Annotated in this window: 52 protein-coding genes, 1 pseudogene and 2 riboswitches (1 of these 55 cut by a window edge); of the genes and pseudogenes, 36 read left to right on the top strand and 17 right to left on the bottom strand. The window is 69.0% G+C overall.

Translation table 11 applies throughout. From position 1 onward, the window contains the following. Positions 1-9: 9 nt before the first annotated feature. On the top strand, positions 10-2,799 hold the full coding sequence (locus ACGFIF_RS23400) for a cation-translocating P-type ATPase (RefSeq protein ID WP_393157222.1): 2,790 nt from the start codon (positions 10-12) through the stop codon (positions 2,797-2,799). Then, positions 2,796-3,725 (top strand): PPK2 family polyphosphate kinase, encoded by a 930-nt coding sequence (locus ACGFIF_RS23395; protein WP_393157221.1) that lies wholly within the window; start codon positions 2,796-2,798, stop codon positions 3,723-3,725. The genes ACGFIF_RS23400 and ACGFIF_RS23395 overlap by 4 nt, the downstream gene beginning before the upstream one ends. Positions 3,726-3,756: 31 nt before the next feature. On the opposite strand, the gene ACGFIF_RS23390 is transcribed toward ACGFIF_RS23395, so the two are convergent. Both ACGFIF_RS23390 and ACGFIF_RS23385 read right to left on the bottom strand, forming a co-directional pair. After that, positions 3,757-4,233, bottom strand: coding sequence for a pyridoxamine 5'-phosphate oxidase family protein (locus ACGFIF_RS23390; protein ID WP_393157219.1), 477 nt, complete (start codon positions 4,231-4,233; stop codon positions 3,757-3,759). Positions 4,234-4,244: 11 nt separating this feature from the next. Then, a complete protein-coding gene (locus tag ACGFIF_RS23385) occupies positions 4,245-4,844 on the bottom strand; it encodes a dihydrofolate reductase family protein (RefSeq protein ID WP_393157217.1) in 600 nt (199 codons plus the stop codon). Between the two features lie 120 nt (positions 4,845-4,964). On the opposite strand from ACGFIF_RS23385, the gene ACGFIF_RS23380 reads away from it, so the two are divergent. The 5 genes from ACGFIF_RS23380 to ligA all read left to right on the top strand — a co-directional run bounded on the left by ACGFIF_RS23380 (position 4,965) and on the right by ligA (position 13,344). Further along, entirely contained in the window at positions 4,965-7,574 is a 2,610-nt protein-coding gene (locus tag ACGFIF_RS23380) for an ATP-binding protein (RefSeq protein WP_393157216.1), read from the top strand. Between the two features lie 48 nt (positions 7,575-7,622). Further along, positions 7,623-8,825 carry a cysteine desulfurase family protein gene (locus ACGFIF_RS23375; protein ID WP_393157215.1) on the top strand — a complete coding sequence of 401 codons (1,203 nt, stop codon included), beginning with the start codon at positions 7,623-7,625 and terminating at the stop codon, positions 8,823-8,825. Next, positions 8,825-9,919, top strand: a complete 1,095-nt coding sequence (gene mnmA, locus ACGFIF_RS23370) for a tRNA 2-thiouridine(34) synthase MnmA (protein WP_393157213.1) — start codon at positions 8,825-8,827, stop codon at positions 9,917-9,919. The genes ACGFIF_RS23375 and mnmA overlap by 1 nt, the downstream gene beginning before the upstream one ends. Before the next feature lie 238 nt (positions 9,920-10,157). Further along, complete coding sequence (locus ACGFIF_RS23365; RefSeq protein ID WP_393157212.1) at positions 10,158-11,138, top strand: methionine synthase vitamin-B12 independent; 981 nt, start codon at positions 10,158-10,160, stop codon at positions 11,136-11,138. A 76-nt stretch (positions 11,139-11,214) separates the two neighbouring features. Continuing rightward, positions 11,215-13,344, top strand: coding sequence for an NAD-dependent DNA ligase LigA (gene ligA, locus ACGFIF_RS23360; protein ID WP_393157210.1), 2,130 nt, complete (start codon positions 11,215-11,217; stop codon positions 13,342-13,344). 78 nt (positions 13,345-13,422) lie between these two features. On the opposite strand, the gene ACGFIF_RS23355 is transcribed toward ligA, so the two are convergent. Then, positions 13,423-13,860: a hypothetical protein gene (locus ACGFIF_RS23355; protein ID WP_393157208.1), complete on the bottom strand. Its 438-nt coding sequence runs from the start codon at positions 13,858-13,860 to the stop codon at positions 13,423-13,425. 81 nt (positions 13,861-13,941) lie between these two features. Between ACGFIF_RS23355 and ACGFIF_RS23350 the strand changes: the two genes are divergently transcribed. Beyond that, complete coding sequence (locus ACGFIF_RS23350) at positions 13,942-14,928, top strand: hypothetical protein (RefSeq protein WP_393157207.1); 987 nt, start codon at positions 13,942-13,944, stop codon at positions 14,926-14,928. A gap of 20 nt (positions 14,929-14,948) precedes the next feature. Continuing rightward, positions 14,949-15,173: a hypothetical protein gene (locus tag ACGFIF_RS23345; protein WP_393157206.1), complete on the top strand. Its 225-nt coding sequence runs from the start codon at positions 14,949-14,951 to the stop codon at positions 15,171-15,173. Positions 15,174-15,235: 62 nt separating this feature from the next. On the opposite strand, the gene ACGFIF_RS23340 is transcribed toward ACGFIF_RS23345, so the two are convergent. After that, the gene (locus tag ACGFIF_RS23340; RefSeq protein WP_393157205.1) at positions 15,236-15,883 is read right to left on the bottom strand and encodes an ACT domain-containing protein; all 648 of its coding nucleotides are present in this window, start codon (positions 15,881-15,883) and stop codon (positions 15,236-15,238) included. 257 nt (positions 15,884-16,140) lie between these two features. On the opposite strand from ACGFIF_RS23340, the gene gatC reads away from it, so the two are divergent. The 3 genes from gatC to gatB are packed head-to-tail and all read left to right on the top strand — an operon-like array spanning position 16,141 to position 19,435. Continuing rightward, complete coding sequence (gene gatC / locus ACGFIF_RS23335; protein ID WP_132212685.1) at positions 16,141-16,437, top strand: Asp-tRNA(Asn)/Glu-tRNA(Gln) amidotransferase subunit GatC; 297 nt, start codon at positions 16,141-16,143, stop codon at positions 16,435-16,437. Further along, positions 16,437-17,942 (top strand): Asp-tRNA(Asn)/Glu-tRNA(Gln) amidotransferase subunit GatA, encoded by a 1,506-nt coding sequence (gene gatA, locus ACGFIF_RS23330; protein ID WP_393157203.1) that lies wholly within the window; start codon positions 16,437-16,439, stop codon positions 17,940-17,942. Before gatC ends, gatA begins: the two co-directional genes overlap by 1 nt. Beyond that, the gene (gene gatB / locus ACGFIF_RS23325; RefSeq protein ID WP_393157201.1) at positions 17,939-19,435 is read left to right on the top strand and encodes an Asp-tRNA(Asn)/Glu-tRNA(Gln) amidotransferase subunit GatB; all 1,497 of its coding nucleotides are present in this window, start codon (positions 17,939-17,941) and stop codon (positions 19,433-19,435) included. Before gatA ends, gatB begins: the two co-directional genes overlap by 4 nt. Before the next feature lie 120 nt (positions 19,436-19,555). Here the strand turns inward: gatB and ACGFIF_RS23320 are convergent, their stop codons facing one another. From ACGFIF_RS23320 to ACGFIF_RS23300, 5 genes are all read right to left on the bottom strand, one after another. Beyond that, positions 19,556-20,092, bottom strand: a complete 537-nt coding sequence (locus ACGFIF_RS23320) for a general stress protein (RefSeq protein WP_393157199.1) — start codon at positions 20,090-20,092, stop codon at positions 19,556-19,558. 98 nt (positions 20,093-20,190) lie between these two features. After that, entirely contained in the window at positions 20,191-21,357 is a 1,167-nt protein-coding gene (locus ACGFIF_RS23315; protein ID WP_393157197.1) for a PQQ-dependent sugar dehydrogenase, read from the bottom strand. A 32-nt stretch (positions 21,358-21,389) separates the two neighbouring features. After that, entirely contained in the window at positions 21,390-22,295 is a 906-nt protein-coding gene (locus tag ACGFIF_RS23310) for an LLM class flavin-dependent oxidoreductase (protein ID WP_393157196.1), read from the bottom strand. Between the two features lie 76 nt (positions 22,296-22,371). Further along, a complete protein-coding gene (locus ACGFIF_RS23305) occupies positions 22,372-23,658 on the bottom strand; it encodes a class I SAM-dependent methyltransferase (RefSeq protein WP_393157195.1) in 1,287 nt (428 codons plus the stop codon). Further along, positions 23,655-25,034 carry an FAD-binding oxidoreductase gene (locus tag ACGFIF_RS23300; RefSeq protein WP_393157193.1) on the bottom strand — a complete coding sequence of 460 codons (1,380 nt, stop codon included), beginning with the start codon at positions 25,032-25,034 and terminating at the stop codon, positions 23,655-23,657. Before ACGFIF_RS23300 ends, ACGFIF_RS23305 begins: the two co-directional genes overlap by 4 nt. A gap of 70 nt (positions 25,035-25,104) precedes the next feature. Here ACGFIF_RS23300 and ACGFIF_RS23295 point away from each other — a divergent pair, with 70 nt between their 5' ends. The 4 genes from ACGFIF_RS23295 to ACGFIF_RS23280 are packed head-to-tail and all read left to right on the top strand — an operon-like array spanning position 25,105 to position 28,043. Then, positions 25,105-26,037, top strand: coding sequence for a 2-hydroxyacid dehydrogenase (locus ACGFIF_RS23295; RefSeq protein ID WP_393157192.1), 933 nt, complete (start codon positions 25,105-25,107; stop codon positions 26,035-26,037). 12 nt (positions 26,038-26,049) lie between these two features. Further along, the gene (locus tag ACGFIF_RS23290; RefSeq protein ID WP_393157190.1) at positions 26,050-27,147 is read left to right on the top strand and encodes a WD40/YVTN/BNR-like repeat-containing protein; all 1,098 of its coding nucleotides are present in this window, start codon (positions 26,050-26,052) and stop codon (positions 27,145-27,147) included. A 1-nt stretch (position 27,148) separates the two neighbouring features. Further along, on the top strand, positions 27,149-27,415 hold the full coding sequence (locus ACGFIF_RS23285) for a MoaD/ThiS family protein (RefSeq protein ID WP_393157189.1): 267 nt from the start codon (positions 27,149-27,151) through the stop codon (positions 27,413-27,415). A gap of 58 nt (positions 27,416-27,473) precedes the next feature. Next, a complete protein-coding gene (locus tag ACGFIF_RS23280) occupies positions 27,474-28,043 on the top strand; it encodes an AAA family ATPase (protein ID WP_393157187.1) in 570 nt (189 codons plus the stop codon). Here ACGFIF_RS23280 and ACGFIF_RS23275 read toward each other — a convergent pair. Further along, positions 28,003-28,920, bottom strand: a complete 918-nt coding sequence (locus tag ACGFIF_RS23275) for a 5-aminoimidazole-4-carboxamide ribonucleotide transformylase (protein ID WP_393157186.1) — start codon at positions 28,918-28,920, stop codon at positions 28,003-28,005. The genes ACGFIF_RS23280 and ACGFIF_RS23275 overlap by 41 nt on opposite strands. 20 nt (positions 28,921-28,940) lie before the next feature. Continuing rightward, a riboswitch (ZMP/ZTP riboswitch) is annotated at positions 28,941-29,021 on the bottom strand. A gap of 64 nt (positions 29,022-29,085) precedes the next feature. Between ACGFIF_RS23275 and ACGFIF_RS23270 the strand changes: the two genes are divergently transcribed. The 7 genes and pseudogenes from ACGFIF_RS23270 (at position 29,086) to serA (ending at position 38,642) form a co-directional block, all read left to right on the top strand. After that, complete coding sequence (locus ACGFIF_RS23270) at positions 29,086-30,084, top strand: hypothetical protein (RefSeq protein ID WP_393157185.1); 999 nt, start codon at positions 29,086-29,088, stop codon at positions 30,082-30,084. Between the two features lie 44 nt (positions 30,085-30,128). Then, complete coding sequence (gene ilvD / locus ACGFIF_RS23265) at positions 30,129-31,796, top strand: dihydroxy-acid dehydratase (RefSeq protein ID WP_393157183.1); 1,668 nt, start codon at positions 30,129-30,131, stop codon at positions 31,794-31,796. A 282-nt stretch (positions 31,797-32,078) separates the two neighbouring features. Next, complete coding sequence (locus ACGFIF_RS23260) at positions 32,079-33,827, top strand: acetolactate synthase large subunit (RefSeq protein WP_393157182.1); 1,749 nt, start codon at positions 32,079-32,081, stop codon at positions 33,825-33,827. 82 nt (positions 33,828-33,909) lie between these two features. Continuing rightward, positions 33,910-34,413: pseudogene (gene ilvN / locus ACGFIF_RS23255) on the top strand (acetolactate synthase small subunit); the annotation flags it as partial. Between the two features lie 190 nt (positions 34,414-34,603). After that, on the top strand, positions 34,604-35,623 hold the full coding sequence (ilvC, locus tag ACGFIF_RS23250) for a ketol-acid reductoisomerase (RefSeq protein ID WP_132212786.1): 1,020 nt from the start codon (positions 34,604-34,606) through the stop codon (positions 35,621-35,623). Positions 35,624-35,727: 104 nt separating this feature from the next. Continuing rightward, on the top strand, positions 35,728-36,927 hold the full coding sequence (locus ACGFIF_RS23245; protein ID WP_393157180.1) for a serine protease: 1,200 nt from the start codon (positions 35,728-35,730) through the stop codon (positions 36,925-36,927). A gap of 116 nt (positions 36,928-37,043) precedes the next feature. Then, positions 37,044-38,642: a phosphoglycerate dehydrogenase gene (gene serA / locus ACGFIF_RS23240; protein WP_393157179.1), complete on the top strand. Its 1,599-nt coding sequence runs from the start codon at positions 37,044-37,046 to the stop codon at positions 38,640-38,642. A gap of 98 nt (positions 38,643-38,740) precedes the next feature. On the opposite strand, the gene ACGFIF_RS23235 is transcribed toward serA, so the two are convergent. Beyond that, a complete protein-coding gene (locus tag ACGFIF_RS23235; RefSeq protein ID WP_393157177.1) occupies positions 38,741-39,307 on the bottom strand; it encodes an O-methyltransferase in 567 nt (188 codons plus the stop codon). 179 nt (positions 39,308-39,486) lie between these two features. Between ACGFIF_RS23235 and ACGFIF_RS23230 the strand changes: the two genes are divergently transcribed. The 3 genes from ACGFIF_RS23230 to ACGFIF_RS23220 all read left to right on the top strand — a co-directional run bounded on the left by ACGFIF_RS23230 (position 39,487) and on the right by ACGFIF_RS23220 (position 41,907). Further along, entirely contained in the window at positions 39,487-39,642 is a 156-nt protein-coding gene (locus ACGFIF_RS23230) for a hypothetical protein (protein WP_393157175.1), read from the top strand. Further along, positions 39,639-40,688: a 3-isopropylmalate dehydrogenase gene (locus tag ACGFIF_RS23225; RefSeq protein ID WP_393157174.1), complete on the top strand. Its 1,050-nt coding sequence runs from the start codon at positions 39,639-39,641 to the stop codon at positions 40,686-40,688. The genes ACGFIF_RS23230 and ACGFIF_RS23225 overlap by 4 nt, the downstream gene beginning before the upstream one ends. Before the next feature lie 127 nt (positions 40,689-40,815). Beyond that, positions 40,816-41,907 (top strand): branched-chain amino acid aminotransferase, encoded by a 1,092-nt coding sequence (locus tag ACGFIF_RS23220; protein ID WP_393157173.1) that lies wholly within the window; start codon positions 40,816-40,818, stop codon positions 41,905-41,907. Between the two features lie 30 nt (positions 41,908-41,937). Here the strand turns inward: ACGFIF_RS23220 and ACGFIF_RS23215 are convergent, their stop codons facing one another. Next, positions 41,938-42,432, bottom strand: a complete 495-nt coding sequence (locus ACGFIF_RS23215; protein ID WP_393157172.1) for a hypothetical protein — start codon at positions 42,430-42,432, stop codon at positions 41,938-41,940. Between the two features lie 104 nt (positions 42,433-42,536). Here ACGFIF_RS23215 and ACGFIF_RS23210 point away from each other — a divergent pair, with 104 nt between their 5' ends. From ACGFIF_RS23210 to ACGFIF_RS23185, 6 genes are all read left to right on the top strand, one after another. Further along, the gene (locus ACGFIF_RS23210; protein ID WP_393157170.1) at positions 42,537-42,935 is read left to right on the top strand and encodes a hypothetical protein; all 399 of its coding nucleotides are present in this window, start codon (positions 42,537-42,539) and stop codon (positions 42,933-42,935) included. A gap of 264 nt (positions 42,936-43,199) precedes the next feature. Continuing rightward, complete coding sequence (gene cimA / locus ACGFIF_RS23205; RefSeq protein ID WP_393157169.1) at positions 43,200-44,789, top strand: citramalate synthase; 1,590 nt, start codon at positions 43,200-43,202, stop codon at positions 44,787-44,789. Next, a complete protein-coding gene (locus tag ACGFIF_RS23200) occupies positions 44,786-45,022 on the top strand; it encodes a hypothetical protein (RefSeq protein ID WP_393157167.1) in 237 nt (78 codons plus the stop codon). The genes cimA and ACGFIF_RS23200 overlap by 4 nt, the downstream gene beginning before the upstream one ends. Positions 45,023-45,064: 42 nt before the next feature. Beyond that, positions 45,065-45,196: a hypothetical protein gene (locus tag ACGFIF_RS23195; protein ID WP_393157166.1), complete on the top strand. Its 132-nt coding sequence runs from the start codon at positions 45,065-45,067 to the stop codon at positions 45,194-45,196. After that, entirely contained in the window at positions 45,193-45,627 is a 435-nt protein-coding gene (locus tag ACGFIF_RS23190) for an MFS transporter (protein ID WP_393157165.1), read from the top strand. The genes ACGFIF_RS23195 and ACGFIF_RS23190 overlap by 4 nt, the downstream gene beginning before the upstream one ends. Positions 45,628-45,675: 48 nt before the next feature. After that, positions 45,676-46,857: an alginate lyase family protein gene (locus ACGFIF_RS23185; RefSeq protein WP_393157164.1), complete on the top strand. Its 1,182-nt coding sequence runs from the start codon at positions 45,676-45,678 to the stop codon at positions 46,855-46,857. Positions 46,858-46,904: 47 nt separating this feature from the next. Here ACGFIF_RS23185 and ACGFIF_RS23180 read toward each other — a convergent pair whose 3' ends face one another. The 4 genes from ACGFIF_RS23180 to ACGFIF_RS23165 all read right to left on the bottom strand — a co-directional run bounded on the left by ACGFIF_RS23180 (position 46,905) and on the right by ACGFIF_RS23165 (position 53,134). Next, positions 46,905-47,999: a ribonucleotide-diphosphate reductase subunit beta gene (locus ACGFIF_RS23180; RefSeq protein WP_393157662.1), complete on the bottom strand. Its 1,095-nt coding sequence runs from the start codon at positions 47,997-47,999 to the stop codon at positions 46,905-46,907. Beyond that, positions 47,960-50,848 (bottom strand): ribonucleoside-diphosphate reductase subunit alpha, encoded by a 2,889-nt coding sequence (locus ACGFIF_RS23175; protein ID WP_393157163.1) that lies wholly within the window; start codon positions 50,846-50,848, stop codon positions 47,960-47,962. Before ACGFIF_RS23175 ends, ACGFIF_RS23180 begins: the two co-directional genes overlap by 40 nt. Before the next feature lie 135 nt (positions 50,849-50,983). Continuing rightward, positions 50,984-51,137: riboswitch (cobalamin riboswitch) on the bottom strand. 60 nt (positions 51,138-51,197) lie between these two features. Then, positions 51,198-51,779, bottom strand: a complete 582-nt coding sequence (locus ACGFIF_RS23170; protein WP_393157162.1) for a DinB family protein — start codon at positions 51,777-51,779, stop codon at positions 51,198-51,200. 80 nt (positions 51,780-51,859) lie between these two features. Next, a complete protein-coding gene (locus ACGFIF_RS23165) occupies positions 51,860-53,134 on the bottom strand; it encodes a Fic family protein (protein ID WP_393157161.1) in 1,275 nt (424 codons plus the stop codon). 183 nt (positions 53,135-53,317) lie between these two features. On the opposite strand from ACGFIF_RS23165, the gene ACGFIF_RS23160 reads away from it, so the two are divergent. The 3 genes from ACGFIF_RS23160 to ACGFIF_RS23150 all read left to right on the top strand — a co-directional run bounded on the left by ACGFIF_RS23160 (position 53,318) and on the right by ACGFIF_RS23150 (position 55,420). Next, positions 53,318-53,824, top strand: coding sequence for an FxLYD domain-containing protein (locus ACGFIF_RS23160; protein WP_393157160.1), 507 nt, complete (start codon positions 53,318-53,320; stop codon positions 53,822-53,824). Positions 53,825-53,885: 61 nt separating this feature from the next. Continuing rightward, the gene (locus tag ACGFIF_RS23155) at positions 53,886-54,788 is read left to right on the top strand and encodes a class I SAM-dependent methyltransferase (RefSeq protein WP_393157158.1); all 903 of its coding nucleotides are present in this window, start codon (positions 53,886-53,888) and stop codon (positions 54,786-54,788) included. Next, positions 54,785-55,420 carry a class I SAM-dependent methyltransferase gene (locus tag ACGFIF_RS23150; protein ID WP_393157156.1) on the top strand — a complete coding sequence of 212 codons (636 nt, stop codon included), beginning with the start codon at positions 54,785-54,787 and terminating at the stop codon, positions 55,418-55,420. Before ACGFIF_RS23155 ends, ACGFIF_RS23150 begins: the two co-directional genes overlap by 4 nt. Before the next feature lie 16 nt (positions 55,421-55,436). Here ACGFIF_RS23150 and ACGFIF_RS23145 read toward each other — a convergent pair whose 3' ends face one another. Further along, a complete protein-coding gene (locus tag ACGFIF_RS23145) occupies positions 55,437-55,934 on the bottom strand; it encodes a MarR family winged helix-turn-helix transcriptional regulator (RefSeq protein ID WP_393157154.1) in 498 nt (165 codons plus the stop codon). 88 nt (positions 55,935-56,022) lie between these two features. Here ACGFIF_RS23145 and ACGFIF_RS23140 point away from each other — a divergent pair, with 88 nt between their 5' ends. After that, positions 56,023-56,548 carry the 5' portion of a hypothetical protein gene (locus tag ACGFIF_RS23140; RefSeq protein ID WP_393157152.1) on the top strand. The gene runs 119 nt beyond the window's last position, so 526 of the gene's 645 nt are visible here — the first part of the coding sequence; it begins with the start codon at positions 56,023-56,025; the stop codon falls past the right edge of the window.

Below are 56,548 nucleotides of genomic sequence, written 5' to 3'. Positions count from 1 at the left end.
GAGATCGGCATGACAGCGTCTTCAGTGACCGGAGCCGAGGCTCCGCCGTACGCGCTCGCGGCGGAGGCGGTGGTCGCCGCGGCCTCGTCCGACGCCGTGTCCGGGCTGTCCGGGAGCGAGGCGACGAGCCGGCTCTCGTCGTACGGGCCGAACGAGATCGCCGCGGAGAAGCCGCCCTCGGTCTGGGTCATCGCGGCGCAGCAGCTGCGCGACCCGATGAACATCATGCTGATCGCCGTCGTGGTCGTGAGCCTGCTGATCGGGGAACTCTCGACCGGGATCGTCGTCGCCCTGCTCATCCTGCTGAACGTCGGACTGGGCACCCGGCAGGAGCTGGCGGCCCGGGCCAGCGTCGATGCCCTCGCCAATCTGCAGGTACCGCAGGCGCGGGTCGTCCGCGCCGGCGACATTTCGATGATCGCGGCCACCCAGGTGGTTCCGGGCGACATCGTCCAGCTCGAGGCAGGCGACATCGTGCCCGCCGACGGGCGCATCATCGGGTCCGCGACGCTGGAAGCGCAGGAGGCGGCGCTCACCGGCGAAAGCGCGCCGATCGCCAAGGGCGCCGGCGCGCTCGAATCCGCCGAGGTCGGTCTGGGCGACCAGACCAACATGCTGTTCCAGGGCACCTCGGTGACCCGGGGCACCGGCACGATCGTGGTCACCGCGACCGGCATGCAGACGCAGATGGGCCGGATCGCGACGATGCTCAGCTCGGTGACGCGTACCCGGTCACCGCTCCAGCGCGAGCTGGACTCGCTGACGAAGGTCCTGGGGATCATCGCCTGGGGAGCGGTCGCGGTCATCGTGGTGGTCGGCATGATCCGCGGAGTACCCGGCAAGGACCTGCTGCTGCTCGGCACCGCGATGGCCATCTCGGCCCTCCCGACCGGTATGCCGGCCTTCGTCTCGGGCCTGCTCTCGCTCGGCGCGAAGCAGTTGGCCGAGGCCAAAGCCGTGGTCAAGAATCTCACCGACGTCGAGACTCTCGGTGCGACCAGCGCGATCAACACCGACAAGACCGGGACGCTGACGTTGAACCAGATGATGGTCTCGACGCTGTACGCGAGCGGGTCGTGGTTCACCGTCGACGGGGAGGGTTACCGCAAGAGCGGCGCGATCCGTTCGGTGGCCGGCATTCCCGTGCCGGACTTCACCCGCCTCGCCCTCGGACTGGCCCTCGACAGCGACGCGGTGGTCGGCGACGACGGATCGGTGATCGGCGACCCGACCGAGGCGGCACTGGTGGTGCTGGCCGCCAAGCTCGGCATCGACGCGGAGGAGACCCGGCGGAGCTATCCGCGGCTGTCGGAGGTTCCGTTCGACTCCGAGTACAAGTTCATGGCGACGTTCCACCGGGTGAAGGTCGACGGTGTCGAGCACGTCATCGAGCTGATCAAGGGCGCGCCTGACGTCGTGGTCGCGCGCTGCAGCCAGGCGGGCGGACCGCTCAGCGGCTCGCAGGTCCCGATCGCGCAGTCGCGGGCCGGCATCGACGAGGCCAACGTACGGATGGGGCAGAAGGGCCTGCGCGTCCTCGCGTTCGCGGCCCGGCTGGTGACCGACGACGAGTTGGCCGCGATGACCGATGATCCGATGTCCCTGACCGAAGGGCTGTCGTTCGTCGCGTTGGCGGGCATCATCGACCCGCTCCGGACGGAGGCGAAGGGCGCGGTCGGTACGGCGCTCACGGCCGGCATCGACGTACGCATGATCACCGGTGACCATGCAGTCACCGCGCAGGCGATCGGCGCGGAGCTGGGCCTCGGTCCCGGCGCGATCAGCGGCACGGAACTGCTGGCGCTCACCGACGAGCAACTGAAGCAGCGGTTGCCCGAGTTGCACGTGTTCGGGCGGGTCACCCCCGAGGACAAGCTGCGCCTCGCCCGGGCGATGCAAGAGGAGGGCATGATCGTCGCGATGACCGGTGACGCGGTCAACGACGCGGCCGCCCTCAAACAGGCCGATATCGGGGTGGCGATGGGCAGCGGCAGCGAGGTGACCAAGCAGGCCGCGCGGATGGTGCTGACCGACGACAACTTCGGCACCCTCGTCCACGCTGTCGAGATCGGGCGGCGCGTCTACGACAAGGTCGTCTCGTACGTGCGCTACCAGATGACGCAACTGCTGTCGCTGATCCTTCTCTTCCTCGGCGCCACTGTGTTCAACATCAACGACGGGGTGGCGATGACTCCGTCGATGGTGCTCTTCCTGTTGTTCTTCGCCACCGCCATCGGCGTGGTCATCATCGCTGTCGACCCCGGTGATCCCGACGTCATGCACCGGCCACCGCGCGACCCCGGCGTACCGATCACGAACCGGAACGCTGTGATCAGGTGGGTCGCCTATGCCTTCGTGCTCTTCCTGGCCGCTGGGGCACCCCTGGTGGCCGGTCCGGACGACCCCAGTACGACGCAGGGCACCGTCTCGATGACGATGACGTTCGTGGTGATGGGTCTGGGGACCACGTTCAACGCGGTCGTCAACCGGCGCGACCCGACCAGCGGCTTGACGCCACCGATCGTGAAGGCGCTGGCGATCGGCCTGATCCCGCTGGTGCTGCTGCTCCTGGCGACCCAGCTCCCGACGCTCCAGAGCGGGCTGCTCACCGTCTCACTCAGTCCTCGCCAGTGGCTCACCTGCATCGGCCTGGCCGCACTGCTTCCGATCGTCGTCGAGTTGGACAAGGTGATCAGGCGGCGCCGGCAGCGGATGCCGGCGGCGCTCAGCCCGGAGCACGCCGTCGCGCCGGCGCGTGCCTGGCGCGCACCCTCGGAGGCAGGAGGCACAGAGAAATGACATCTCGCGAGCAACGGATCGCCGACTTCATCGAGCCGTTCCGGGTCGAACCGGGCTCGAAGGTCAAGCTGTCCAGGGACTTCGAACCGGACTTCCGGGGCGTGATCCGTTCCAAGAAGCGCGGTCGCCAGCTGCTGGACCAGGGCATCGACCTGTTGGCCGAGTATCAGTCCCGGCTGTATGCGCAGCACACCCACGGTGTGCTGGTGGTGCTGCAGGCGCTCGACGCCGGTGGGAAGGACGGCACCATCCGCCACGTCATGACCGGGGTCAACCCACAGGGCGTGTCGGTGCACAGCTTCAAGGTCCCCTCCAGCGAGGAGCTGGATCACGACTACCTGTGGCGGTACGGACTGCGCCTGCCGGCCCGGGGTGAGGTCGGAATCTTCAACCGCTCGCACTACGAGGAGGTCCTGGTCGTCCGCGTGCACCCCGAACTCCTCGACCGGCAGAGACTTCCGCGGGGCACCCGCCAGGGGCTCTGGAGACGGCGCTATCGCGAGATCAACGAGTGGGAGCGAACCCTCACCGACAACGGCATCAAGGTCGTGAAGCTCTTCTTGAACCTCTCCAAGGAGGAGCAGCGGATCCGTTTCCTGCGGCGGATCGACCTGCGCGACCACAACTGGAAGTTCTCCGCGGCCGACATCCGCGAACGGGAGTTCTGGGACGACTACCAGCGCGCGTTCTCGCGGATGCTGTCCAACACGAGCACCGAGTGGGCGCCGTGGTACGTGATTCCCGCCGATCGCAAGTGGTACGCGCGCATCGCCGCCGCCGCGGTGATCGCCAACACCCTGATCGAGATCGATCCGCGCTATCCCAAGGTCGGCAAGGACGCCCGGAGGTCGCTGCAGGAGATCAAGACCGTCCTCGAGGCACAGGCCCCGGAAGGCGCGGCGGCCGATCCGTTCGAGCAGAAATGAGGCCCGCCGGGGTGTACGTGGTTGGTGCGGGCTAGTCCCAGACCGGGCGGCGGGAGTCGATGCCGGTGCCGTACTCGGGGTCCCGGCCCCGGATCAGGACCCAGTGACTGGTGGCGCGGGCTCGGTAGAGGCGGAGGTCGGCAGGCGCGCGGAGCTCGTCGGGGGTGAAGGTTCGGAGTTCGCCGAGGCGGGCGGAGTAGAAGGCCGCGCAGTGGTCGAGTTCGTCGTCGGGGACGAGTTCGGCGTGCGCGCGCAGGTAGACGGCTGACGCCTGCCCGACGGGGACGCTGGAGTCGAAGATGGCGATGCTGACGTTGGCGTTCCGGGCGACGTTGCGGGAGTGCTCGGCGTCCGGGGACGAGACCCAGTAGAAGTCGGCGTGGCCGTCCGGGGTGAAGTAGACCGGGGTGACCCAGGGGAGGCCGTCGGCGTCCACGGTGCCGAGGGCCATGTACTTGTTCGCTTCGATGACCGCGGCGGCGCGCTGGTCGAGGATCTCCTGTGACATGACAGCTCCTTTCAGGCCACGTCGTAGGTGAGGTGGGCCGCGGCCGGGGTGACGGCGGCGTCGCGCTGGATCAGTCGGACGGGTGCGATCGCCGTACGTTCGAACAGCGGGGTGCCGTCGCCGAGGACGATCGGCACCAGGTGGATGCGTACCTCGTCGACCAGGCCCGCGTACAGGTACTGGCGGCAGAGGTGACCGCCTCCCATGATCATCACGTCCTTGTCGCCGGCCGCCTCCTGGGCGCGTTCCAGCGCCCGGTGGATCCCGTCGGTGACGAAGTCGAACCAGCCCTCCAGCCGGACTCGGGCCGGCTGGTGCGACGTGACGACGAAGATCGACGGCCGCTCCGCGTCGGCAGTCGCGCCGGGGTCGCCGCCGGTCCAGCCGTCCGGCCCGTCGACGAAGTCGAACGTCCGGCGGCCCATCAGTACGGCGCCGACGTCGGCCTGGGTCCGGTCGAGCGCCTCGCGGTCGGCGTCGGTCCGGTCATCGGCCACGATCCAGTCGTGCAGGGGCTCGCCGCCGACGCCGAGGCCGTGCGCGAGGTCCGCACCGGGGCCGGTCACGAATCCGTCCAGCGACATGGTGATGTCCAGCAGCACGCGTCCCATCGTCTTCTCCGTTCGCTTGAGTGACTGTGCCACCAGACTGTGAGCCGGCGGTACGGGTTGTCTTCCGTGGTCACCACTGATCCACCACGGAGCGCACCGTGGCCCGGGCATGATGGGCCCGTGACTGGTCCGACGGAGGTGTCCGCGCGCGAGGCCGAGGTGCTGGCCGCGCTCGCCGGCGGGCGCTCCAACGCCCAGATCGCGCGTCACCTGCACATCAGCGTCCGCACGGTCGAGAGCCACGTCTCGTCGTTGCTGCGCAAGTACGGCGTTGTCGACCGCCACGAACTGGCCGGCTTGGCCGAGACCGAACACCGTGGATTCACCGTGCTCGCGAGCCCTGGTACGACGTTCGTCGGACGGGAGCACGAGCAGACCGAACTGCTTGCCGCCCTGGGCAGCAACAGGCTGGTGAGCCTCCTCGGCCCAGGTGGTGTCGGCAAGACCCGCCTGGCTCTGCGCGTCGCGGCCGAGGTCGGCGGCAACTATCCGTACGGCGGTGCCTTCGTGGACCTGGTCCCGGTCCGCCCGGGGTTTGTCGTGGCTGCGGTCGCCGAGGGGCTCGGCGTACGGGAACAGCCGCCGCAGACGTTGATCGACGCGGTCCTGGAGCGCCTGCAGCGCGGGCGGACTCTGGTCGTGCTCGACAACTGTGAGCACCTGGTCGAAGAGGTCGGCGACCTGGTTGCCCGGATCCTGACCCAGGCGCCGGAGACCGCCGTACTCGTGACCAGCCGGGAGCGGATCGGTGTGGCGGGGGAGCGGCCTGTGCAGCTCGGGCCGCTGGCGCTGGGGTCCGAGGCGGAGCAGTTGTTCCGGGACCGGGCTGCGTTGGTCGCGCCAGAGCTTGCGGCTGACGAGGAGGTGGCTGCACAGCTGTGTGCTGGGCTGGACGGCGTACCGCTGGCTATTGAGCTTGCTGCAGCCAGGGCTGGTTCGCTGGGACCGGATGGGTTGCTGGCCGCGCTTGACGACCGGCTGCGGCTCCTGGTCGGCGGACGCGGGCCGAACGAGCGGCACCACTCGCTGGCGCAGGTGATCGGTTGGAGCTACGAGCTCCTGGACGATGCCGAGCGGGCGCTGTTCCGGCGGCTCGGTGTCTTCGTCGGCGGGTTCGACCTCAGTGCTGCATCAGACATGAGCCCAGTCAGTAGCCGCGGTGCGGTGAGCGACCTGCTGGGACGCCTGACGGACAAGAGCCTGCTGCACCGCTCGCAGTACGACGGCACGAGCCGGTGGCGCATGCTCGAGACGATCCGGGCCTTCGCACTGGACGAGTTGCACCGATCCGGCGAGTACGACGAGGTCGCAGCACTGCACTTCGCTTGGGCCGAAAGCACCGCGGCCCGTTTGGAGGCGCGACTCGAAGCGGGAGAGGACTGGCGGACCGAGTTCGACCAGGTCACTGCCGACCTGCGCGCAGCGGTCGGCTTGCCGCGGCCCGACGTACGACGGTTGGCTCGACGACTCGCGCACCTGACGTTCGCGCGCAAGCGGTTCGTCGAGGCACGTGAGCACTACGTCCGCGCCGCTGCCCAGGCCACTGACGCCACAGAGTTGTACGACGACCTCCGCGACGCGGCGGACGCCGCACTGGCTGTTGCGGACGGAGCTCACGCCTACGAACTGATGATGCAGGTGGCGGCTCAGACCGACCACAAGCTCCGGCAGGACGCGTTGGCCTACGCAGTCACCATCCTGAACCGCTACGAAGCCGAGTTCCCCGAGGCGTCAGACCGGGGCGCCGACCTGCTGCCGGCCGAACCGGCTGGGGACAGCGTGCTGGTCGCCATCGCCCGGGCATGGGTCGTGCTTCCCGAGCTGGAGGCGGCGGAGGCCGCGGTCGCCGCCGCCCGGCAGGCGGGGGATCCGCTGGCGCTGATGAGCGCGCTGGACGTGTACTGCACGTCCGTCGCCACCGCGGGCCGGCTCCGGGACGCGCGGCGATCGGCCGAGGAGCGGTTCGAGTTGGCCGCATCGCTGCCGCACCACGATCCCCGGGCAGTCGCTGAGATCGTGGATGCGTTTCACGTTGCCTCGACCACCGCCGTGACGGTCGGTGACCTGACCGAGGCGGTCCGGCTGGCAGAGCTCACCGACGACCCGGTGCACGGGCACCCGTACATCACCGCACCGCGCAAGATCCGCGCCTTCGCCCTCAGCGGCCGGTTCGAGGAGGCCGTTCAGGCGGCGGACGTGATGTGGACGGGCTGGCGTGCTGCCGGCTGTCCGCCCCGGGCGTGGATGGCCTCCGCCGCTTCCGCCGCCGCCCTGGCTCACGGACTGCTCGGCACCGGGCAGGACCGCGTCTGGCAGGCTCGCGCGCTGGAGATCGCCCGCGTGAGCGACCCGGCCGATTCCCCGGGCCTGATGGCCACCGCTGCCTTCGTCGACGCGCGCCTGGCCCTCCACCTCCTCGACTCCGGAACGATCTCGGCCACGGTGGCAACCGCGGTCGAGCAAGCCTTTGCGGAGTTTCCCGAGCCGTGGTGGGTGCCGTACGCCCGCGCTGCCGGAGCCGAGCTGACAGTCACGGCCGGCTACCACGACGCTGAGCGGTACCTCGAGCTCGCCGAGACCGAGAACGCCTGGTCGGACGCCGTACTGCTGCGTGCGCGAGGCCGACTGACCCGGGACGGGGCCGTGCTCACCGAGGCGGCGGCCCGGTTCGAGCGGATCGGGGCGCGGTCCGAACACGCTCACACGCTGCGGCTGCTGTCCCACCGTTGAGGCCCGAGGAGCGGGAACAACGGTCGCGGACATACTCTTGAATCCGATATGACTTCCTCCGACCGTCGCACGGTGTACCTGGACCACGCGGCGACGACTCCGATGCTGCCGGCAGCGATCGAGGCGATGAGCCATCACCTCGCGCGCACCGGCAATGCGTCGTCCCTGCACGGCTCCGGTCGCGCCGCCCGCCGGACGGTCGAGGAGTCCCGCGAGGCGATCGCCGCCGCGCTGGGCGCACAGCCGAGTGAAGTGGTCTTCACCTCAGGCGGGACGGAGGCCGACAACCTCGCCCTGAAGGGGCTGTGGTGGGCCCGCCTGGCCGAGGACCCGCGCCGCCGCCGGATCCTGCTCAGCGGGATCGAGCACCACGCCGTACTGGACCCGGCCGTGTGGCTGGCGCAGCACGAGAAGGCCGAGATCGAGTGGCTGCCCGTCGACGAGCTCGGCCGGGTGCAGCCCGACGACGTACGGCGAGCCGTCGAGCAGGACCCCGAGTCCGTGTCCTTCGTCACGTTGATGATGGCGAACAACGAGGTCGGGACGATCCAGCCGGTCCAGGAGATCGCGGCGCTGGCCCGCGAGTACGACATCCCCGTGCACACCGACGCGGTGCAGGCGGTCGGTCAGGTACCGGTGGACTTCGCGGAGCTGGGTGTGGACGCGATGACGGTGTCGGCACACAAGCTCGGCGGTCCGTACGGGATCGGCGCCCTGATCGTGCACAAGGAGACGAAGCTGACGCCGGTCCTGCACGGTGGCGGCCAGGAGCGCGACGTACGGTCGGGCACGCTCGACGCGCCCGCGACCGCGGGCTTCGCGGTCGCCGTGGAGCATGCGATCAAGCACCAGGCGGACGAGGCGCGCCGGCTCGGGGAGCTGCGGGACGCCCTGATCAGCGGTGTCGTGAACACGATCGAGGGCGCGCAGCTTTCGGGTGACCCGACGGGCCGCTTGCCCAACAATGCACACTTGTCCTTCAGCGACTGCGAGGGTGACTCGCTGTTGCTGCTGCTCGACGCGCGTGGGATCGAGGTCTCCACCGGGTCCGCGTGCAACGCCGGGGTCGCCGAACCGAGCCATGTCCTGCTGGCCATGGGGTACGACGACCAGCGGGCGCGCGGGTCGCTCCGGTTCACCCTGGGGCACACCACCACCCGCGCCGACATCGACGCTGTCCTGGACAACATCGGACCGGTGGTGGAACGGGCCAAGTCCGCCGGTCTGCAGAACGTGGGAAGGAACACCTGATGCGGGTACTCGCAGCCATGTCCGGCGGGGTCGACTCCGCCGTCGCGGCGGCGCGGATGGCCGAGGCCGGGCACGACGTGGTCGGAGTGCACCTGGCGCTGAGCCGCAACCCGCAGTCGTATCGCAGTGGCGCGCGCGGCTGCTGCACCATCGAGGACTCCCGCGATGCCCGCCGGGCCGCGGACGTGATCGGCATCCCGTTCTACGTCTGGGACCTGGCCGAGCGGTTCCACGCCGACGTGGTCGAGGACTTCGTCAGCGAGTACGCCGCCGGCCGGACGCCGAACCCGTGCCTGCGCTGCAACGAGAAGGTCAAGTTCAGCGCCGTACTGGAGCGGGCGCTGGCGCTCGACTTCGACGCGGTCGCGACCGGGCACTACGCACGGATCGTCGACACTCCCGACGGCGCTCGCGAGCTGCACCAGGCGGTGGACCCGGCCAAGGACCAGTCCTATGTGCTCGGGGTTCTGACGCAGGAGCAGCTCAAGCACGCGTTCTTCCCGCTCGGCGACACGGTCAAGACCGAGGTGCGCGAGGAGGCCGAGCGGCGCGGGTTGTCGGTGGCGGCCAAGCCGGACAGTCACGACATCTGCTTCATTGCCGACGGCAACACTCCCGGCTTCCTGAGCAAGCACCTGGGCGAGGCGCCGGGTGACATCGTCGATGCGCAGGGCAACAAGCTCGGGGAGCACAAGGGCACGCACGGGTTCACCGTCGGTCAGCGCAAGGGCCTGCGGATCGGTACGCCGGCCGCCGACGGCAAGCCGCGGTTCGTGCTGGACATCAGCCCGGTGGACCGGACCGTGACCGTCGGATCGCGGGAAGAGCTCGCGGTCTCGGGGCTGATCGCGTCCAAGCCGCGGTGGTGTGGTCCCGCGCCGACCTCGGAGCTGCAGGTGAAGGCGCAGTTGCGGGCGCACGGCGAGCAGGTCGCCGTCACCGCGCGGCTCGAGGGTGACGAGGTGCTGGTCTCGTTCGACGAGCCGACGTCCGCGGTCGCGGCCGGTCAGGCGGTCGTCCTGTACGACGGCACCCGGGTGATCGGGTCGGCGACGATCGACACGGTGTCGCGGGTGGCGGCGCAGCACGCATGACTGTGCTTTTGGCCGGGCCTTCGGCGCCGGCGGGGTCATGGGGCTTTGACTCCCGGCCTTCCCTCGTCGCTCCAGTCGCTGCATTGAATGCCACGCCTCCGGCGCGGCGGGTCATGGGGCTGTTGCTCCCGGCCTTCCCTCGTCGCTCCAGTCGCTTCGCTCCCTACGCTCCTCAGTCCAGGCCGGGAGGCCCCATGACCGGGCTCCCTGCGCTCCTCAGTCCAGGCCGGGAGGCCCCATGACCACCACTGGCCTGGGTTCGCTGCCGGGTGACGACATCCGCGAGTGGACCAAGGTGCTGCTCGGCGCTGTCGACATACCGTTCCTCGCCGAGCTTCCGGCACGTCCGTACGGCGACATGCTCAGCCGCGCGGTCGCCGTACTGACTGAGCTTGCAGTCGACCTGCAGCCGGCTGGGTGGCGGCTCACTGGGGGTAGCGACCCTCGGGCGAGTATGGACCAGCGGCGGGCCCGTTCGGTGCTTGCTGAGGATCTGGACGTGCTCGAAGAGCTAGCGGACGGTTACACCGGGCCACTGAAGCTGCAGCTGACCGGACCGTGGACTCTGGCGGCTACGGTCGAGCTGCCGCGTGGCGACAAGGTGCTCGCGGATCACGGCGCTCGGCGGGACTTGGCCGAGGCGTTGACGCTGGGGCTTGGTGACCACGTGGCAGAGGTACGACGCCGGGTGCCTGGGGCGGAGGTCGTCGTACAGGTGGATGAGCCGGGGCTGCCCGCCGTACTCGCTGGAGCTGTGCCGACGGCGTCTGGGTGGAGCAAGCACCGCTCTGTGGACGGTCCGGGGGCTGTGGAGCTGCTGAGCCTGGTGACGGGTGCAGCACCCACTGTGGTCCACTGCTGCGCTGCACGGCCGCCGATCGAGGTGTTCACTAAAGCCGGTGCTACCGGAGTCGCCGTGGACATCTCCCTCCTCACCAACCCAGCCTGGGACCAGATCGCGGTGGCGGTGGAGGCCGGCACGACGCTCTACGCCGGTGTGGTCCCGACAACTGGTCCACTACCGAACCAGGAGCAGGCCGCCGCCCCACTGATCCGCCGCTGGCGAGAGCTCGGCCTCGACCCCGAGCTCCTGAAGAAGGTCGTCATCACCCCCGCCTGCGGCTTGGCCGCCTCCCCGTCAGTAGCCGACGCCCGAGCCCGCCTGAACCTCCTCCGCAAGATCACCGACGTAGTCGCCGAGGCAGCCGACAACACCTGATCCCTCAGCGGCACCCCCGCCGGAGGCGGCTGTCGTTTTCCCTCAGAACGTCGGTGCTCGGTTGTAAGTTTTGCTCATGAGTACGGAGATTCCGGAGACGACTGCCGCCGAACAGCCTGCTGCGCCGCCGGAGGTGCGTGAGCGGCATGCCGCCTTGAGCCAGGAGATCGAGGAGCACCGGGTCAGGTACTACCTGGCCACCTCGACCATCTCGGACGCGGACTTCGACGCGCTGATGCACGAGCTGCAAGGGCTCGAGGAGCAGTACAACGAGCTCCGGACCCCGGACTCGCCGACGCAGAAGGTCGGCGTACCGATCTCCACCCTCTTCACCGCGGTGCAGCACCCGACCCGGATGGAGAGCCTGGCGAATGCGTTCTCGGCCGAGCAGATGGAGGCCTGGGCCAAGCGGCTCGAGCGCGAGGTGACGGTCCAGCAGATCCACGACAGCGGCTTCCTGTGCGAGCTGAAGGTGGACGGGCTGGCGCTCGACCTGGTGTACGAGAACGGTCGCCTGGTCAGCGGCGCGACCCGCGGCGACGGCCGGACCGGTGAGGACGTCAGCCTGAACGTCCGCACCATCAAGAGCATCCCGAACGAGCTGAACGGCAAGGACCTGCCGTCCTTCCTGGAGGTCCGCGGTGAGGTGTACTTCCGGGTCGAGGATTTCGAGGAGCTGAACGCGCAGCTGGTCGAGGCGGGTAAGGACCCGTTCTCCAACCCGCGCAACAGCGCCGCCGGATCGCTGCGGCAGAAGGACCCGCGGGTGTCAGCGAGCCGCCCGCTGCGCTTCGTCGTCCACGGTCTGGGCCGGGTCGACGGCTATCACGTCGGCCGGCTGTCGTCGGCGTACGAGCAGCTCAAGGCCTGGGGCCTGCCGGTCAGCGACCGCGCCCGCAAGGTCGAGACCCTCGACCAGGTGAACGAGTTCATCGCGTACTACGGCGAGAACCGGCACTCCGTCGACCACGAGATCGACGGTGTCGTGGTCAAGGTCGACGAGGTCGACCTGCAGCGCGCGCTCGGATCCACCTCGAGCGCACCGCGCTGGGCGATCGCGTACAAGTACCCGCCGGAGGAGGTCACCACCAAGCTCCTCGACATCGAGGTGAACGTCGGCCGCACCGGCCGGGTCACGCCGTACGGGAAGATGGAGCCGGTCCGGGTGGCCGGCTCGACGGTCGAGTTCGCCACCCTGCACAACGCACAGGAGGTCAAGCGCAAGGGCGTCTGGATCGGCGACACCGTCGTACTGCGCAAGGCCGGTGACGTGATCCCGGAGATCCTCGGACCGGTGGTCGAGCTGCGCCCGGACGACGCTCGTGAGTTCGTGATGCCGACCGAGTGCCCCTCCTGCGGTACGACGTTGCGCCCGATGAAGGAGGGCGACGTCGACATCCGCTGCCCGAACTCGCAGTCCTGCCCGGCGCAGTTGCGGGAGCGGATCTTCCACCTGGCCGGGCGGTCCGGGTTCGACATCGAGGTGCTCGGGTTCAAGGCCGCGGACGCGCTGATCGGTGACGAGCTGATCACCGACGAGGGCGACCTGTTCGGGCTGACCGAGGAGGATCTGGCCCGCAGTTCGTTCTTCACCACCAAGGCGGGGTCCCTGTCGGCGAACGCCCAGCGCCTGCTCGCGAACCTCGAGACCGCCAAGACGCAGCCGCTCGCCCGCGGCCTGGTCGCGCTGTCGATCCGGCACGTCGGGCCGACCGCGGCGCAGGCGCTCGCCGCCGTATACGACGACATCGAGGCGATCCGGGCGGCCAGCGAGGAGGAGCTGGCCGAGATCGAGGGGGTTGGGCCGACCATCGCGCATGCGGTGATCGAGTGGTTCGAGGTCGACTGGCACCAGGCGATCGTCGACAAGTGGCAGGCCGCCGGCGTCCAGTTGCGTCAGGAGCGCACCGGGCCGAGCGTGCCGCAGACCCTCGCGGGTCTGTCGATCGTGGTGACAGGCACGGTCGAAGGCTTCAGCCGGGACGAGGCCACCGAGGCCATCGTCTCCCGCGGCGGCAAGGCGGCCAGCTCGGTGTCGAAGAAGACCTCGTTCGTCGTGGTGGGCGATTCGCCGGGCTCCAAGTACGACAAGGCCGTCCAGTTGGGGGTGCCCATCCTCGACGCCGCCGGCTTCCAGGTTCTCCTCGACGAGGGGGCCGAAGCCGCCACCGAGGTCGCCAGCACGCCCGAGCCTGGTGACGCCTAGCACGATCCCGCGCAGACCGGTGGATCCGTCGGCTCGGCTGAGCCGTCGGACTGTTAACTTTGCACGTCTAAACGTGGGTCAAAAGGAGCGAATATGACGACGCCGCCGCAGGGACCGTGGGGTCCTGGGCAGCCGGGGGGCCAGTCTGGCGGGCAGCAAGGGGGACAGGGAGGCCAAGGCGGTTGGGGCCAGCAGCCCCCCGCCCAGGGTGGCGGCGGTTGGGGTCAACGCCCCCAGCAGCCGCAGCAGCCCCCGCAGCAGGGCCAGCCCCCGCAGCAAGGCGGTGGTGGTTGGGGACAGCAGCAGCCCGGACGACCGCAGCCCGGTCAGCCGGCTCAGCCCAGCCAGGGTCAGCCTGGACGACCCGGTCCCGGCCAGGCGCAGCCAGGTCAAGGCCAGGGTCCTGGTCAGCAAGGCCAGCCCGGCGGCTGGGGGCAGCGTTCCCCGCAGCAGGGCGGTAGCTCCTACGAGCAGCAGCCGTGGAGCCAGCAGGGCGCGCAGCAGGGCGGCTGGCACCAGCAGCAGGGTCAGCCCGGCCAGCCGCAGTGGCAGCCGGGCGGCGGCTCCAAGGGACCCGGTGGGATCGGCAAGGACAAGATGCCGCTGTTGATCGGCGGTGGCGTGGTCGGCATCGTGCTGATCGGTCTGCTCGTCTTCCTCGGCGTCAAGGCGCTCGGCGGTGACGACGAGCCTGATGCGGGCCCGACCACCTCGCAGTCCAGCGAGCCGACCGGCAACCCGTCCAACGGCGGCGACAACGGCACGCTCGGCAACGCGACCGGTCAGGCCAAGACGGCGACCGAGAAGCTCCAGGGCAGCGGCTACCAGTGCAGCGACCTGTTCAACACCGGTCAGGGCGCGCACCGCGGCTGCTTCAAGTACGACGGCCCGACCGAGGCCGAGGCGATCTTCCAGTTCCAGCCGGACGGCACCATCCTCGGCGTCCTGCTGAAGTCGCAGAACGAGGACAACGTCAACAACGCGGCGGTCACCTTCGACGCGGCGCTGCAGGCGATCGGCAACGACACCTTCGGCGGCGACCAGGTCAAGAAGATCCAGGACGCGGTCAAGACCGGCCAGAAGTCGCAGAAGGTCGGCAGCACCTGGGGCGAGTTCGAGTTGCGCAACGACGGTGACGAGCTGCAGCTGTCCGGTGGCAAGTCCGGAGCGGACTCGCTCGACCTGCCGCGGAAGAGCTTCGACACCACCGAGGCCCAGCTGATCGCCGCGCTGAAGACCAAGAAGTACGTCTGTACGACGTCCTGCAGCAAGCAGGTCGGCAAGTACGGCTCGCAGCGGATCTACTCCTACGCCAGCAAGGGCGAGGGCATCCGGTCGCTGGAGATGAGCGCCTCGGGTGACCCCGAGGACGTCAAGACCGCGCTCCCGGCGGCGGTGAACGACGCGTTCGCGGCGCTGAAGGGTGAGGATGTGGCGGCGCTGAAGTCGTACGTCCAGGCGCACAACGACGGCAAGTCGTACTCTGCTTATGTGGCCGGATGGCGGGTCGAGATCATCGCCAACAACGAGGACTCCTACTCCTCGTCACGGATCTCGGTCAGCTACGAGACGTTCTACGTCTGAGCAGACGTGACGGGAGTCGGATGAAGTTCCCCAGGGAGAAGCGGGAGTCGCGGACGGTGGTCACGCCACCGCCCGAGGCACTCCAGCGCGTCGACGGCGGCGGTCCCTGGGGCCCGACCCAGTTCGATCTCCCGGACCGCAGCGGCAGCAACAGCCAGACGATCCTGATCGTCGTCCTGGTCGGCGTCGTCGTGCTGCTGATCCTGGCCGGTCTCTGGGTCTTCGCCTACTTCCGCTTCAGCTAGCAACGCGGAAAGCCTCCCTCTCCGGTTGACGGAGAGGGAGGCTTTTGCGCGTGTACGACGAGTTAGGCGGTGGCGCGGATGGTGACGGCGAGCGACGCCAGGTAGCTGAGCCGGGCGACTTCGGAGCCGAGGAACTCGGGGCCACCGCGGCGGCCGATGACGAGGACCCGGCGGCCGTTGTCCAGCGGCGCCGCGACCAGCACCGACTCGGCCAGACCCTTGTGGTGATCCGGGGCCGCGAGCGTGGTCGCCTTGTCCAGCGGCAGCCAGGCGTCGGTGACGTCACCGAACTCCGGCGTGGCACTCGTCTCCAGCGCGACCTTCACTTCGCTGCCGGTGCCGTCCAGCAAGGCGGCCCAGTCGGCGTGCAGGACGGCGGGTGACTGCTCGACCAGGATGTCGATCGCGTCCGCGGGGGCCGACGTCATCTGCTCGACGGCCTCGAGGTCCATGTGCAGTCCGCCGCCGGCGCCGTACCGGGAGAACCAGATGACCTCGACGCCGGCCACGCCGTTGCAGGCCGAGACGAGGCGGTCGGGCAGGACACCGGGCGGCAGGTCGACCACGATGTCGTCGACGGCGGTGCCGTTCTCCCGCCGGTGCTCGACGATCTCGATCGCGTGGATGTCGGCGTTCACCTCACCGAGAGCGGTGGCCACCGTGCCCAGCGAACCGGGACGGTCCGGGATGATCAATCGCAGCAGGAACACCGAACGATCATCTCCCAGCCGATCACCATGCGCGTAACGCCCTGTCGCCGCCAATGTTACAGAGCGGAACCCAGGGACACGCCCGGCCCTCTCGGCTGATGAGCTGTGCCCCGGTCTGCCCCACCCCGCCGCCCCGGTCCGGCACGCATTGTCCACAGCCTGGGGGATGAGGCAACACGAGCGTCACACCCGCCCACTAGGATGGCCGGGTCCGGTCGGAAATCAGCCGGTCATCCCGCGAACCATTGGATCAGTTCATGCCATCGATTACCCGCGAAGAGGTCGCGCACCTGGCGCGACTGGCGCGGATCGAGCTCACCGACGCCGAGCTCGACCACCTCGCACCCCAGCTCGACCAGATCATCACCTTGGTCGGGCAGGTCAGCCAGGTGGCCGCCGACGACATCCCGCCGACCTCGCACGCCCTGCCGCTCACCAACGTGATGCGCGAGGACGTGAATGTGCCGTGCCTCACGCCGGAGCAGGCGCTGTCCGGCGCGCCGGCCGCGGAGGAGCAGCGATTCCGGGTGCCGCGGATCCTGGAGGAGGACTGATGGCTGACCTGACGCGTAAGACCGCGGTCGAGCTCTCGGAGCTGATGACGTCCGGTCAGGCCAGCTCGGTGGAGATCACCCAGGCCCATCTGGACCGGATCGCCGCCGTCGACGACTCGGTGCGGGCGTTCCTGCACGTCGACACCGAGGGCGCGCTGGCCCAGGCCGCCGAGGTGGACAAGAAGCGGGTGGCCGGCGAGAAGCTCGGCCCGCTCGCCGGTGTCCCGCTGGCGCTGAAGGACGTGCTCACCCAGGAGGGTGTGCCGACCACGGCCGGCTCGAAGATCCTCGAGGGCTGGAAGCCGCCGTACGACTCGACCGTGGTCAAGCGGTTGAAGGCGGCCGGCATCGTCATCCTCGGCAAGACCAACATGGACGAGTTCGCGATGGGCTCCTCGACGGAGAACTCGGCGTACGGCACCACCCACAACCCGTGGGACCTGGGCCGCATCCCGGGTGGTTCCGGCGGTGGCTCCTCAGCGGCGATCTCGGCGTACGAGGCGCCCCTCGCGATCGGCACCGACACCGGCGGCTCGATCCGGCAGCCCGGTGCGTTCACCGGCACGGTCGGGGTCAAGCCGACGTACGGCGGGACGTCGCGGTACGGCCTGATCGCGCTGGCCTCGAGCCTGGACACTCCCGGCCCGTGTGCGCGGACGACGCTGGACACCGCGCTGCTGCACGAGGCGATCGCCGGGTACGACCCGATGGACTCCACCTCGATCAACCAGGCGGTTCCGCCGGTGGTTGAGGCGGCCCGGCGCGCGGATGTGAACGGGCTGCGCATCGGTGTGGTCAAGGAGCTCGGCGGTGAGGGCTACCAGCCGGGTGTCGAGGCACGCTTCCACGAGTCGGTCGAGCTGCTCACCAAGCTCGGCGCCGAAGTGGTCGAGGTGTCCTGCCCGCACTTCGAGTACGCGCTGCCGGCGTACTACCTGATCCTGCCGAGCGAGGCCTCGTCCAACCTGGCCAAGTTCGATGCGATGCGGTACGGGCTACGGGTCGGCGACGACGGCGAGAACAGCGCCGAGAAGGTGATGAGCATGACCCGCGAGGCGGGCTTCGGCGACGAGGTCAAGCGCCGCATCATGCTCGGCACGCACGCGCTGTCCAGCGGGTACTACGACGCCTACTACGGCCAGGCGCAGAAGGTGCGGACACTGATCCAGCGCGACTTCGCCAACGCCTACGAGCAGGTCGACGTGCTGGTCTCGCCGGCCACGCCGACGACCGCGTTCCCGATCGGCGACCGCGCCGACGACCCGATCGCGATGTACAAGAACGACCTCTGCACGATCCCGGTCAACCTGGCCGGTAACGCGGCGGCGTCGTTCCCGTGCGGTCTGGCCGACGAGGACAACATGCCGGTCGGCTTCCATGTGATGGCCCCGGTGATGCGCGACGAGCTGCTGTACCAGGTCGGCTCCGCGCTCGAGGCCGCCCTGGCCGAGCAGTGGGGCGGCGTCCTGATGGCACAGGCTCCGGAGCTGGAGGTGACCCGATGACCGCGGACGTCCTGGAGATCGACGAGGCGCTGGCGCAGTACGACCCGGTGATGGGCCTCGAGGTCCACGTCGAGCTGAACACGAAGTCGAAGATGTTCTGCGGCTGCCCGACCGAGTTCGGCGCCCCGCCGAACACGCAGACCTGCCCGGTCTGCCTCGGCCTGCCGGGTGCGCTGCCGGTGGTGAACGCCCGGGCGGTCGAGTCCGCGATCAAGATCGGCCTGGCGCTGAACTGCGAGATCGCCGAGTGGTGCCGGTTCGCCCGGAAGAACTACTTCTACCCGGACATGCCGAAGAACTTCCAGACCTCCCAGTACGACGAGCCGATCGCGTACAACGGGTGGACCGAAGTGGTGGTCGACGGCGAGACGTACCGGATCGAGATCGAGCGCGCCCACATGGAGGAGGACACCGGCAAGTCCACCCACGTCGGCGGCGCGACCGGCCGGATCCACGGTGCGTCGCACTCGCTGGTCGACTACAACCGGGCCGGTATCCCGCTGATCGAGATCGTCACCAAGACGATCGAGGTGCCGGCCGAGAAGGCCGCCGCGGTGGCGCGGGCGTACGTGAGCATGCTGCGGGACCTGCTGCTCGCGCTCGGCGTCTCCGACGTCCGGATGGACCAGGGGTCGCTGCGGTGTGACGCGAACGTCTCGCTGAAGCCCAAGGGTTCGTCGGTGCTGGGGACCCGGACCGAGACCAAGAACGTGAACTCGTTCCGCTCGGTCGAGCGCGCCATCACCTACGAGATCACCCGGCAGGCCGCCGTCCTCGTCGCCGGTGGCAAGGTCGTGCAGGAGACCCGGCACTGGCACGAGGACACCGGGATCACCACGTCCGGCCGGGAGAAGTCGGACGCGGAGGACTACCGGTACTTCCCGGAGCCGGACCTCGTTCCGGTCGCCCCGACCCGCGAGTGGGTCGAGGAGATCCGCTCTTCGTTGCCTGAGGCACCTTCTCTGCGGCGGGTCCGGCTGCAGGGGGACTGGGGCTTCACCGATCTGGAGATGCGCGACGTCGTGAACGGCAACGCGCTGGAGCCGATCGTGGCCACGGTCGAGCTCGGGGTGACGCCGGCCGCGGCGAAGAAGTGGTGGCTGGGTGAGCTGGCCCGGGCGGCCAACGAGTCGGGTCAGGACCTCGACGCGTTGGGTGTCGGCCCGGCCGAGGTCGCCGAGGTGCAGAAGCTCGTCGACGACGGCAAGCTCAACGACAAGCTGGCGCGGCAGGTCTTCGACGGCCTGGTCAAGGGTGAGGGCACGCCGGCCGAGATCATCAAGGCCCGCGGTCTTGAGCTGGTCTCGGACGACTCGGCTCTGATCGAGGCCATCGACCGGGCGATCGCCGCCAACCCGGACGTGGTCGAGAAGGTCAACTCCGGCAAGCCGGCCGCGGCTGGTGCGCTCATCGGCGCGGTCATGAAGGACATGCGCGGCCAAGCAGACGCGGCCAAGGTCCGCGAACTGCTGAACGCCAAACTGGGTATCTGAGCACCTGAGCCCGGACCCGGGTCAGCCAACCGGCTGACCCGGGTCTTTGCTTTCAGGCTGTCCCGGGTCCTGCTCTCAGGCCGGTCTCGGTCTAGCTTTCAGGCTGTCCCGGGGTCTGCTTCAGGCTGCGTCCTTGTGTTCGGTGTTTTCCTGCGGAGCGTCCGCGATGACCTGGCGTTCGACGCGGCCGTCGTCGTCCACGTCGGAGGCATCGGCGAGCAGGGTCCGGGCGACCGAGAGCTCCTCGACCGGGCAGCGGACCTCGAACCGGGTCGGCACCACCTCGGTCGCGACCACGTCCGGCCGGTTGCGGATCAGGCCGCGGAACAGTCCCCACAGCAGTCCGAGCAGGCCGCCGTACACGAAACCCCAGACGACCACGGCGAGCCCGGTCAGGCTGGTCTCCGCGACCAGCGTCACGAACACACCGGCCAGCAACCCGAGCACCGCGCCCTGCGCCGCACCGACAGCGGTCAGCTTGACGACTGGGACCCCCTGCCGTCGTCGCGCCTGCCGGAGATCAGCGCCGACGATACTCAGCGACCCCGCGTCCATCCCGTAACTTCGCAGATAATCCACTGTCCGCTGAGCATTCTCGATGCTGCTCACCGAAGCGATCACACTGCTGGGTACGACGGACACCTGATCGGGCCGCATGACTATCAGTCCTCCTCTGACCTGTGGGCTTCCTCCACAAGTACCAGACGACCAAAGCCTCTAAACGGTTGGCGAGGCCACAGCGTCAGATCGTCCGCTCAGCGGCTGATCGTCACCCGGAGGATGCGGTCGTCGCCGTTGCGGGTGTCGCCGCGGCCGTCGGTGTTCGACGTGGTCAGCCACAGCGATCCGTCTGGCGCGGCCTCGACCGTGCGCAGCCGGCCGAACTCGTTGGTGAAGAACGCCACCGGCTCACCCGTCCGCTTGCCCCCGGCAACCGGGATCGCCCACAACCGCTCACCCCGCAGCGACGCCATGAACACATGCCCCTGGGCGAACGCGATCCCCGACGGCGACGCGTCACTCGTCCGCCACTGCGCGATCGGGTCCGTCATCCCGTCGAGTCCTTCGATCCCCTCCGCGGCCGGCCAGCCGTAGTTCGCGCCGGAGGTGATCGTGTTCAGCTCATCCCACGTGTTCTGGCCGAACTCGGCGGCGTACAACTGGTTCCCGTCGAACGCGAGACCCTGCACGTTCCGGTGGCCCTTGGAGTACCACAGCCGGCCGCCCGGATTGCCCGGCGCGGCCTTGCCGTCGGTCGTGATGCGCAGGACCTTCCCGCCCAGTGACCCGTCGTCCTGTGAGTTCGGCCGGTCGGCCCCGTCACCGGTCCCGGCGTAGAGGAAACCGTCCGGCCCGAACCGCAGCCGCCCGCCGTTGTGGATCGACGCCTCCGGGATCCCGTCCAGGATCACCTGCTGGTCGCTGAGCCGGTTGTCCCGGTAGGTCAGCCGGGCGATCCGGTTGTCGCCGCCGGCGCTGTAGTAGGCGTAGATGTACGGGCGGCTCGGGTACTGCGGGTCGACCGCCAGCCCGAGGAGTCCGCCCTCCGATGACGGGTCCACGTCGTCGACCTCGCCGACCTCGGTCACCTGACCGCCGGCGACCCGCTTGATCTTCGCCGAGTCGCGCTCACTGACCAGCGCGCTCTGGTCGGGCAGGAACGCCAGCCCCCACGGCACCTCGATCCCGGTCGCCACCGTCGACGCCACGGTCAGCTTCACCGGCCCCTGCGCGGCGGTGGTGGTCCTCGGCGGAGTGGACGTCGTACCGGGGCTCGTCGGGGTGGGCGTCGTACTGGCCGAAGGACTGGTTGCCGTCGTCCCCGATGGTTCCCCGCCGTCACCGGAGCACCCGGCCGCGAGCGCGAGCGCGGTGACGACCACCGCGGTACGAGACCCCTGCCTGACCTTCGTCCTGACCACGCCGTCTCCTCGGGTCGATGCGTGCCTCCAAACTAGCGGCTCACACCAGCCCGTACGGCGGGAATCACCCGGCCCGCGATCAGTTCCAGCGACCGCATCGCGGCGTCGTGGGAGAGCGTCGGCAGCCGGAGCCAATGGGCGAAGTGGACGAACCGGGTGGCGTCGTGCAGGGCGATCAACCGGGCGGCGATGTCGTCCGGCGTACCCACGAGGTAGTCCTCGCGGTGCAACGGCGGCGGCTCGGTCCCGCCGTACGCCGCGATTTCGCCTTCCAGGTAAGCGATTCCCGGCGCGGCGTCGGCCCAGGCGCGGTCCGCGTCGTCGTCCACGTGCATGATCCCGGTACAGATCAGCGGCGGCGGATCGTCGACAACCTCGTCCAGCAACTTCCGCCGCGCCACGAGATCGGCCGGCGTCGCGCAGTAGATGATCACCCCGTCACCCACCCTCGCGGCCCGCCGCAACCCAGCCGCCGTCACCCCAGCCACATAGATCGGGAGCTTGCCCGGCCGCGGCGTCACCTCACCACCGGACCAAGCCTCCCGGATGACCCGCACACCCTCCTCGAGCAGCGCACCCCGGCGCCGCCGATCGACCCCAAAGGCCGCGAACTCCCGTTCGGAGTACCCCTGCCCGACCCCCAGCACGAACCGCCCACCAGAAACCAGGTCCAGAACCGCCACATCCTCAGCCACCCGCAGCGCCTGATGCAACGGCAACACCAAGATGTTCGTCCCCACCCGAATCCGCGCCGTCCGCGCCGCCAACACCCCCGCCATCACCAACGGCGAAGGCAACATCCCGTCTCCGGTCAGATGGTGCTCAGACAACCACACCCCATCGAACCCCAGCCGGTCGGCGACCACCACCTCGTCAACCTGCTCCCCGCCGTACCCACCCTCCCGAACATCCATCAACACCCCGAACTCGATCTCCACCTCACCCACCCTCACCCGGCACCGGACTCACGTCCAATGCCGACTCGGCGCACAGTTCATGCGCCGAGCACATGGCTCAACTGAGCCAGGTGGGGCGGAGGGGGAAGTGGGCGTCGGCGTCGTTGTCGAGTTTTACGCCCAGGACCTGGTGGAGTTGGGTGGTGTTGCGTTCGAAGCCGACTCGGCAGGCGGCCAGGTAGAGGCCCCAGATCTTGGCCGTGGGGTAGCCGACTTCGGCGACCGCCTCGTCCCAGTGGGTGACCAGGTTGTCGGACCAGGCGCCGAGGGTGAGGGCGTAGTGCTCGCGCAGGTTCTCCTCGTGGCGGACCTCGAAGCCGGCGTCCTGGGCCTCGGCGATGATGCGGCCGGAGCCGATCAGTTCGCCGTCGGGGAAGATGTAGCGGTCGATGAACGCGCCGGTCGAGCGGTACCGGTTGTCCGGCCGGGTGATGCTGTGGTTGAGCAGCCGGCCGCCCGGCTTCAGCAGGTCCAGCAGGAAACCGAAGTACGACGGGTAGTTGCGGACGCCGATGTGTTCGGTCAGGCCGATCGAGCTGATCGCGTCGAAGTCGCGTTCAGCCACGTCGCGGTAGTCCAGGAAACGCACCTCGGCGCGGTCCTCCAGACCCTCGCGTTTGATCGCCTCGGCCGCCCACTCCGCCTGGGCCGACGACAACGTGACGCCGAGCGCCTTGACGCCGTACTCGCGGGCCGCGTGCCGGACCATGCCGCCCCAGCCGCAGCCGACGTCGAGAAGTCGTTGCCCTGGGCGCAGATCGAGTTTGCGCGCGACCAAGTCGTACTTCTCCGCCTGCGCCTGCTCGAGGGTGGCGTCCAGCGACGGGTAGACGGCGCACGTGTACGTCATCGACGGACCGAGGATCCACTCGTAGAACGCGTTCGACACGTCGTAGTGGTGGTGGATCGCGGCCCGGTCCCGAGTCCGCGAGTGCCGCAGCCCTTCGAAGGTACGACGCCACTTGGGCAGATGCTCCTGCGGCGGTGGAGGCGGCGGCTTCAGGTGGCTCCAGCCCAGCCCGCGGACGATGCGCAACGCCTCGGCCGGCGTCGGGCGCTCGAAGTGCAACTGGTTGAGCATCATCTGCATCAGCGCGTACGGGTTACCCGGGTGGACGCCGGTGATCTCCAGATCACCCATCACGTAGGCACGGACCAGTCCGAGGTCGCCGGGCGCGGTCAGCACGTAGGACAGTCCGCGCTCGGAGGCGAGATGCATGTGGATCGGCGAGTCTTCGGGTCCGGTCGCACTACCGTCGTACGCCGTGAACCGGAACGGCAGCCCGTCCGGCGTCACAGTCGTCAGCGCCTCGGCGATCGAGACGCGGGTCTCGAGGGTTGTCATCGGCGTGTCACCGCCTTCTCGTAGAGCCCGGTGAGCCGGGCATCGGGGTCGTAGCGTTTCTTCACCGCGGTCAGGGCCGGGACGTTGTAGAGCCGGTCGAAGGTGTCTCGGTCGTAGTAAGCGTCGGAGTACAGCGACTTATGCCCGTCGAACTCGGCGACGGCCGCCTCGATCCGGCGGTTGACGTCGCCGTCGGCGGCGCCCGGGGCGATCGGGACGGTGCCCCAGAAGCCGACGTTGACGTACGTCGTGCCCGGCTCGAGCGGGTAGAGCGGCCAGGCCGTCGTCCCGCGCAGCCGCAGCGGGCACAGCCAGACCGGGCGCATCCCGACCTCGGCGTCGAACCAGCGCAGGAACGCGGCCAGCCGGGTGACCGGGATCTCGACGTCCTGGACGACGCGCTCGCGCTCCGGCCGGCCGCGGCGGCGATCGATGCGCGCGGCGAAGTGATGCCGGTTCTCGAAGCCGATGATCTTGTGGAACACGTCGCTGCGCCGCCAGCGTCGCGGCCACAGCCGTCGGACAATGGGCTTCTGCGCCCCGAAGGCGGCCGAGCACCAGAACCAGTCGGTGTCCCAGCGCCACAGGTAGTCGTGCGCGGTGAGGAAGTCCTTCTGGCGCTGCTGGATCGACCGGTAGTAGATCTGCTGACCGGTGTAGTCGCTCGTCTTCACCGCGGCGTCGCTGTTGCGGCCCAGCGTCAGGTACGCCTCGGACGGGCTGAACGCGACACCGTCGACGAAGTGCACCGGCTCGCCGTCGTGCATGCCGGAGGCAACGATCTCCTCGATTGCCGGAGCCAGCCGGTCGAGTCCGAGGCGGACGTGCCGGAGGGCGACGTACGGCGAGATGCGGTCGAGCTCGATCCTCAGCCGGGTCGCGTAGCCGAGCGTGCCGTAGGAGTTGGGGAAGGTGCGGAACAGCTCCGCGTGGTCACCGTCGGGCCGGGCGGTGACGATGTCGCCGGCGCCGGTGAGGATGTCGAGCTCGAGGACGGATTCGTGCGGCAGACCGGCCCGGAACGACGAGGACTCGATCCCGAGCCCGGTCACCGCGCCGCCGAGGGTGATCGTCTTCAGTTGCGGCACGACCATCGGCGTCAGCCCGTACGGAAGGGTCGCGGCGACGAGGTCCTCGTAGGTGCACATGCCCTGGACGTCGGCCGTCCGGGCCGCCGCGTCGACGCTGATCACCCCGGTCAGCCCCGAGACGTCGAGCCCTGGCCGGTCGGTCTCCGCCCGCGGCCGGAACAGGTTCGAGCTGCGCTTCGCCAGCCGCACCGGCTCCCCTGGCGGGATGTCCTGGTACGACGAACGCAGCCGCCCCACGGCCTGATCGTGATCAACGGTCGCAGCCAGATCCGATGTCGAAGGCACCGATCCAATGTACGACGATCCTGTGGACGGCGGGATGAAAATTGTCCGGCCGGGCGAGTAGGTTCGGGACATGGCTGATGTGGTGAAGGCGTGGCTGCCGTGGGACGACGCGGAGAGCACCCTCGGTGGCGTGCCCACGGGGTTCGACGTGGAGTCGTATGCGGGTGGTGAGCGGCCGGGGTCGCTCGACCAGGTGGAGTTCTACGTACCGGCGTACATGGGCGGCTCCGACGTGCTCGAGGTCGTCCGCGACATGCCGTCGCTGAAGGTGGTGCAGCTGCAGACGGCCGGGTTCGAGAACGTGCTGCCACACCTCGCCGAGGGCGTCACCTTGTGCAATGCCCGCGGGGTCCACGACGCGTCCACCGCCGAGCTCGCAGTCGGTCTGATCCTGGCGTCGTACCGTCGACTGCCGCGTGCTGTGCGCAACCAGGACCAGCAGGTCTGGCCCGCGTCGTACGACGAGATGGACGACTCGCTCGCGGATCGCACCGTGCTGATCCTCGGGTACGGGTCGATCGGGGAGGCCCTGGAGCGGCGGCTGACCGGGTTCGAGTGCGAGATCATCCGGGTCGCGCGGCGGGAGCGGGAGGGCGTCCACCCGATCAGCGAGCTGCCCGAGTTGCTGCCGCTGGCGGACGTCGTCGTGCTGCTGACCCCGGCGACGGCGGAGACCCGCCGGATGGTGGACGCCAAGTTCCTGACCCAGCTGAAGGAAGGCGCGCTGCTGGTGAACGTCGCACGCGGTGTCGTGGTGGACACGGATGCGTTGCTGGCCGAGCTGGCCGGCGGCCGGATCCGCGCCGCGCTGGACGTGACCGATCCCGAGCCGTTGCCCGCCGGACACCCGCTGTGGTCTGCTCCGAACGTGCTGGTCAACCCGCACCGCGGCGGTGCCTCGACGGCCTTCGGGCCACGGGTGGCCCGGCTGGTGCGCGCGCAGCTGGAGCGCTACGCGGCGGGGGAACCATTGATCAACGTGGTGGGGGGTCCACCGCGATAAAGGAGGACAACGATGTCCGAGACCGTACTGCTGATCGGAACCAAGAAAGGGCTCTGGATCGGCAGGAGTGATGCCGCGCGCCGTGAGTGGACCCTCGACGGCCCGGTGCCGCAGTTCGAGATGCAGGGCGTGTACGCGGTCGGGATCGACACCCGCGGCGAGCAGCCCCGCGTGCTCGTCGGCGGGACGAGTGAGCACTGGGGTCCGGCGGTCTTCCACTCCGATGACCTCGGCAAGACCTGGGACGAGCCGCCGGAGGGTTCGATCGGGTTCCCCAAGGAGGCCGAGACCTCGCTCGAGCGCGTCTGGCAGATCCAGCCGGGGCCGGCCGATCAGCCGGGCGTCGTGTACGCCGGGTCGGAGCCGTCGGCGCTGTGGAAGTCGACCGACGGGGGAGTGACCTTCGAGCTGGTCCGCGGCCTGTGGGACCACCCGCATCGCAAGGAGTGGGGTGCCGGCTTCGGTGGTCAGGCGATCCACACCGTGTTGCCGCATCCGACCGATCCCGACCGGGTGAGCGTCGCGATGTCGACCGGTGGCGTGTACCGGACGACCGACGGCGGCGAGTCGTGGTCCCCGGCCAACCAGGGCATCAAGGCGTACTTCTTCCCCGATCCGTACCCGGAGTTCGGTCAATGTGTGCACAAGCTGGCCGCGCATCCCGACGTACCGGACCGGATGTTCGCGCAGAACCACCACGGCGTCTATCGGTCCGACGACGCCGGGGCGATCTGGAAGTCGATCGCGGACGGGCTGCCGTCGGACTTCGGGTTCCCGATCGCGGTGCACCCGCACGAGCCGGAGACCGTGTACGTCTTCCCGCTGGTCGCCGACGGGAACCGGATCCCCACCGACGCGAAGTGCCGGGTCTTCCGCTCCCGCGACGCCGGCTCCACCTGGGAGGCGCTGAGCACTGGGCTGCCCGACGTGCCGTCGTACGCGCCGGTGCTGCGGGACGCCATGTGCACGGACGCGGCCGAGTCGGCCGGTGTGTATCTGGGCACGCGTGACGGCTGCGTCTACGCCAGTGCTGACGCGGGCGACACGTGGACCGAGGTCGCCCGGCACCTCCCGGACGTGCTGACCGTCCGCGCCGCCGTAGTGGGCTGAGATGGCGATCGGGATCAAGCTGCCGACCGTGCTCAGACCGTTCGCGGGCGGTGCTGAGCGGGTCGAGGTCGACGGCGCCACCGTCGGAGAGGTCGTCGCCGCACTGGACCCGGTCCTGCGGCGACGGCTGACCGACGAGCAGGGCGCCGTCCGGCGGCACGTCAACATCTACCTGGGCAACGACAACATCCGGGATCTGGACGGACTCGGGACGACGCTCAAGGACGGCGACGAGCTGATGATCCTGCCGAGTGTGGCGGGCGGCTGATGCCGGCGGAAAACAAAAGACTGCAATTCTCCGGCCTGCTTGGCTAGCGTCGGGCGGCATGAGCGACGTGATCCTTCTGACCGGCTCGCCCGGATCGGGCAAGACGACCGTGGCCAAGTTGGTCGCCACCGACGCCGGGCGGCCGACGGTGCATGTGACGACGGACGAGTTCTACCGCGCCATCCGCACCGGCTTCATCGCGCCGTACCTGCCCGGATCCGAGCGGCAGAACGAAGTGGTCGTCGACGCGATCGTCGCCGCGGTCGCGGCGTACACACGCGGTGGGTACGACGTGGTCGTCGACGGCGTCATCGGCCCGTGGTTCCTGCCGCCGTTCCGCCAGGCCGCGGCGGCGGAGCAGTGGACGCTGTCGTACGTCGTACTCCGCCCCGACCTGGACACCACCCTTAGTCGCGCACAGGACCGAGGCACCGGCGAACTGAAGGACGCCGCCGCCATCACCGGTCTCTACGGAGCCTTCGCCGACCTGGGCGACCTCGAGCCCCACGTCATCGACACCACTCACCTCGACGCCAGTGCGACCGCCGCCGAAGTCCGTCACACCGTTGCCGCAGGCACCCACCGCCTCAGTGCCGGAACAACCGCACCCCGGTCTGCGACAAGCTGATCCCCAACTCCGCGCACGCCGCGGCGACCTCAGCCGAGCGGATCGATCCACCCGGCTCGGCCAGGTACCGAACCCCGTGCCGGTGCGCCTCGACGATGTTGTCGACAAACGGGATCGCCCCGTCCGACGCCATCGCGACGTTCGTCAACGCGCCTTCGGCCGACCGCTGGGCCCACCACGTCGAGGCCTTCTCACCGGCCAGCCGGGTGCAGTCGATCCGCGACTGCTGCCCGGCACCGATACCGATCGCCATCCCGTCCTTGACCATCGCGACCGTGTTCGACTGCGTGTAGCGCGCCACGACCAGCCCCAGCAGCAGATCGCGCGCCGCGCTGTCCGGCAGCTCGGGGTCGAGCGATGACCGGTCCAGTGGCGCCTCATCACGCTCCTGCGTCAGCCGGACGCCGTACACCTCGCGGACCTCGACAGCAGGTGGCCGATAGCCGGGATCCGCTTCCAGCACCAGGAAGGCGCCACGCTTCTTGCTCGCCAGTACGCCGACCACGCCTTCGTCGTACCCGGGCGCGATGATCCCGTCGCAGACAAGCCGCTTCAGCCGGTCCGCGAGTTCCGCGTCGACCGGGTGCGACACCGCGACGAAATCGCCGTACGACGATTTGGGATCCGCCTCCCGCGCCCGCACGTACGCATCGCTGACCGTCTCGGCGACCGCGGCGCCGGCGGGGGAGACGTGCTTGAACGACGCCGCCGCAGGCAGACCGAGGAGACCTGAGGCTTCACGGACCAACTGCCAGCCGGCCAAAGCATCGAGCACGTTGACGTACGACGGCGTACCGCTGACCACCGTGAACGGCCAGCGATCCACAGCCGTGACGGACGCGGACTGATGGGGATTCATGCCGTAGCGCAACTGCATCGGACAACCTCCGAGAACGTCGGAGGCGCCCAGGCGGACGACGCCTTGCTTGTCAGCCGCTCCCCGGTGGTGCTCCACCCTCGCCAGTCGCGGTTCGGTGCGAGCCTATTGCACGAAGGTGCAGACCTGGTCCGGACGGCCGGGATCAGGCCTAGCATCGCGCGTATGGGGATCTTTTCGAGGAGGCCGTCGGCGGGAGTGGCGGCGGAGGGGCTTCGGCTGGATCAGGCGTGGGCCGATCCGGAGCTCGACGCCGCGTACGCCGCGGTGCGTGGGGGCGATCTGTCGACCGGAGCCGAGCTGCTCAAGGCGTCGTCGCAGAGCACCGACCTGCGGTCGTTCCGGGCAATGGGGCTGGGGAAGGCCGCCATCGGGCACAGCGAGCAGTTGGAGTTGCGGCTGGAAGCCCTGCCGGGTGACCCGGACCTGCTGCTGTGGCTGGGGCAGACGCTGGTGTTCGAGGCCTGGGAGGTCCGGACGGGCGCGTGGGCGGAGCAGGTCTCCGAGCAGCGGTTCGCAACCTTCCACGACATCCTCCGGACGGCGGCCGAGGTGCTGGACTACGGCATCGCGGCGGCCCCTGACGACGCCGCACCGTGGGAGGTGCTGCAGTGGGTGGCGATCGGACTGCAGGCGTCGATGGACGACAAGAACGACATCTTCCGCTCCGCCATGGAGCGTCACCCGGCCGGCTACCAGGCGCACAGCGGTCGGGTGCATGCGCTGGCGCCGAAGTGGTCGGGTCTCGACATCGCCCAGATCGTTCGCTTCGGCGATCAGACGGTGGCGAACGCTCAGCCCGGCAGTGCGCTTTGTGCGGTTGCGGGCATGGTGGCCAACGAGGTGTGGGTCGACGTACTGAGTGACAGCGAGTTGACGAGGGCCCAGCGGGGTGCGCGATACACGCGCGAGATCACCAACCGGAAGGACGCCCTGCTCGCCGCCCGCGACAAGTGGTTGATCCCCGGCCGCGAGTCCGAGCCGGCTGACATCTCAGCCCACGGCACGATGGCCTTCGCTCTCAAGACCGTCGGAGCGAAGGCCGCCGCGATGGAACAGGCCGCCCTGACCCAAGGCCGGATCGAGAGCGTCCCCTGGGCCTACACCAACGCCCCCGACGCACTCACCGCCTTCGCCGCCGCCGTCACCAAACAGATGGCCTAACGCCAGGTGCCGGTGCAGGAGCCAGGCGGCCATAGAGTGGGCCCATGGTCGATGTGAAGCCACGCAGCCGGACAGTGACCGACGGACTCGAGGCGACCGCGTCGCGGGGCATGCTCCGGGCGGTCGGGATGGGTGACGACGACTGGGCGAAACCGCAGGTCGGGGTCGCGTCGAGCTGGAACGAGATCACCCCGTGCAACCTGTCCCTGGACCGGCTCGCGAAGGCGGTCAAGGAGGGTGTGCACGCGGCCGGCGGGTACCCGCTGGAGTTCGGCACGATCAGCGTGTCCGACGGCATCTCGATGGGCCACGTCGGCATGCACTACTCGCTCGTCAGCCGCGAGATCATCGCCGACTCGGTCGAGACGGTGATGGAGGCCGAGCGGCTGGACGGTTCGGTGCTGCTGGCCGGCTGTGACAAGTCGCTGCCCGGGATGCTGATGGCCGCGGCCCGGCTCGACCTCGCGTCGGTCTTCCTGTACGCCGGTTCGATCATGCCCGGCCGGCTCGGCGACAAGGACGTCACGATCATCGACGCCTTCGAGGCGGTCGGTGCCTGCGTCCGCGGCCTGATCACCCGCGACGAGGTCGACGCGGTCGAGCGGGCGATCTGCCCGGGTGAAGGCGCCTGCGGCGGGATGTACACGGCGAACACGATGGCCGCCTCCGCCGAGGCGCTCGGCATGTCGCTGCCCGGCTCGGCCGCGCCGCCCGCGGTGGACCGCCGACGCGACGGCTACGCCCGCAAGTCCGGCGAGGCGGTCGTCGGCCTCCTGCAGAAGGGCATCACGGCTCGCCAGATCCTGACGAAGGAGGCCTTCGAGAACGCGATCGCCGTGGTGATGGCGCTCGGCGGCTCGACGAACGCCGTACTGCATCTGCTCGCGATCGCGCGCGAGGCCGAGGTCGACCTGACGCTGGCCGACTTCAACCGGATCGGCGACCGGGTGCCGCACCTCGGCGACCTCAAGCCGTTTGGCCGGTACGTGATGACGGACGTGGACCGGGTCGGCGGTATCCCGGTGGTGATGCGGTCGCTGCTCGACGCCGGGCTGCTGCACGGCGACTGCCTGACCGTGACCGGCAAGACGATGGCCGAGAACCTCGCGGACATCGCGCCGCCGGATGTCGACGGCGTCATCATCCGCTCGCTGGACAAGCCGATCCACGGCACCGGCGGGATCACCATCCTGCACGGTTCGCTCGCGCCCGAGGGCGCGGTGGTGAAGAGCGCCGGCTTCGACTCGGACGTGTTCGAGGGCACCGCGCGGGTGTTCGACGGCGAGCGCGGGGCGATGGACGCGGTCGCCTCCCTGAATCCCGGCGACGTCGTCGTCATCCGCTACGAGGGCCCGAAGGGCGGCCCCGGTATGCGCGAGATGCTCGCCGTGACCGGCGCGATCAAGGGCGCCGGCCTCGGCAAGGACGTCCTGCTGCTCACCGACGGCCGCTTCTCCGGTGGTACGACGGGACTCTGCGTCGGCCACGTCGCCCCGGAGGCCGTGGACGGCGGCCCGATCGCGTTCGTCCGGGACGGCGACCGCATCACCCTCGACGTCAAGAACCGCACCCTCGACCTCCACGTCAGCCCCGAGGAACTCGAGAACCGACGCACCGGCTGGACCCCGAAGACCCCGGACATCACCAAGGGCGTCCTCGGCAAGTACACCCGCCTGGTCCGCTCAGCCTCCGAGGGTGCTGTCTGTATCTAAGACAGTCATCTCAGATCATGGGACACTCTGCCGGCGAACTTGACCCGATCGCAGTGTGTCGGCGAATGTTGCCTACATGCGATCGATTCTCCTCGTACTTGTGCGGCGCGCCGACTGACGGCGACCACCGAGTCGAGCGCGCCCCCTTCAGCCCACCCGGCGGAGGGGGTTTTTTGTTGCCAGGGCGACTATCTGCGACCCAGATGTGACCTGAGGACAAACAAGAGCGAGGATGGATCGGTCGCGACAAGCCATAACGTGACAGGACTAAGGAAGGCACTCATGAGTGAGCAGCTGACCGGGGCACAGGCTCTGATCCGCGCACTGGAACATGCCGGAGTGGACACCGTCTTCGGCATCCCGGGTGGCGCGATCCTCCCGGCGTACGACCCGATGCTCGACTCGACCCAGATCCGCCACATCCTGGTACGTCACGAGCAGGGCGCCGGCCACGCCGCCCAGGGGTACGCCTCGGCGTCGGGCAAGGTGGGCGTCTGCATGGCCACCTCCGGACCCGGCGCGACCAACCTGGTGACGCCGATCGCCGACGCGTACATGGACTCGGTCCCGCTGGTCGCGATCACCGGTCAGGTGCCCGGCCCCGCGATCGGCACGGACGCGTTCCAGGAGGCCGACATCCGCGGCATCACGATGCCGATCACCAAGCACAACTTCCTGGTCAACGACCCGAATGACATCGCCTCCACCATCGCCGAGGCGTTCCACATCGCCTCCACCGGCCGCCCCGGTCCGGTGCTCGTCGACGTGACCAAGGACGCGTTGCAGGCGAAGGTCGACTTCCAGTGGCCGACCGAACTCTCGCTGCCCGGCTACCGGCCGGTGACCCGCCCGCACCCCAAGCAGGTGCGTGAGGCGGCCCGGCTGATCGCGGCCGCCGAGAAGCCGGTCCTGTACGTCGGCGGCGGCGTGATCCGGGCCCACGCCCACGCCGAGCTGAAGGAGCTCGCCGAGCTCCTCGGCCTCCCGGTGGTCACCACGCTGATGGCCCGCGGCGCACTGCCGGACACGCACGACCTGCACTTCGGCATGCCCGGTATGCACGGCTCGGTCTCCGCGGTCGGCGCCCTCCAGCGCTCCGACCTGCTCATCTGCCTGGGCGCCCGCTTCGACGACCGGGTGACCGGCAAGCTCGACTCGTTCGCGCCCGACGCGAAGGTGATCCACGCCGACATCGACCCGGCCGAGATCGGCAAGAACCGGGCCGCCGACGTGCCGATCGTGGGCGACTGCAAGGAGGTCATCACCGACCTGATCGCCGCGCTCCGGACCGAGATCGCGAGCTCCGGCCGCACCCCGTCGTACGACACCTGGCGCAACCAGCTGGAGTCGGTCCGGGCGAAGTACCCGGTCGGGTACGACGAGCCCGAGGACGGCGCCCTGTCCCCGCAGTACGTGATCGAGCGGATCGGCAAGATCGCCGGCCCGGACGCCGTCTACACCGCGGGCGTCGGCCAGCACCAGATGTGGGCCGCGCACTACCTGCCGTTCGAGAAGCCCGGCCACTGGCTGAACTCCGGCGGCCTCGGCACCATGGGGTACGCCGTCCCGGCCGCGATGGGAGCCAAGGTCGCCCGCCCGGACAAGACCGTCTGGGCGATCGACGGCGACGGCTGCTTCCAGATGACCAACCAGGAGCTCGTCACCTGTGCGCTGGAGGGCATCCCGATCAAGGTTGCCGTGATCAACAACCAGTCGCTCGGCATGGTCCGGCAGTGGCAGACGCTGTTCTACGACAAGCGCTACTCCAACACCGACCTGCACTCGGCCCGGATCCCCGACTTCGCCAAGCTGGCCGAGGCGATGGGCGGTGTCGGGTTGCGCTGCTCCGACCGCGACTCGGTCGACGCGACGATCGAGAAGGCGATGGCGGTCCACGACGCGCCGGTGGTGGTCGACTTCGTCGTGCACCGCGACGCGATGGTGTGGCCGATGGTCGCGGCCGGCACCAGCAACGACGACATCCAGATCGCCCGCGACATGGCGCCCACCTGGGACAGCGAGGAGCTGTAAGCATGACTGAGCGAAGCGAAGGCATCAGAAAGCAGAGCCAAGCCGCTTGCGCACCGGCGCCCGGAGCGAAGCGAGGACGTCGGTGAGCAAGCACACTTTGAGCATCCTGGTGGAGAACAAGCACGGTGTGCTGGCCCGGGTGGCGGCGTTGATCTCGCGGCGCGGGTTCAACATCGACTCCCTCGCGGTCGGTCCGACCGAGCACCCCGAGGTGTCCCGGATGACGATCGCGGTCAGCGTGGACGAGCAGCCGTTGGAGCAGATCACCAAGCAGCTGAACAAGCTGGTGAACGTGATCAAGATCGTCGAACTCGAGCCCAGCCAGACGGTTCAGCGCGAACTGCTGCTGGTGAAGGTCAAGGCGGACACCCTGAGCAGGGGACAGGTGCTGGAAACCGTCCAGCTGTTCCGTGCGAAGGTGGTGGACGTGGCTCCGGACGCGATCACGATCGAGGCGACCGGCAATCCCGAGAAACTCGAGGCCATGCTCCGGGTGCTGGAACCCTTCGGCGTCCGCGAGCTGGTGCAGTCCGGCATGGTGGCGATCGGCCGGGGCAGTCGCTCCATCTCCGACCGCACCCTGCGGCCGGTCCCGGTGCCACCGCCGTACGTCGCCTCGGGCGCACCGAATGTCCAGGCACAGCCGGCCGACCGAGCCCACCACCCGGTTCCGGCGCCGCCGCCCGGCCGGCCCGTCGCCCCGGCCCGCCAGGCCTGAACGCCGTACCGATCACCCATTCTGATTCCGAGGAGAAGAGCTCCAAGTGGCAGCTGAAATGTTCTACGACGACAACGCCGACCTGTCGGTGATCCAGGGCCGGCACGTGGCCGTGCTCGGCTACGGCAGCCAGGGCCACGCCCACGCGCTGTCGCTGCGCGACTCCGGTGTCGACGTCCGCGTCGGTCTGCCGGAGGGCTCCAAGAGCCGGGCCAAGGCCGAGGCCCAGGGGCTGCGGGTGCTCACCCCGGCCGAGGCCTGCGAGGAGGCCGACGTGATCGTCGTCCTCGCGCCGGACCCGGCCCAGCGCAAGCTGTACGCCGAGGCGATCGAGCCGAACCTGGTCGACGGCGACGCGCTCGTCTTCGGTCACGGCTTCAACATCCGGTTCGGCTACATCAAGCCGCCGGCCGGCGTGGACGTGTTCATGGTCGCCCCGAAGGGCCCGGGTCACCTGGTCCGCCGGGAGTACTCCGAGGGCCGCGGCGTACCGGTGCTGGTAGCGGTCGAGCAGGACGCCACCGGCAAGGCCTGGGACCTGGCGCTCGCGTACGCCAAGGGCATCGGCGGCCTGCGGGCCGGCGGGATCAAGACCACCTTCACCGAGGAGACCGAGACCGACCTGTTCGGTGAGCAGGCCGTCCTCTGCGGTGGTGTGTCGGCGCTGATCCAGGCCGGTTTCGAGACGCTGACCGAGGCCGGCTACCAGCCGGAGGTCGCGTACTTCGAGTGCCTGCACGAGCTCAAGCTGATCGTCGACCTGATCTACGAAGGCGGCATCGCCAAGCAGCGCTGGTCGGTCTCCGACACGGCCGAGTACGGCGACTACGTGTCCGGCCCGCGGATCATCGACGCGTCGGTGAAGGCCCGGATGAAGGAGGTCCTCGGCGACATCACCGACGGCACTTTCGCGGCCCGGTTCATCGCCGACCAGGACGCCGGCGCGCCGGAGTTCGCCGAGTTCCGCAAGCAGAGCGAGTCGCACCCGATCGAGGCCGTGGGTAAGGAACTGCGCGGCCTGATGGCGTGGGTCAAGTCGCACGACGAGGACTACGTCGAGGGCACCGCCGCCCGCTGACGCCACAAGTACAAGGTCCGGGGCACCCAGGTGGGTGGCCCGGGCCTTGTCTTTTGGCACAATCAGTGACGAATCCGATGCGGGTGTGGGGGAGGTGACGGGTGGTGGAGGACGGCAAGCCGTTGCCGCGGCCGCCTCGACGGGTCCCCGCGGGCGCGGCCACGCTCACCCAGCTCCAGACCAGCACGCCGCGGACAGCTCCGCAGCCGCCGCCGCGTCAGCCGTGGAAGTTCGGCCGGTTCCTGGCCGGGTTCGTCGTCGTCCTGCTCATCCTCGCCGCCGGGGCGAGCGCCGGCTGGTACGTCCGCGCGGAGAGCCTGCGACTCGACACCGAGAAGGTCCTCGAGGCGGTCAGACCAGGCGTGGTCCGGGTCCTGGCCACCACGTGCGAGGGCACCGGCGAGGCGACCGGCGTACTCATCGGTGACAACAAGATCCTGACGGCCGCGTCCGCGCTCCGGCAGCCGCTGTCGATCGCGATCGTGACCGAGGACGGCCGGGTCCGCCGGGCCAACCAGCTCGGCAGCAGCGCGGACGGGGTCGCCGTACTGCAGATGATCGGGCGACTGGACACCGAGACGGTCCCGCTCGCGGCGGCGAACCCCGACCCGAAGGCCGAGCGCGCCCTCATCGGCTACACCGCGGCCGGCCAGCTGACCTCGAGATCGGTCGGTACGACGGCGCGGCCGCAGGCGCTCAGCTCCTGGATGAACCAGGCCAAGCTCGGCGGCCCGATCGTCGACGAGTCCGGTCAGGTGGTCGGCCTGGTCACCGGCGACACGGTCCCGACCAGCACGATCGTGCCGCTGGACAAGCTGCAGAACTACGCCGCACCGAAGTCCGTCGGCCTCACACCGGAGGCCGCGGGGACCTGTGAGCGGTCGCGTGGTCCGCAGAATGCGATGCTCCCGGAGCTGCTGGTCGCGGCGACCCCGCTCGCGGTGGAGTCACAGAAGGTGCTCGGCAACTACTTGACCCTGGAGAACAGGCACGACTTCCCCGCCGTGCGGCAGCAGGTGTACTCGAAAGCGATGGCCCGTGGCTATTCGGAGTCGAGAGACCGCGACAGTCATCAGACTTCGTACTTCTTCGGCGCCAAGATCATCGAGGTGACCCGGTTCGGCGCCGACGGCGCGAACGTCCGGATGACCTACGACGTCCTGTTCTCGCCGAACGCCAAGGGTGCGAACGGCGGGACCTGCAACCAGCTGGACGTGCGCTACCGGCTCATCCGGGAGGGTGGCCAGCTCCGCCTCAGCGGGGGCAAGGAGGTGGTCCCCGCGCGGACCTGTGACTCCGACTGACCGGATCCTGGGTCTGCGGGTGGGTACCTGGAGCGACGAGGTACTATCAGTGACAGCGGGCACAGCGCGGTGCTCTGACTTTCGAGCCCCTACCGCTTCTGCAGGAGACTTCTCCCATGACTGACGCAACCAGGCCCGTCGTCCTGATCGCCGAAGAGCTCAGCCCGGCCACCGTCGAGGCGCTCGGCCCCGATTTCGAGATCCGGCACGCCAACGGCGCCGACCGCGCCGAGCTGATCCCAGCCATCGCCGATGTCGACGCCATCCTGATCCGCAGCGCCACCAAGGTGGACGCCGAGGCCCTGGCCGCCGCCAAGCGGCTCAAGGTCGTCGCCCGGGCCGGTGTCGGCCTGGACAACGTGGACGTGAAGGCCGCCACCCAGGCGGGCGTGATGGTGGTCAACGCGCCGACCTCCAACATCGTCAGCGCCGCCGAGCTCGCGGTCGCGCTGCTGCTGGCCGCCGCGCGCCGTGTCCCGGCCGCCGATCTGTCGCTGAAGAACGGCGAGTGGAAGCGCAGCAAGTACTCCGGGGTCGAGCTGTTCGAGAAGACCGTCGGCATCGTCGGCCTGGGCAAGATCGGCGTCCTGGTCGCGCAGCGGCTGGCCGCCTTCGGCATGAACGTGATCGCCTACGACCCGTACGTGCAGGCCGGCCGGGCCGCGCAGATGGGCGTCCGGCTCGCCACCCTCGACGAACTGCTGTCGGTCAGTGACTTCATCTCCGTGCACCTGCCGAAGACCCCGGAGACGATCGGCCTGATCGGCGACGAGCAGCTGCACAAGGTCAAGCCCGAGGTCATCATCGTCAACGCGGCCCGCGGCGGCATCGTCGACGAGCAGGCGCTCTACACCGCGCTCAAGGAGGGCCGGGTGGCCGGCGCCGGCCTGGACGTGTTCGCGACCGAGCCGTGCACCGACTCGCCGCTGTTCGAGTTCGAGAACGTGGTCGCCACCCCGCACCTGGGCGCCTCCACCGACGAGGCGCAGGAGAAGGCCGGTATCGCGGTCGCGAAGTCGGTCCGGCTCGCCCTGTCCGGTGAGCTGGTCCCGGACGCGGTCAACGTCCAGGGCGGTGTCATCGCCGAGGACGTCCGGCCGGGGATCGCGCTGACCGAGAAGCTCGGCCGCATCTTCACCGCGCTGGCCGGCGGCGTCGCGCAGCAGCTCGACGTCGAGGTCCGCGGCGAGATCACCCAATACGACGTGAAGGTGCTCGAGCTGGCCGCGCTGAAGGGCGTGTTCGCCGATGTGGTCGAGGACAACGTCTCCTACGTGAACGCCCCGCTGCTGGCGGCCGAGCGCGGCCTCGAGGTCCGTCTCGTCACCGACCACGACAGCCCGGAGCACCGCAACCTGATCACCCTGCGCGGCACCCTCGCCGACGGTGCCCAGGTGTCGGTGAGCGGCACGCTGGTCGGCGTCCGGCAGTCCGAGCGGCTGGTCGAGGTCGACGGGTTCGACGTCGAGATCGAGCTGTCCGCGCACCTGGCCTTCCTCACCTACGAGGACCGGCCGGGCATCGTCGGCCAGATCGGCCGCATCCTCGGCGACGCGGATGTGAACATCGCCGGCATGCAGGTCAGCCGGGACCGCAAGGGCGGCAAGGCGCTGGTCGCGCTGGCCGTCGACTCCGCGATCGCGACCGGTGTCCTGGACGACATCTCGTCGGCGGTGCAGGCGGACACCGCCCGTACCGTGGACCTGGAAGCCTGATTCAGTCCAACGACTGCTTTACTGGAGGCAGTCAGCCGCCCGCAGGCGCATGGCGGCTGGCCAGGGCCCGAGTCCCATGACTCGGGCCCGCCTTCGTTCTAGCGGCGGGTTGCCAGCAGGACGGCGGCGTCCGGCGCGACCATCACCTCGACGGTGGTGAAGCGCTGGTCCATCAGCCACTCCTGCCGCAGCGTGTCGACCCGGCCCTCGTACATCGGCGGCCAAACCGCGGACGGCGTGAAGTCGTCCAGTACGACGAAGCCGCCGGGCTCGATCACGTCGGCGATGATGTCGCGGGCGGACAGCTTCGCCTCGCGGGCGTCGACGAACAGCAGGGCGAACGGGCCACGCTCGATCAGTGCGGTCCAGTCGGCCGAGACGACCTCGATCCGCTCGTCGTCGGCGAACAGCTCCGCCACCACCTTGGCCAGCTGCGGGTCGCTCTCCGCGGTGACGATCCGGGTGTTGTCTCCGGCGCCGCTGCGCAACCAGGCCGAGCCGACGCCGCAGCCGGTGCCGAGTTCGCCGAGCAACCCCGTCCGCGACGCGGCGAGAGTGGCGAGCAACCGGCCGGTTTCGTTCCGGGTCGAGCTGACGAATCCGCGCCGGCCGGACAGGCTGAGGGCCGCTGAGACCAGCGGCGGCAGTTCTGGAGGAGCACTCACCGGCTGAGAGTCGCACAGCATCGGTCCAGTCCCAGCACCGACATCTCACATTCCGGGACAAGCTGCCCGCATAGTGGTGAAATAGTCGGACGTCAGAGTAAATTCGGGCCCATCATGCCGCCCGCGCCGTCGGTCGTTCCGGCGGTTGACGCGACCCACCGGAGTGCAGCATGTATGACATGTACCCAGCCAACTGGCCCGCGATCGATGCCCGGGAGCGGAAGGCGGCCCGGCGCCGCCGTCCGGCCCGGCGTACCACCGGCACCGCACCCGAGGCCAGAGCGGCGCAGGAAGCCATCAACCGTCTCTACAACGGGGGAGAACCCAAGAAGTGAGCACCGACAAGACCTTCACGCTGGCCGTCGTCCCCGGTGACGGGATCGGACCCGAGGTGACCACCGAGGCGCTGAAGGTGCTCGACGCGGTCGCCGCGCAGCACGGCGTGACGTTCGAGCGGACCGAGTACGACCTGGGCGCGAAGCGCTGGCACGCGACCGGCGAGACGCTGCCGGACGCCGAGTTGGACAGCATCCGCTCCCACGACGCGATCCTGCTCGGTGCGATCGGCGACCCGACGGTCCCGTCCGGCACGCTCGAGCGCGGTCTGCTGCTGAAGCTCCGGTTCACCCTCGACCACTACGTCAACCTGCGCCCGTCGAAGATCTACCCGTCCGTCGGCTCCCCGCTGGCGAACCCGGGCGAGGTCGACTTCGTCGTCGTCCGCGAGGGCACCGAGGGCCCGTACGTCGGCAACGGCGGCGCGCTCCGGGTCGGTACGCCGGCCGAGATCGCCACCGAGGTGTCGGTCAACACGGCGTACGGCGTGGAGCGGGTGGTCCGGGACGCGTTCGCGCGGGCCCTGGCACGGCCGCGCAAGAAGCTCACCCTGGTGCACAAGAACAACGTGCTCGTGTACGCCGGTCACCTGTGGAAGCGGACCGTTGACGCGGTGGCGAACGAGTTCCCCGAGATCACGGTGGACTACCTGCACGTGGACGCGGCGACCATCTTCCTGGTCACCGACCCGGCCCGCTTCGACGTGATCGTCACCGACAACCTGTTCGGCGACATCATCACCGACCTGGCCGCCGCGATCAGCGGTGGGATCGGGCTGGCCGCCAGCGCCAACATCAACCCGGACCGGACCGCGCCGAGCATGTTCGAGCCGGTGCACGGCTCCGCCCCGGACATCGCCGGCCAGCAGAAGGCCGACCCGACCGCCGCGATCCTGTCCGCTGCGCTGCTGTGCGACCACCTCGGCCTGACCGAGGCCGCGGCCGCGATCGAGGCGGCCGTCACGGCCGATATCGAGGAGCGGACCGGCGCCGCCCGGACCACCGCAGAGATCGGCGACGCGATCGCCAAGCGCGCCCTGGGCTGAAAGGCGGACTCTCGCATGACCACTTGGCCAAGAGGTACGGTGCGGCTATGAGCGAGCGTAGCGAGCGACCAAGAAACACTGCCGCCCACGGCGCTCATGCCAGAACCGAGCGTAGCGAGGTGGCGGCATGAGCGCCGATCTGCAGTTCACCGTTGAGCCAACCACCCAACCGGCCAGCGACGACCAGCGCGCCGAGATCCTGGCGAACCCGGGATTCGGGCAGAAGTTCTCCGACCACATGGCGATCGCCACCTGGACCAAGGAGAACGGCTGGCACGACGCGAGGATCACCGCCTACGGTCCGCTGGAGCTGTCTCCGGCCACCGCGGTGTTCCACTACGCCCAGACCATCTTCGAGGGGATGAAGGCCTACCGGCATCCCGACGACTCGATCCACATGTTCCGCCCCGAGGCCAACGCGGCCCGGTTCGCCCGGTCCGCGCACCGGCTCGCGCTGCCGGAGCTGCCCGAGGCGGCCTTCCTGGACTCGCTGCGCAAGCTGGTCGAGATCGACCGGGCCTGGGTGCCCGGCGGGGGCGAGACGTCGCTGTACCTGCGGCCGTTCATGTTCGGCTCGGACCCGTTCCTCGGTGTCCGCCCGTCGGCCCACGTCACGTACTGCGCCATCGCCTCGCCGGCCGGCTCCTACTTCGCGAACGGCGTCAAACCGGTCCGGATCTGGCTGAGCGAGGAGTACACCCGGGCCGCCCCCGGCGGCACCGGTGCGGCTAAGACGGGCGGCAACTACGCTTCGTCACTGCTCGCCCAGGCCGAGGCCATCGAGCAGGGCTGCGACCAGGTCGCCTTCCTCGACGCGGTGGAGAAGAAGTGGGTCGAGGAGCTCGGCGGGATGAACCTGTACTTCGTCCTCGACGACAACTCCGTGGTCACCCCGGAGCTGTCCGGCACCATCCTCGAGGGCGTCACCCGGGACTCGATCCTGAAGCTGGTCACCGACCTCGGGCACCACGTGACCGAGCGGAAGATCTCGATCGACGAGTGGCGTGACGGCGCCGCCTCCGGCAGGATCCGCGAGGTGTTCGCCTGCGGCACGGCCGCGGTGATCACCCCGGTCGCGTCGCTGAAGTGGAAGGACGGCGAGGTCCAGGTGGCCGACGGCAACGGCGGCCCGGTCACCGCCGCCGTCCGCAGCGCCCTCCTCGATGTCCAGTACGGCCGCGCCGCCGACACGCACAACTGGATGACCCGCGTCTGCTGATCCGCTGACCCTGCGACGACCCGCTCCGCGTCAGGAGCGGGTCGTCGTCCGTGCGACGCCGGCCAGGACGATCGCCAGCAACCAGATGCCGAGGGCAACCGCCGGCGCGCCGCTCCAGTCGATGACCTGGCTGCCGCGCGCCTCGGGCTGATTCACCACGATCACGAACGTCGCGACCAGCCCGCCGATCCCGGCGACCAGCGCGTACGGCGTCTCCGTCGGCACCACCAGCAACGCCAGCGCCAGCAGCAGATACACCAGGAACAGAAACGTGCCCAGGGCACCCATCGGCGAGTCGGCACCCGGTGTCAGCCCGAACAGGCTCATCCCGCTGTAGATCCGGCCCGATCGTCCGCTCTCGATCCGCGTGATCAGCCAGGTCGGCGCGAGCAGCACAAGCAGCGACAACCCCATCGCGAACCCCATCAGCCGAAACTGCACCCGCTTCAGCTCCCCCGTCGGCCGGAACAACGCCGTACGCACATCATCCTCGAACGCGTCCCGGCGGTGGGCCTCGTCAGTCACTGGTGGTTCCCTTCTCAAGCAGTCGTTTTCACAGGATCTTTTCAGGTCTGGGGTGTGGACCGACGGTCGCTGTCCACAGGTGGGTTTCGGTAGGGTCGGGGCCCATGAGCAGCTTCCCGGACGACGTCGAGGCCTACTACGCAGAGCTCGCCGAGCGGCGTGGGTGGTCGCGGGAGACAGTGGCCGCGATCCGGTCGACCGTGGAGCTGATCCGGGATCTCGATCGCGGTACCGCGCCGCGCACGTACGGCGCGCTGGCCGACGACGGGGGCACCGACTGGCTGTACGAGGCGGTCTGGCACGAGCGCGAATGGGTGGTGATCCGCCAGCTCGGCGCGGCCGAGGACGGCACCCTGACCCGGTACTGGTGGCAGCGTCTCGAGGACGATGAGGGCATGCTCACAGACCAGGCCCTGGACCGGGACGAATGGGGTCTGCGCCCGCTCAGCCGGGAGGACTTCTACACCGCGTGGGACGATCCGGGCTGGTCGCTCACCGCGTAGAACCTGGACTGTGCGGGCCCCCGCAGTACTGAATGTTCGTGATTCGAGACGTTTCCGCCACCCCGTGGACATGTTGTGGCAGACTGCGAAATGTCATGAAGAACTACCGGGTCATTATTCTCTAGGCGCGCTCAGCAGCAGTACCTGAGCGCGCAGACCTCTCGCACCTTGCGGGAGGTTTTTTGTTTGCCCCAGTCAAGTGCCAGCCAAGAACCCAGTCCCGTACCTCGTAGTGAAGACCGCCAGCCCCCCGGAAGGCCGACCATGAGCATCTCGGACGATTTCCACGTCTACGACACGACTCTGCGCGACGGTGCCCAGCAGGAGGGGCTGGCGCTGTCCGTGCCCGACAAGATCGCCATCGCGCAGCACCTGGACGACTTGGGGGTCGGCTTCATCGAGGGTGGCTGGCCGGGGGCGGTGCCGAAGGACACCGAGTTCTTCGAGCGGGCGCGGACCGAACTGCACCTGCGGAACGCGACGTTCGCGGCCTTCGGCGCGACCTGCAAGCCGGAGACCGCCGCCGCCGACGACCAGCAGGTCGCCGCGCTGCGGGAGTCCGGCGCCTCCGTCGTCACACTCGTTGCCAAGAGCCACGATGCCCATGTCGAACGCGCGCTGCGGACGACGCTCGACGAGAACCTCCGGATGGTCGCCGATACGGTCCGCCATCTGCGCGAGAGCGGTCAGCGGGTCTTCCTCGACACCGAGCACTTCTTCGACGGCTACCGGGCCAACCGCGCCTACGCCCTGGAGGTAGTACGGGTAGCCGCCGAGGCCGGCGCCGACGTGGTCGCGTTGTGCGACACCAACGGCGGGACGTTGCCGCGGGAGCTGCAGGACATCGTCCGCGATGTCCTCGAATCGACCGGAGCCCGGCTCGGCATCCACTGTCACAACGACGCCGGCTGCGCGGTGGCGAACTCGATCGCCGCCGTCGAGGCCGGCGTCACGCACGTCCAGGGCACCATCAACGGGTACGGCGAACGGACCGGGAACGCGGACCTGCTCGCGATCGTCGCCAACCTCGAACTGAAGCGGGAACTGAAACTGCTCCCGGCCGGCAAGCTGGCCGAGTCGTTCCGGATCGCGCACGCGATCGCCGAAGTGACGAACGTGCCGCCGTCGACCCGGCAGCCGTACGTCGGTGTGTCCGCCTTCGCCCACAAGGCGGGGCTGCACGCCAGTGCCATCAAGGTGGATCCCGACCTCTACCAGCACACGGATCCGGCCCGGGTGGGCAACGACATGCGGATGCTCGTCTCCGAGATGGCCGGCCGGGCCAGCGTCGAGCTGAAGGGCCGCGAACTCGGCTTCGACCTCGGCAACGACCGCGAACTGGTCAGCCGGGTGACCGACCGGGTCAAGGAGATGGAGGCCCGCGGGTACACCTTCGAGGCGGCCGACGCGTCGTTCGAGCTGCTGCTCACCGAGGAGGTCACCGGTCAGCGGGCCAGCTTCTTCGACGTCGAGTCGTGGCGGGTGATCACCGAGTCGCGCGCCGACGGCGAGGCGGTCTCGGAGTCGACGGTGAAGCTGGTCGCGGCCGGCGAGCGGGAGATCGTCACCGGTGAGGGCAACGGCCCGGTGAACGCCCTCGACCACGCGCTCCGGACCGCGATCGAGCGCGCGTACCCGGTGGTGAACAAGTTCGAGCTGGTCGACTACAAGGTCCGCATCCTCGACCAGGGCCACGGCACCGACGCGGTGATCAGAGTCCTGATCGAGACCGCGGACGGCGAGGGCTCCTGGGTGACGGTCGGGGTCGGCCACAACATCGTCGAGGCGTCCTGGGAAGCCCTCGTCGACGGGTTTACCTACGGCCTGCTCCGCCACAAGGAGGTGGCCCGATGAGCCTCCTCGCGGTCGAACGAACCGTCACCGTCTTCACCGCGCAGGTGGTCGAGACCGAGGGCATGCTCGCGCGCATCGCCGTCATGCTGAACCCGTACGACGTGCGCGAACTCGCGCTGTCTCTCGACGACGGGTCACTGCGCATCACGGTCGAGGGCGACGGCTTCGACGCCGGCCGGGTCGCCGCCCGCCTGGAGAAGGTCATCGGCGTCCTGGACGTCGACTACAGCTGAAGTCAGGCAGCTTGCCGCAACCCGATCCAAGGTGATCGACGCGTGCGGCAGGAGTGGCTCGCTCGCGCGTTGCAGGATCGCTGCACCGAGGCCGAGCGGCAGACCCTGATCAAAGCCCTCGCGATCCTCGACGACGCGATCGAGACAGCCGGCGTGGTGGCGACCGGGCGGTGACCCAGGAGATCGAGGTATCCCGCCAGGCCCCGCCAGGTCGGTTCGATCGGCGGCTGATCGCGCCGATGGTCGTCGGGTCGATCCTCAACCCGATCAACTCGTCGATGCTCGCGGTGGCGCTGATCCCGATCGGTGCGGCCTTCGGCGTACCGCCGTCCGAGACGGCGTGGCTGATCACCGGGCTCTACCTGGCCACCGCGGTGGGTCAGCCGGTGATCGGCCGACTGGTCGACCTGTACGGACCACGGCCGCTCTGCCTGATCGGTACGGCGGTTGTCGGTGTCGCCGATCTGCTCGGTGCGCTGGCCCCGACGCTCGGGGTGCTCATCCTGTCCCGCGTCCTGCTCGGATTCGGCACGTCGGCGGCGTACCCGGCGTCGATGTCGCTGATCCGACGCTCGCCCGTGAATTCAGCCAAGAAGGTTTACTAATACATCCGGCGTGGGTAGCTTCCTGCCATCCGCTCACAGGAGGCAGCCATGAGGCGACTGCACCGCCCACTCCTCGTCACTCTCGTCATCGCGGCGGCACTGGTGCCTGCCGGTCCCGGCGCCGCCGCGCCACCTCCGAAGCCGGGTGCGTTCGCCCATCCCGGCGTACTCGTCGACAAGGCGCAACTCGACTTCGCCCGCCAGCAGGTCCAAGCGGGTGCTCAACCGCAGAAAGCGGCGTACGACGCGATGAAGGCGAGCACGTACGCCGCTCTGTCGTACACACCCAAACCCCGAGCCATCGTCGAGTGCGGCTCGAACTCCAACCCGAACAACGGTTGCTCCGACGAGCGCAACGACGCGCTCGCGGCCTACACCCACGCCCTGCTCTGGTACATCGACCGCGACGCTCGCCACGCCCAGAAGGCGATCGAGATCATGGACGCGTGGTCGGCGGTCCTGCAGGACCACACCAACTCGAACGCCCCGCTGCAGACCGGATGGTCCGGCGCCTCGTTCTCCCGGGCCGGCGAGCTGATCAAGCACACGTACGACGGCTCCTGGCCGCAGCGCGTCCGGTTCGAGAAGATGCTGCGCGACATCTACCTGCCCGAGGTCCGCAACGGCGCCGGCTGCAAGAACGGCAACTGGGAACTGATCATGACGGACGCCGCGATCGGCATCGCCGTCTTCCTGGACGACCGGGCCGCATTCGACAAGGCGATCAGCATCTGGCGCGGCCGGCTGCCTGGCTACATCTACCAGAAGAGCGACGGCTCGTTGCCCAAGGCGCCGACCACGTGCCCGATGGACACCCGCGAGGAGATCGTCGACTACTGGCAAGGCCAGTCCACCTTCTCCGACGGGCTCGCGCAGGAGACCTGCCGCGACTTCGGCCACACCGGCTGGGGGCTCACCGCCGCCACCCATGTCGCCGAAACGGCCTGGCATCAGGGCGTCAACCTGTACGCCGAGGCCAAGGACCGCCTGACCGACGGCTACTACTTCCACACGCGCCTCGAGAACGGGGCGCCGACACCACCCGACCTCTGCGGCGGCACCGTGAAACTCGGCCTCGGCGCGGTCACCGAGATCGTCTACAACCACTACCACAACCGGCTGGGCATGCCGATGCCCACGACGCTGCGCTACACCGAGAGCAAGCGCCCGGCCGGCGCCAACTACTTCTTCGCCTGGGAAACCCTGACCCACGCGAACAACCCGCGCTGACCGCTGGAGAGCCCCGGGCCCAGGCCCGGGGCTCTCCAGTTCGGTGGTCAGTCCCAGCTCAGCCCGCTGGACGACTGGTACTCGATCACGCGGGTCTCGAAGAAGTTCTTCTCCTTCTTCAGGTCCATCACCTCCGACATCCAGCCGAACGGGTTGCGGGTCTCGCCGAAGATCGGGGCGAGGCCGATCTGCTCGGCCCGGCGATCGGTGATGAAGTGCATGTACTGCTCGCACAGCTCCGCGGTCAGGCCGAGCATGCCGTTCGGCATCGTCGCGTGCCCGTAGGCCACCTCGAGCTCGCAAGCCTCGGTCAGCATCTGCCGCACCTCGCCCTGGAACTCAGGTGTCCACAGGTGCGGGTTCTCCTGCTTGATCTGGTTGATGCAGTCGATACCGAAGTTCAGGTGGATCGACTCGTCGCGCAGGATGTACTGGTACTGCTCGGCGATCCCGACCATCTTGTTCCGCCGGCCGAGCGACAGGATCTGCGCGAACCCGGTGTAGAACCACATCCCCTCGAACACCACGTAGAACGCGATCAGATCGCGCAGGAACGCGGTGTCGGACTCCGGCGTCCCGGTGCGGAAGTCCGGGTCCTCCAGATGCTGGGTGTACTTCAGCGCCCAGGCGTCCTTGTCCGAGATCGACGGCACCTCCCGGTACATGTTGAACAACTCACCCTCGTCGAGGCCGAGCGACGTACAGATGTACTGGAAGGTGTGCGTGTGCACGGCCTCCTCGAACGCCTGGCGCAGCAGGTACTGCCGGCACTCGGGGTTGGTCAGCTGCCGGTAGACGGCGAGGACGATGTTGTTCGCGACCAGCGACTCCGCGGTGGCGAAGAAGCCGAGGTTGCGCTTCAGCATCAGCCGCTCGTCCTCGGTGAGACCGTCGCGCGACTTCCACAGCGCGATGTCGGCCTGCATGGACACCTCGGTCGGCATCCAGTGGTTGTTGCACCCGGCAAGGTACTTGTCCCAGGCCCACCGGTACTTCAGCGGCAGCAACTGGTTGACGTCGGCCCGCGCGTTGATCATCGCCTTGTCGTCGACGTGAACCCGGTCCGCGCCGAGGGCGATTTCTCCCAATCCGGTCGTGGTGGTCACTGGCAGGCCTCGCAGTCGGGGTCGTCGAGGGAGCAGACGGCTCCGGTCGGTTCGGGCAGGGGAGCGGCGAGCGGGTCGGGCTGCGGCGCCGCGGCCGGCGACGGCACAGTGACGGGTACGGCGTTGAGCCGGCCGTCGGTGCCCTTCAGGGTGGACTTCTCCACGTGGGTCGCTGACTGGGAACGCAGGTAATAAGTCGTCTTGAGGCCATGACGCCATGCCGACCGGTAGAGCTCGTCCAGCGCCCGGCCCGACGGTGCGGACATGTAGAGGTTGAGCGACTGCGCCTGGTCGATCCACTTCTGCCGCCGCGACGCCGCCTTGATCAGCCACTGCGGGTCGATCTCGAACGCGGTCGCATACAGCTCGCGCAGGTCGGCCGGGATCCGCTCGATCCCGGCCAGGATGCCGTCGTGGTACTTCAGGTCCGACACCATCACCTGGTCCCACAGCCCGCGCGCCTTCAGGTCGGCGACCAGGTACGGGTTCGCCACGGTGAACTCGCCCGACATGTTCGACTTCACAAACAGGTTGCTGTACGTCGGCTCGATCGACTGGCTGACCCCGCAGATGTTGGAGATCGTCGCGGTCGGCGCGATCGCCATCACGTTGGAGTTGCGCATCCCGTCCCGCTCGACCTTGGCCCGCAGTGCGTCCCAGTCGAGCTGCTTGCCCTCGTCAACGATCATGTCTCCGTCCCGGGCGGTCCGGAGCAGCGCGAGCGAGTCGATCGGCAGGATGCCCCGGCTCCACAGTGAACCGTCGTACGTCGAGTAGCGGCCACGCTCGGCGGCGAGGTCGCTGGACGCCTCGATCGCGTGGTAGCTGATCTGCTCCATCGAGCTGTCCGCGAACGCGACAGCCTGGTCGGAGGAGTAGGGGATCCGCAGCGTGAACAACGCGTCGGCGAACCCCATCAAGCCGAGACCGACCGGGCGGTGCCGCTGGTTCGCGCGCTCGGACTCCGGGGTGGTGTAGAAGTTCACGTCGATGACGTTGTCGAGCATCCGCACCGCCGTCTTCACGGTGTCGCGGAGCAACTCGGCGTCGAGCCCGCCTTCGGTCAGATGCGCGACCAGGTTGACCGAACCGAGGTTGCAGACGGCCGTCTCGTCGACCGTGGTGTTGAGGGTGATCTCGGTGCACAGGTTCGACGAGTGGACCACGCCGTCGTGCTGCTGCGGTGACCGCAGGTTGCAGGCGTCCTTGAAGGTGATCCACGGATGGCCGGTCTCGAACAGTACGGTCAGCATCCGCCGCCACAACTCGACCGCCCGGACCCGCCGGAACACCTTGATCTCGCCACGGTCCGCCGCGTCCTCGTAACCACGGTAGGCCTCGGCGAAGGCAGCGCCGTACAGGTCGTGGAGGTCGGGAACCTCGTCGGGGGAGAAGAGGGTCCACTGGCCGTCCGCCGCGACCCGCTGCATGAACAGGTCGGGAACCCAGTTCGCCGTGTTCATGTCGTGGGTCCGGCGCCGCTCGTCGCCGGTGTTCTTACGGAGGTCGAGGAACTCCTCGATGTCGATGTGCCAGGTCTCCAGGTAGGCACAGACCGCGCCCTTGCGCTTTCCTCCCTGGTTGACTGCGACCGCCGTGTCGTTGGCGATCTTCAGGAACGGTACGACGCCCTGCGACTCACCGTTGGTGCCGCGGATCTTGGCGCCGATACCGCGCACCGGGGTCCAGTCGTTGCCGAGGCCGCCGGAGTACTTGGCGAGCAGGGCGTTGTTGCGGATCTTGGTGAAGATGCCGGCCAGGTCGTCCTCGACGGTGGTGAGGAAGCACGACGACAGTTGCGGCCGGGTGGTGCCGGAGTTGAACAGCGTCGGCGTCGACGACATGAAGCGGAACGAGCTGAGCAGCTCGTAGAACTGGATCGCCCGTGCCTCCCGGTCGTCCTCGCGCAGCGCCATCCCCATCGCCACCCGGAGGAAGAACGCCTGCGGCAGCTCGTACCGGACCTTGTCGATGTGCAGCAGATAGCGGTCGTAGAGGGTCTGCAGGCCGAGGAACGCGAAGTCGAGATCCCGCTCGGGCCGGATCGCCGCCGCGAGCCTGGTCAGGTCGAAGTCGGCCAGCTCCGGGTCGAGCTGACCGGCCTCGATCCCGGTCCGGACGTACTCCGGGAAGTACGCCGGGTACGCCGCGGTCATGTCGGCCTGGCTGGCCTGACGCGGCTCACCGTGGACCCGGCCGAGCGTCTCGCGGCGGATCTGGTCCAGCAGCAGGCGGGACGCGGCGAAGCTGTACTGCGGCTCGGTCTCCACGTAGCTCCGGGCGGCCATCACCAGCGCGAGCTCCACCTCGTGCTGCGCGATGCCGTCGTAGCAGGAGCCGAGCGTCTCGTCGAGGATCAGCTCGGGATCGACGGAGTCGAGGCCGTCGGCCGCCTCGGCGACGATCACGCGCAGGCGGTCGACATCCAGCGGCGCGGTGCTGCCGTCGGCCGCGCGGACGCTGATCGCGGGCTTCTCGGTGACGCCGGCGGGGTCGGCGGGCGTGCGGGCCTTGGTGCGCTCCTCGCGGTAGAGGACGTACGCGCGGGCGACCTGGTGCTCACCGGCGCGCATCAGCGCCAGCTCGACCTGGTCCTGGATGTCCTCGACCTGGACGCTGCGACGGGCATCACCTCGGCTGGTGAGGGCGTCGACGACCCGGCCGGTCAGGTCGGTCACGAGGTCCCGGACCCGGTGCGTGGCGCCGGCCTCGGCGCCCTCGACGGCAAGGAACGCCTTGGTCATGGCGACCGAGATCTTGGCTTGGTCGAACGCGGTGCTGCTGCCGTCGCGGCGGACGACGGTCAGTTGGCTGTGTTGATTGGCCGGGGCGGGTTGATCGGCCGGCACGGCAGCCGCCGATCGGGATGACGAAGCGATGGTCACAGATGCTCATTCCACGCGAGTTCGGAGGACCGTGGACGCTCGTGGAGAGGAAGCATGACGGGACAGCCAGCACCGGCCGGGATTGCTGCTGCCACGCCCTGCGACCCGCCCTCGAGGTCTCGGACCGCGTGCACCGGCGGTGCACGCGCCGGTGGCAGGTATCCGGACTCGCGGAAGGCTTCCGCTCACCGTTGCGGGGCAGCTCCGGAGTCGCACCGGATTCCCCTGTTGCCTCGGAACGGTCCGCCGTGTCAGCCGGCCGCTCCGAACCACCAGCAGTAGCGATGCTAGGTGGCCGGACCTAGATCTTGTGGTAGCGCCACGCCGCATGTCGCACATGTTGTGGTTCTCACGCGGCGGCCGCAGAAAGATCTTGTAGCGTCATGATCTCGGAGCCGTGGTGGATGAGCTCGCGGTTGAGGCGCAGGACGACGTGACCGAACGGCTCGCCGGCGTCGAGCTCGGTCGCCTGGCTGAGGCCGACGGTCATCACCTGATCCTCGTCCAGCGCGGCGATCGAGTCCTGCCAGGCGTCCACCCAGTGCGCCAGCCAGGCGACGGCGTCCCGCGCGTTGCCGTGCAGGGTGATGTCGGCACGCCCTTGGCGGCGCTCGCCGAAGGTCCACTCCCAGCGCTCGAAGAACTGCTCGGTCAGGTGCGCGATCAGCCACGCGATCGTGCGCGGCCCGCGGTGGTCGGGCTCATCGGGCCACTGGGCGACCCACTCCCCGGAGCCGAGTGACCGGAACCGGCCGGCGTAGTGGCGCCGGACGACGGTCAGCGCCTCGCCGCTCGGCTGCCAGAAGTACTGCTCGTCGGTCAGCTCGGCGAGCCGGCCGGACAACACCATCCAGCTGAAGCCGAGCTGGCCGCGGACCATCGCCATCGCCGATGGGCGGTACAGGATGTCCCAGTCGAACGGCTCCGGCATCACGTTTCCTCACGCTCCCCGTCGGATTTTGCGGCAAGATCGAACATGTGTTCGAATTATTGTCCGACGGGAGGAGAAAGTCAATGTGCACGGTGTGTCGGTTCTGGCCTCGACGGTACTGGTCTGGTAGGCGGTTCGATCCTGGTATCGGCCGCCGGGCTGGCGAACCGTCGTTCCAGCAGGGTGAAGGCGTCGATCAGTTCGGGCGCCTCGTAGACGCGGTTCCGGCGGCCGTCGGTGACCTCGCGCAGGATGCGCGCCTCGACCAAGCGAGCGAGCGCCTGGTTGGCGGCCTGTTGCGATCGGTCGATCAGCCGGGCCGCGCCGGCCAGGGTGAGTACGGGTGCGGCGGGGAGCGTGTCGATCAGCAGTTCCACGGCCGAGCCGGCCCGGACCGGTGCGGCACGCTCACGCCAGTCGGTCTTGAGATCGGCCGCGGCTCGTTCGAATCGGGCTGCCTCCGCGGTCGCATGACTGCAGGCGGCGGCGAACATGAGCAGCCACTGGTTGGCCGCCGTGCGGGCGCGCGGGCTGGTCGGCTTGCCAGTGTGCCTGAAGGCGGTGAGTGCTTCGACGTACTGGGTCGCGTGGGTTGCGAGCGACAGCGACACCGGCGGGACGGTCCGCTCGACCAGGCCCTCCGCACGCAGGATCAGGTGGATCAGCGCCCGGCCGGTCCGACCGTTGCCGTCGGCAAAGGGATGGATCGTCTCGAACTGTGCGTGCGCGATCGCGGTCTTCGCCAGCACCGGCAGGCGGGACTCGCGGACGAACGTCATCAGGTCGGTCAGGAGCTCGGGGATCAGCTGCGCCGGCGGTGGGACGTAGTACGCCTCGGCGGGGGAGCGGCCGCCGATCCAGTTCTGCAGGTAGCGGACCTCGCCGCCGAAGTCCGGGTTCGGCGAGTGCGTCATCAGCCGGCGGTGGGCCTCGAGCAGATGCCCGACCTCGAGTTTGTCGCCGGCCTGGACGGACTCGGTCACCCACGTCATCGCGTCGACCGCGCCGAGCACCTCTTCGGCGGTCACATCACGCTGCCGCTCCCGCAACACCTCCGCCTTCAGCAGTCGCCGCGCCCCGACCACCAACCCTTCGATCTGCGAGGACCCGACCGCCTCGGCCCGCAGCAGCAGTCGTGCCAGTGCCTCACTGTTCGTGAGTACGGCGGCGGTCGCATCAAGCCGACCGAGATCGCCGGCCGCATCCTCCAGCGCGGCCAGCACGTCGTCACTCAGGTCGAACACCCGGCCGACCAGCGGATCCGGGAAGTACAGCTCGTACGACCCGCCCAGCCGCTCCGCCCGGGTGAACCCGTCCGGATGCCCAGGCCACCGATGCAACTCCGCCCGCGCCATGATCAAATCCCTTCCTTGCTCAAGCTTACTCCATAACCTTGAACAAGGACCGATCCAGAGTGAGACCGAATCGTGATTACGGAGCGTCGCGAACCGGAGTAGAGTCACGCGGAGTAACGCGCCGGGGGAACGACCGACAGGTCGCGGCGCAGTTTCACCTGACCGTATTCCTAGGGGGGAATCGTGACGCAGTACCCGCAGCAGCAGCCTGCCCAATTTCAGCCGCCGATGGCTTATCCGCGGCTGCCGAAGAAGAAACACACGGTCCGGAACGTGTTTCTCGTTCTCCTGGTCATCTGTGTGCTCGGTGTCGGTGGATGTATGGCGTTCCTCGCCTCGGCCGGCAACGAACTGGTCAAGAGCGTGGAGGACTCGACCGCTCGCAGCGCACCGCAGGAAGTGAAGGTAGGAAAGGCGTTCTCGGTCGGCAAGCACCAGACGCTGGCCGGATGGACAGTGTCGAGCGAAGCCGGCATGTTCTCTGTCGCCGGCAAGGTCACGAACGTCAGCGACAGTACGTCCACCGCTTTCCTGCATTTCAAGTTCGTCAGCAAGAGCGGCGAGGTGCTGGGCAATGTCCAGTGCAACAGCAGCGACCTGGAGCCCGGTCAGACGCAGGTGCTGAACTGCGTCCCGGACGGTCAATTCAGCAAGGCCTACGCGAAGGTCACCGCGGAAGCCACGTTCTAGGCTGCGGCGCGGACCCCGTCGTACGCGGGGTCCGCGTGATGACTGTAGGTAAGGATCCGCGATGAGCATGAGCGCCGAGGTGTGGACCCGCGCTTGGGCAGACTGGGCGCTGACTCAACGCGGAGGAACGGAGGCGCCGGTGACGTTGGACGCGGACACACGGCAGATGGTGGCGGCCAATGAGGCGGACTGGGACGCTCGGGCGCCGTTACACGCGGCGAGTGGGTTCTACAGTCAGCCGGCCGAGTACTGGTTCGCCGACTACGAGTGGGAGGACCTCGGTCCGCTCGACGGTCGCGACGTACTGCATCTGCAGTGTCATCTCGGCACCGAGACGATCGCGTTCGCCCGACGCGGGGCGCGTGCGGTCGGTCTGGATCTGTCCGCGCGGTCGCTCGAGGAGGCTCGACGAATCGCGGCCGACGCCGGGCTCGACGTCGAGTACGTGCACGCCAATGTGTACGACGCGGTGGACGCGCTGCCGGGCCGTCAGTTCGATGTCGTCTACACCGGCAAGGGCGCGCTCTGCTATCTGCCCGATCTGCAGCAGTGGGCGAAGGTGGTCCGGGAGCTCCTCAAACCCGGCGGCGCCTTGTACATCGTCGAGTTCCACCCACTCCTCAACGCACTGCGTCCGGTCTCGCTCCCGGGTGAATCCGAGGACCTGACGATCCGCACCGACTACCTCGAAGGCCGCGGTCCGATCGCGCACGACTCAACTGTCACCTACACCGGTGACGAGGTGCCGGGACGCCAACGCAGCTACGAGTGGCGCCACGGTCTCGGCGAGCTCGTCACCACGCTCGCCGCCACGGGCTTCAGCATCACCACCCTGCGCGAATCCGAAGTCCTGCAGTGGCCGCGCTGGCCGTCGATGCAACAAACTCCCGAAGGCTGGTGGCGTCTCCCTGACGACGCACCCCGCGTCCCGCTCCTCTTCGCGCTGAAGGCCACGAAGTCGTGACGACTGACGGGCGGGCGCAGCGCGAGAGCGATCTGATCAGCTACTACACCAACGAGGTTCGCGACCGTCAGGATCGGGAGCTGCCGGACTCCAGGGTCCGGGTGCGTGCGGCGTACCTGCGCCACTTGGCCGCAGAAGGTCGACGCTCGGTGGTCGAGATCGGGTGCGGGCCTGGCCGCGACGGCGAAGCGTTCGCCGAGGCCGGGTTCGCTTATACCGGGGTCGATCTGGCTCCGGCCAGTGTCGAGGCTTGCCGGTCGCTCGGGCTGAATGCGCAGGTCGGCTCGGTGCTGGAGTTGCCGTTCGAGGATGCGACGTTCGAGGCGGGCTGGACGATGAGCACGCTGTTGCATGTCGCGGACGCGGATCTCGACCAGGCGTTGGCGGAGATCGTGCGGGTGCTGCGGCCGGGCGCTCCGGTGGGGATCGGCCTGTGGGGTGACGAGGTCGGCGGGGAACGGGTTTGGCAGGACGAGAGCGGATTCGGGCCGGGGCGATTCTTCAGTATCCGGACCGACAGCGTGATGCAGGAGGCTCTCGCACGGCACGGGACCGTCGAGCAATGGTTGTCGTGGCGTGATGGCGATGGCCCGATGCACTACCAGTGGGCGGTGCTGCGCACGCCGGCCTGAGCGTTCCGCCGTTGAGTCAGTCGGCGGATTTGCGGCGGGTGGCGTGCGGGCGGCCCTGGGTGCGGAGGGTTGTGGTCTCCGTCTGGGCGTGTTCGCGGCCTTGGCGGAGGAAGTCGAGCACGAACTCCAACTGGGCGTCGGAGTACGCCGAGACCTGCTCGGACCAGCGTTCGCCGATCGGTTCGTAGTACTGGGCGATGTCGGCGACCCGCTCGGGGACAACCTGTACGACGACGCGGCGGCGGTCGGCCGGGTCGGGTTCGCGGAGGACGTAACCGGCCCGTTCGAGCCGGTCGACCAGGCGGGTGACGGCGCCGGTGGTCATCCCCATCAGGTCGGCCAGTCGTCGTACCCCGGCCGGCCCGATCTCCAGCAGGGCGCCGATCGCGTGCACGTCGGTCAACGGCATCCCGAGTTGGTCGGCGACGGCGATCTGGAAGCGCGTCGCGGCCGAGATGTACCACGGCATCTCCTGGATCAGAGCGTCCAGCAGCTCGTCGCGGGTGCTCGCCATGGACCAAACCTACGGGTTCCCCTGAACCATCCCTGGTAACTGCTCCAAGCAGTAGCTGCTTCAAGCAGCAAAATGTTTGACTCCGATCATGACTCGACTGACGCCGTACTTCCTGGTGGTGCCGTTCAGTGCCCTGATCACCGGACTGTTCAACCTCGGCGAGTTCCTGCCGTGGCCGCTCGCGATCCTGCTCGGCGCGACCTGGGGATTCCTGGTCGGTCTGGTCGCCCGGCGGATCCGGCACCGACGGGCCGAGGACGCGATGATCGCGATCGGCGCGGCCGGGTTCGCGTTCGCCGGCTGCGGCGGGCTGATGGCGATCCTGCTGCTGAAGGGCGCGCTGGACAGTACGTCGCTCACCGGCGACGCGCTGGAGCAGATGTTCCTGCCGTCGATCCCGTACTACATCGCCGTCAACAGCATCCTCGAGATCCTCGTCATCCCACTGATCCTGTACGTCGGCTGGCGCCCGGGCCGGCGCCGGATCCTGATCGTGGCCGCGGCCGCCCTCTACTTCGCGATGCGCGTCTGGACCTACATCGCGTTCGTCCCGGCCCGTCTGGGCTGGGCCGACTCCGAGCACTCCACCCAGCCCCTGTCGCCGGCCGAACGTA

It is taken from the genome of Kribbella sp. NPDC049174 (genome assembly GCF_043197365.1).
Classification (GTDB): Bacteria; Actinomycetota; Actinomycetes; order Propionibacteriales; family Kribbellaceae; genus Kribbella.
The sequence above is the reverse complement of the archived record's forward strand: the minus strand, read 5'-3'. Positions and strand labels throughout refer to the sequence as shown.

What these genes read in the sequence shown, in the direction of transcription:
- ACGFIF_RS23400 (WP_393157222.1), top strand. Translation starts at nt 10, where the DNA reads ATGACAGCGTCTTCAGTGACCGGAGCCGAGGCTCCGCCGTACGCGCTC.
- ACGFIF_RS23395 (WP_393157221.1), top strand. Translation starts at nt 2,796, where the DNA reads ATGACATCTCGCGAGCAACGGATCGCCGACTTCATCGAGCCGTTCCGG.
- ACGFIF_RS23390 (WP_393157219.1), bottom strand. Translation starts at nt 4,233, where the DNA reads ATGTCACAGGAGATCCTCGACCAGCGCGCCGCCGCGGTCATCGAAGCG.
- ACGFIF_RS23385 (WP_393157217.1), bottom strand. Translation starts at nt 4,844, where the DNA reads ATGGGACGCGTGCTGCTGGACATCACCATGTCGCTGGACGGATTCGTG.
- ACGFIF_RS23375 (WP_393157215.1), top strand. Translation starts at nt 7,623, where the DNA reads ATGACTTCCTCCGACCGTCGCACGGTGTACCTGGACCACGCGGCGACG.
- mnmA (WP_393157213.1), top strand. Translation starts at nt 8,825, where the DNA reads ATGCGGGTACTCGCAGCCATGTCCGGCGGGGTCGACTCCGCCGTCGCG.
- ACGFIF_RS23365 (WP_393157212.1), top strand. Translation starts at nt 10,158, where the DNA reads ATGACCACCACTGGCCTGGGTTCGCTGCCGGGTGACGACATCCGCGAG.
- ligA (WP_393157210.1), top strand. Translation starts at nt 11,215, where the DNA reads ATGAGTACGGAGATTCCGGAGACGACTGCCGCCGAACAGCCTGCTGCG.
- ACGFIF_RS23350 (WP_393157207.1), top strand. Translation starts at nt 13,942, where the DNA reads ATGCCGCTGTTGATCGGCGGTGGCGTGGTCGGCATCGTGCTGATCGGT.
- ACGFIF_RS23345 (WP_393157206.1), top strand. Translation starts at nt 14,949, where the DNA reads ATGAAGTTCCCCAGGGAGAAGCGGGAGTCGCGGACGGTGGTCACGCCA.
- gatC (WP_132212685.1), top strand. Translation starts at nt 16,141, where the DNA reads ATGCCATCGATTACCCGCGAAGAGGTCGCGCACCTGGCGCGACTGGCG.
- gatA (WP_393157203.1), top strand. Translation starts at nt 16,437, where the DNA reads ATGGCTGACCTGACGCGTAAGACCGCGGTCGAGCTCTCGGAGCTGATG.
- gatB (WP_393157201.1), top strand. Translation starts at nt 17,939, where the DNA reads ATGACCGCGGACGTCCTGGAGATCGACGAGGCGCTGGCGCAGTACGAC.
- ACGFIF_RS23320 (WP_393157199.1), bottom strand. Translation starts at nt 20,092, where the DNA reads ATGCGGCCCGATCAGGTGTCCGTCGTACCCAGCAGTGTGATCGCTTCG.
- ACGFIF_RS23305 (WP_393157195.1), bottom strand. Translation starts at nt 23,658, where the DNA reads ATGACAACCCTCGAGACCCGCGTCTCGATCGCCGAGGCGCTGACGACT.
- ACGFIF_RS23295 (WP_393157192.1), top strand. Translation starts at nt 25,105, where the DNA reads ATGGCTGATGTGGTGAAGGCGTGGCTGCCGTGGGACGACGCGGAGAGC.
- ACGFIF_RS23290 (WP_393157190.1), top strand. Translation starts at nt 26,050, where the DNA reads ATGTCCGAGACCGTACTGCTGATCGGAACCAAGAAAGGGCTCTGGATC.
- ACGFIF_RS23285 (WP_393157189.1), top strand. Translation starts at nt 27,149, where the DNA reads ATGGCGATCGGGATCAAGCTGCCGACCGTGCTCAGACCGTTCGCGGGC.
- ACGFIF_RS23280 (WP_393157187.1), top strand. Translation starts at nt 27,474, where the DNA reads ATGAGCGACGTGATCCTTCTGACCGGCTCGCCCGGATCGGGCAAGACG.
- ACGFIF_RS23275 (WP_393157186.1), bottom strand. Translation starts at nt 28,920, where the DNA reads ATGCAGTTGCGCTACGGCATGAATCCCCATCAGTCCGCGTCCGTCACG.
- ACGFIF_RS23270 (WP_393157185.1), top strand. Translation starts at nt 29,086, where the DNA reads ATGGGGATCTTTTCGAGGAGGCCGTCGGCGGGAGTGGCGGCGGAGGGG.
- ilvD (WP_393157183.1), top strand. Translation starts at nt 30,129, where the DNA reads ATGGTCGATGTGAAGCCACGCAGCCGGACAGTGACCGACGGACTCGAG.
- ACGFIF_RS23260 (WP_393157182.1), top strand. Translation starts at nt 32,079, where the DNA reads ATGAGTGAGCAGCTGACCGGGGCACAGGCTCTGATCCGCGCACTGGAA.
- ilvC (WP_132212786.1), top strand. Translation starts at nt 34,604, where the DNA reads ATGTTCTACGACGACAACGCCGACCTGTCGGTGATCCAGGGCCGGCAC.
- serA (WP_393157179.1), top strand. Translation starts at nt 37,044, where the DNA reads ATGACTGACGCAACCAGGCCCGTCGTCCTGATCGCCGAAGAGCTCAGC.
- ACGFIF_RS23230 (WP_393157175.1), top strand. Translation starts at nt 39,487, where the DNA reads ATGTACCCAGCCAACTGGCCCGCGATCGATGCCCGGGAGCGGAAGGCG.
- ACGFIF_RS23220 (WP_393157173.1), top strand. Translation starts at nt 40,816, where the DNA reads ATGAGCGCCGATCTGCAGTTCACCGTTGAGCCAACCACCCAACCGGCC.
- ACGFIF_RS23210 (WP_393157170.1), top strand. Translation starts at nt 42,537, where the DNA reads ATGAGCAGCTTCCCGGACGACGTCGAGGCCTACTACGCAGAGCTCGCC.
- cimA (WP_393157169.1), top strand. Translation starts at nt 43,200, where the DNA reads ATGAGCATCTCGGACGATTTCCACGTCTACGACACGACTCTGCGCGAC.
- ACGFIF_RS23200 (WP_393157167.1), top strand. Translation starts at nt 44,786, where the DNA reads ATGAGCCTCCTCGCGGTCGAACGAACCGTCACCGTCTTCACCGCGCAG.
- ACGFIF_RS23185 (WP_393157164.1), top strand. Translation starts at nt 45,676, where the DNA reads ATGAGGCGACTGCACCGCCCACTCCTCGTCACTCTCGTCATCGCGGCG.
- ACGFIF_RS23170 (WP_393157162.1), bottom strand. Translation starts at nt 51,779, where the DNA reads ATGCCGGAGCCGTTCGACTGGGACATCCTGTACCGCCCATCGGCGATG.
- ACGFIF_RS23165 (WP_393157161.1), bottom strand. Translation starts at nt 53,134, where the DNA reads ATGGCGCGGGCGGAGTTGCATCGGTGGCCTGGGCATCCGGACGGGTTC.
- ACGFIF_RS23155 (WP_393157158.1), top strand. Translation starts at nt 53,886, where the DNA reads ATGAGCATGAGCGCCGAGGTGTGGACCCGCGCTTGGGCAGACTGGGCG.
- ACGFIF_RS23145 (WP_393157154.1), bottom strand. Translation starts at nt 55,934, where the DNA reads ATGGCGAGCACCCGCGACGAGCTGCTGGACGCTCTGATCCAGGAGATG.